We start from the raw sequence: 57,671 nt of genomic DNA on the forward strand, positions 1-57,671 counted from the left end.
GTTGGATGAACACCTGCATATTGCAAAAAAGAGATCTTTACCTGTAAAGATCTCTTTTTTTACACCTTCTCTGAAAACACACTGCTGCTATCCTCCTCACAAAGTTTAAAAAGGGTATTTCTTTTCCTAGACAGAAACAGCATTTAACTACTGTGTAATAATTTCATTTTTTACAATTATTATTCGTATTCGCAAAATCAAATTCATTAATGTCAGTCATTTGTTTTGAATTCATCAAAAAACATTCTATTTTCGCGGCATCAACTGATATCCATATTTGATTAGCGGAATGATCTAATCAACATTTACTAAAGAAAGGCATTCATAGCAGCTTTGTTTACGGCCTTCAGATTTATTATTACGATTGAATGATTACAATTTTTATGCTCATACTTCACAAACTACCTTCTATATCAAATCCCCCAGTGCAGAAACACAACTCAAATTTTCACATAAATACCAGTATTATTCAAAATTTCTACTAAATCAAAACCCATGAAAAATCACACAATGAAGGGAATTATCTCCTTATTGATGGGCATCCTATTGATTGTTGGATTTAATCAAAACGTTTTAGCACAAAGCGAACGTCTATTGAAAGGATCAATTACCGACAGCAAAACAGGCGCCCCAATTGGAGGAGTTTCCATTTTCGATGAATTAACCAAACGCTCAAGTTCATCTTCAGACAATGGTACTTTTGAAATCTTAGTACAGGCAAATTCTGTATTAGTATTCAAACATTTATCTTACCAAACACAAAACCTAGCGACCAATAATAAAGCAGCTCTTCAGGTTTCTCTAACTGAAATTGGAGAAAATCTGGAAGAAGTCGTTGTTGTTGCATTTGGTTCTAGTAAAAAGAAAGATTTAACTGGATCAGTATCTAGTATTGGATCGGATAACTTAGAAAAAAGTCAAATTTCTACCGTTTCAAGAGCATTTGAAGGAGCTGTAGCAGGGGTTCAATTCTCTACTAACTCAGGACAACCAGGATCGGATGCAACCTTAAGAATTCGCGGAATGGGTTCATTAAATGCAAGTAACAATCCTTTAATTGTATTGGATGGATCTCCTTACGATCAAGGATTAAACACTATTAATCCTGCCGATATCGAGAACATCGTTGTTTCAAAAGATGCGGCAGCCAATGCATTATACGGATCAAGAGCAGCGAATGGTTTAATTTTAATCACCACGAAGAAAGGTAAATTAGGAAAATCCAATATCAATTTCGATACTAGAATTGGTATGAATAGCAAAGGACAAAGTGATTTTGATAAAGTTACGGATCCCGCTACTTTTTATGAATATACTTGGCAAGGGATCTATAATTATTCCAAATATTTCCCAGGACGTGATGCAAAGTTCAATGCGATGAGCGATGATGATTTGCGCCAATACGCAGCAGACAATTTATTTAAGGCCAATGGAAATGCATTAACTGCACGTAATGGTTTAGGAAATTACATGCTATATGATATTCCAACAGGAAGTACCTTAATTGATCCAGCAACGGGTAAAATAAGAACGGACGCTAAGTTATTATACCACGATAACTGGGAAGATTATTTCTTTAAAAATCCAGTAAGACAAGATTATAACCTGTCATTAAATGGTGCTACCGATAAAAATGATTACTTTGTTTCCTTAGGATATTTAAGTGATCCTTCTTATGTCATGGGATCAAACTTCGATCGCTTTAACGGCCGTGTAAATTTAAACACGCAAGTGAACGATTGGTTGAAAGCTGGAGCATCCTTCTTTTATTCTAGATCCAATTCAGATATTCCAAATTATTCTGGTGGAACTGTGAATACGAATTTGTTTACTTGGTTAAATTATTTTAGCCCAATCAATTCGCTATTTGGTCACGATGAACAAGGAAATATTCGTTATGATGCCTTTGGAGATCCTATCTTTGATTTAGGAACTGGAGAGACTTATTCTCCTTATGGATCTACTGCTCGTTTAGCCTTCAATGGATATTCTCCAGGTATTTACTTCCAAAAAGATTTTAACAACTCGAAGAACGATATCGTATCCGGTAGAGCATTCTTAGAAGCTTCTTTCTTAAAAGACTTTAAATTTAAAGTAGACTTCGCGGTGGATAATGCATACAGTCTACGTACAACTTATGCAAACAACGAAAGTGGTGCTGGAGCTAGAGATTTTCAAGGGACTATAGAAAATGCTTGGGCAAAAAGTACACAACTAAATACCACACAAATTTTATCGTATTCCAAAGATTTCGGATTACACCATGTTGATGCATTATTAGGTCATGAATTCAGGTGGTCAAGAACAGATAATCAAGCGGGCATGAAGTATATGATGTTGGCTTATGATAAACCCGATTTCAATAATGCCGTAGGGATAAGATCACTTTCAGGTGATAGTTTTGCATCAACATTAGAAGGATATTTATCTCGAGTAAATTATAACTACAACTCGAAATATTATGCTTCAGCAAGTTTTAGAGCCGATGGTTCTTCCAACTTCAGACAAAACCAATGGGGTAAATTCTGGTCAGTAGGTGGAGCATACCGTATTTCGCAAGAGCAATTTTTGAACAGTGTTTCTTGGATTAACGACTTAAAAATTAGAAGTAGTTATGGTGTTCAAGGTAACAATGCCGTGGGTGCAAATAACTGGACCGACATTTGGAGCCTTGCCAATGCAGGCAATTTAATTAGCCCAGCAGCTTCCATTACCCAAACGGGATGGGGTAATTTGGCCTTAACTTGGGAAACCAATGAAACATTTGATGTAGGTGTTGATTTCAATTTATTTAATAGACTTTCAGGTACCGTAGATTTCTTCAATAGAAATACTAAAAACCTATTATTCTCCAAGCCTTTACCTGAATCTACTGGACGTAAATCAAGAATGGAGAACTCTGGTGGCTTAAACAATAAAGGTATTGAAATCGATTTAAACTACGTAATACTACGTAATGCCGATTTGAGATGGTCTGTTGGAGCAAATGCTTCAAAATACAGAACCAAATTAGTTTCTATGCCTCAAGGAGTAGGTAGTAAAGACTTAGATGGAAATTTTGTCCAAGGCAATTACTTAAGAGGTCCAGGTAAAGATTATTTCAACCTATACTTGTATCGTTATGCTGGAGTAGATCAAGCGACAGGTTTAGGTACCACGTTCAAAACGTTGAAAGATGGTGATGACCTAACTAAATATCCAGGAAGTAAAGTTGGAGATATGGTTAAAACTACTGGAGCAGATGGTACCCGCTATGAATTAGGAACGACAAGCCCAGATTTGATCGGAGGATTCAACACCAGTTTGAACTACAAAAACTTTGATTTCTCTTTATTCGCCAGTTACCAATTGGGTGGTAAGATTGTTTCCCTATCCTACCAAGGATTAACAGGAAATTCAATCGGAAGAGGTATCTCAACAGATCTTTTGAATGCATGGACTTTTGAAAACACAAGTTCTAACATTCCTATGCGTATGTTGGGTGGTACAAACTTAGGAAGTATGCCTCTTGGTGGTGCTGCTGGTCAATATTCGGATTTCGCACTATTCAATGCTAGTTATTTGAATTTGAAATCCATTACGATGGGCTATACGTTCAAAAAAGAACAAATTGCAAAATTAAAATTAGAAAAACTTAGATTCTACGTATCCGCAGAAAACCTATTCTTTATTTCTGCTAAAAAAGGTGTAGATCCTAGATCTGCATTTGATGACGGTTCTGGTGTAAGTGCATTTGGATTCCCTCAAGCTAGAGTGGTTTCATTTGCGGTCAATTTAACTCTATAAAACATGAAAAAGAACAAACTATTTATAGCAATAGCAGCCTTATCGATCAGTTTTTCATCTTGCCAAAAATTATTGGACCTTGATCCGGAAAGCCGCTTAACACAGGATGATATTCAAGAAGTGGTAAAAAGAAATCCAGATAAAATTTTGGAACCTCTAGTAACTGCTCTTGTTTCTCAAGTAAATGACTATACGAACATAAACTCGGTAGATTCTAAAAACTATTCAGTCAATAATCTATTATTGAGCTTGAAGGGTAATGATATGGTATTAGCCGCTTCGGCTAGTTGGTTAAAAGCGGATTATGAAATGCGCGCTTACCGCGAAGAAGCTTCTCCAAGAGTTCAAATTTATTGGGGTACTTTTTACCGTTACATTTATTTAGCGAATCAAATCTTAAATGTCATTCCAGAAATTAACGAAGATGACTTGAGCAGCGCAAATAAATCGATCTTAAGATATAAAGCAACCGCATTGGCTATACGTTCATTTGCCTATACCAATTTGATGTGGTTATATCAAGATGATTATTTAATGGGTGGTCAAAACAAATTAGGTGTGCCTATTACTGATGCATCTGCTGCTGCAAAACCAAGGGCTACTGCTCAAGAAGTATGGGATTTAGTTTTAAATGACTCCGAAACCGCGGTTAACCTATTTAAAAAGATCAATGGATTTTACACAGCATCCAGAACAGATATCGACGGATCAGTAGCTTCTTCTTTCTTAGTGAGAGCAGCATTAACTACCGGCAATTGGGATAAAGCAATCAATGCTGCAAACGATGTAATTGCAGTGTATCCTGAATTGTTTAATGAAGTAGAGTATACCACTTCTGGTATGACCCTGTTAAGCAAAGAAACCATATTTGGATATGAATATACCAGCACCAATGGAAAAGGAACATCCTCATTCCCTGGATGGATGAATCCTAAATCAGAAGGTGGTTATGGTGGATCTCAAGGTCATTGGATGGCTATTGATCAACGTTTGTATGATCAAATAGCTGCTTCAGATTATAGAAAGAAAAACTTCCTAAGTGAAAATACAGGATTTAAGTATCCAACTTCAGGTGCGGAAGTAACCTTTGAAAAATATTATAGTTTGAAATTTGCTGCACCAAAAATTTCTGCAGCGATTCCAGAATATAACCATAATGAAATCTTTATTCGTGTTTCCGAGATTATCTTAGCAAAAGCAGAAGCACAGTTGAGAGCGAACAAAGATAGCGATGCACAAAATACCCTTTTCACTTTAGTATCTAAACGTGATCCTAATTATGTAAAAAGCAACCAAACTGGAGCAAACTTATTTGATGAAATCAAATTGCACAGAAGAATTGAATTATGGGGAGAAGGTGGTCATGAATTTTTCGATAATAAACGATGGAATATTGGTGTAAATCGTACTTCATCTGCAAACCACACTGAAAAATTAGTAGTGCCTGCAGGTAAAGACTTCACTTTACAAATTCCACTGAATACCGAATTAAACTTTAACGATTATATTCAGGAACAAAACCCGTAATACAATGCGATGGTTAGCCCATCAACAGGTGAACACGCTCCGTTTTTAAGGTTTTAAATTAGTGCTTAGCTCTTACAGCTAAGCACTTTTTTTTGGGGGATTAGTTAGCAAAAACATCCAAAATGACGCCTGACTTTTTAAATTCAAGTCATGTTCTTCTTCGGATCTCGTTCGGAACTCATACGGATATTCCATGGATATGCTTTGGAGTTTTCCAAAGCATATCCATGGCAATACCCTTAAAAATTCGACTGATAACAAATGGAGTAGGTTGCATCATTTCAACAGCAAACATGATTTACTTGAAAATACGAAGTGAAAAGGTAGACCAGTGCTAGAATTGGTAATCTAACTCGGGATTCAATAGGGAATGGCTAGCTGCTAATTTCTTCGAATGCTACCCAATAGGCTGAATAGAAAAAACAAAAAAAACCTAAATTCTTCATCGCGATATCGGGGGATAAGCACCCCATAAAACGCCTAAAGAATTTAGGTTTTGAACTTAGTTTAAGGCCTATAAATAAATCATTTTCATTTTTGGCACTAAAAGACGCATGATGGACCAAGCAATTAAATAGGCTACTGAACAGCATGCAAAAATGATGAAGTAACCCGCATCGATACCTTCAAAACCTAAAAATTTCATATTGGATTGTTCAGCATAATCAAATAAAACACCCGATGTTTTATTGATTAAAAAAGAACCAATACCACCTGCTAAGCCACTTATCCCCGTTACTGTTGCAATTGCTTTTTTAGGAAACATATCACCTACGGCAGAGAATATATTCGCTGACCAAGATTGGTGAGCAGCAGCACTAATACCTATTAAGATGACAGGGAACCAATAAGAATAAGAACCTAAAGGTTGAGCCAATAAAATTAATAATGGGAAGAATGCAAAAATCAGCATGGCCTTCATGCGTCCAGCATATACTTGCATTCCTTTCTTCTCTACGAAATAGGTAGGTAACCAACCGCCAATAATGGACAACATCGTAATGGCATATAGCACAAAAATGGCCAGTTTACCTTCGGTATCTGAGGATTTAATATCGTAAACAGAGCTTAAATACGCGGGGAACCAAAAAAGTAAAAACCACCATACTCCATCGGTAAAAAACTTACCAAATATTAAAGCCCAAGTTTGTTTATACTTTAAATAAGTGGATAATGGAACCTTACCCTCGGTTTTAACCGGAGCTCCCTCAGGGTTAATTGGCTCTACATCTTGTTGAATATAGCTCAATTCTTCCGCATTCATTTTGGGATTATCTTCCGGTTTTTTATACATGAATTGCCAAAAACCCATCCAAATAAAACCCAGGGCTCCAATCAAAATAAAAGACATTTCCCAACCGTAAGTAGCCGCAATAAGCGGGATGGTTAAAGGTGCTAATAAGGCCCCAATCGTCGTTCCAGAATTGAATATACTGGTCGCAAAGCCACGATCTTTCTTCGGGAAATATTCGACCGTTGCTTTCATGGCTGCTGGAAAATTACCGCCCTCACCAACCGCCAAAACTACACGAGCGATAATGAAAATGGTCACAGAAATATTTACTATTCGCGAGACATCCTCTAAATTTGCGATAATCTCCTTGGACTCTGCAAATCCAACTAACCACTCTCCGGATAACATCCCGGAGGTTACTATACCACAAAATGCATGTAAAATGGCTCCAATAGACCAAACAAATATAGCCCACATATAGCCTTTCTTGGTCCCTAACCAATCTATTATACGCCCCGAAAGCAACATCGATATCGCATATACAATAGAAAAAATAGCCGCTACATTTCCATAGTCATTATTTGTCCAATGAAATTCAGGGGCTATGAAATCTTTCCAGGTTAAGGATAGAACCTGTCGATCTAAATAGTTAATCGTAGTGGCAAAAAATAGAAGGGCACAAATGGTCCACCTATATTTTGTTGGTTGCTGAGCGCTCATATGTTAAGTTTAAGTTGGTCATTTTTAAGATTAGGAACGGATAATTCCCAGCTCTAATCCTCTTAATTCTGCTAATCCTCTTAATCTACCGATTGCAGAATATCCTGGATTGGTTGTTTTTGCAAGGTCATCTAACATTTGATGGCCATGGTCTGGTCTAAATGGAATGGGCGTAGCACGATGTTGATTTTCGGCTACCAATATTTTAACCACTTCATACATATCCACATCACCATCCAAATGATCGGCCTCATAGAAGCTTCCCAATTCATCTTTTTTCACATTTCTAAGGTGTACAAAATGAACCCGATGTTTCACTTGTTCTAATATTTTTGGCAGATCATTTTCAGGACCTGCACCTAATGATCCTGTACAGAAACAAAGCCCATTAAAAGCTTTGGGTTGACGTTCCAACAAATACAATAAGTCAGCTTCATTGCTTACAATGCGTGGTAATCCTAAAATTGGGTAGGGAGGATCGTCCGGATGTATGGTCATATGTATGTCTAATTCTTCACAGGTTTCTTCAATGGAACTTAAAAAATAGAGCAGATTTTTTCTCAATCCTTCGAAACCAATGCTTTGATAAACTTCTATACTATTCGTTAAGGATTCTAGCGAAATATCTCCTTCTCCGGGTATACCCATTAATACATTATACCGCAGCAAATCAAGATCCTCTGCTTTCAGGTATTTTATTTTTTCTTCTACTTGGCGAAGTATGTCTGCCGAATAATCTCGAACAGCATCCTTCCTTTTCAAAATATACAAATCAAAAATAGCCAAATCAATCCAGTCAAAATACAGCGCCTTTGAACCATCTTTCATGATCAAATCCAACTGTGTTCTGGTCCAATCCAATACGGGCATAAAATTATAGCATATGGTCTTAATACCTGCTTGTGCTAAGTTTCTTAAGGATTGGTTATAATTTGCTAGGTAATAATATGCTTGTTCATTCTTGGTTTTAATGGATTCGTGAACTGGAACAGATTCGACGACTGACCAGCGAAGTCCCGCTTCTTCGATGATGCGTTTACGTTCTAAAATATCTGCTAATGGCCATACCTCTCCATGTGGAATATGGTGTAAAGCTGTGACTATACCGGTAGCTCCAGCTTGTTTCACATCCTGAAGTGAAACCGAATCATTTGGCCCATACCATCTCCAGGTTTGTTCTAAATATTGTTGTTGCATATAGAATAAATTAAACCCCACACCAAGAATTGAAACCACCATCTACGAAAATGGTTTCGCCTGTTACAAACGCGGAGGCATCACTTAATAAATACACTAAGGTTCCTGACAATTCTGAAGGATCTCCCAATCGACGGAAGGGTGTTCCATTGATAAACTTTTGGGCACGATCGGAATAACTTCCATCTGGCTGAGTAAGTAGGGTTCTGTTTTGGTCCGTTAAGAATACGCCCGGAGCGATTGCATTGACACGCAATTGATCGCCATAACGTAATGCTAATTCGGTAGACATCCATTTGGTAAATCCATCAATCGCATGTTTTGCAACCGTATAACCCAACACGCGGGTTAAAGGTCTACTTGCTGCTAAAGAGGAAATATTTATGATGGATCCTTTTCCTTTTTTTGCGATAACCTCTCCTAACACCATGGTTGGAATGATGGACCCATAAAGATTCAATTCTATCGCACGGATGGTATCTTGAATTTTATTATCAAAAATGGATTGCTCGTCGGCTATGGTAGCTCCCGGGATGTTTCCGCCTGCTGCATTAACTAAGCCGTCTATCGTTCCCCAAGTATTTAAAATAGTTTCTTTTGCTTGTTGCATAGATTCCTCGTTCATAACATCCGCCACTACACCCATGGCTTCTGCACCTAGGGATTTGACTAATGCGATGCGTTCATCTATTTTATCTTGATTACGACCGATAATACAAACTTTGGCTTGTGCCTCTGCTAAGGCAGCAACAAAAGATTTTCCCAGAATACCTGTACCTCCAGTAATGACAATAACTTGATTGCGAAGAGAGAATTTATCTAAAATGCTCATAAGATGTGGTTAGTTAATATTTTCAATAATAGTCATTTTTAAAGACTTTTTGGCCTTTTAGGAAGCTTTAGTAACAAAAAACATAAAATATATTGCCTCTGAGGATAAAATAATCTATCTTGTAGCACCAATAAGCAAATGAAAAAAGTCCTAACATTCGGAGAGATTCTCATTCGTCAACAAAGTGTTTCCAATTCATTTTTTGAATTCCCAACCAATCTTTTAAAGATTTATCCTGGTGGATCTGAAGCTAATGTGGCTGTAGGTCTAGCTTTAATGGGTGATCAGGTAGCATATGTGAGTGCATTTCCTAATAATCCGTTAAGTGAAGCTTTATTGTCTAAACTGGATACCTACGGGGTTGGTCTCGAGAAAGTAATTCGTATTGGAGACCGAGTTGGAAGCTACATCCTGCTATCTTCTAATGGATTGAGTAGTGGTGAGGTAATCTATGATCGTAAATATTCTGCCTTCAGCCAACTCGAACTAAAGGATATCCCTGTCGATCATTTATTGGATGGTATAGATTGGTTTCATTGGTCAGCCCTAACGCCTGCATTGAATCAACAGATGGCTGATTTGCTTTTGGTTTTATTAGAAAAAGCGAAAAATAAAGGTATTACCATTTCTGTGGATTTAAATTACAGAAGTAGGTTATGGCAATATGGTAAAAAGCCTTTGGATGTCATGCCCACCCTCGTGGCTTACTGCGATGTAATAATGGGTAACATTTGGGCAAGCCATCAAATGCTAGGGACTCAAATAGACGAAAATTTAAACAAGGAAACTTCAAAGGAAGTCTATATCGCTTTTGCAAATCAAGTGGCCTTGGAAGTTTTTGAAAAGTATCCTCAAGCAAAACATATTGCTCAAACTTTTCGATTCATCAACGAACCAACCCATAATTTGTTTTATGGTACTTACCATAATCGACTAGAAAACACCTACGCTCAAACCTATGAAACGAATGAAGTGGTTGACCGTATCGGTAGTGGTGATGCTTTTATGGCCGGATTGATTTATGCTATTCGACAACAGCATAACGCGAAAGAAATTATTGAAATTGCAACAGGAGCAGGTTATCAGAAACTTTTTATAGAAGGAGACTTTGGAAATGGCAAATATTAATACCATGAACGATCAACTAATTCAACATATCGAACAATATCCAGTAATTCCGGTTTTTTATCATGATGATGTAGAAGTCTGTAAACAGATTCTAAAAACGGTGTATGAGGGTGGGATTCAAGTTTTTGAATTTGTGCACCGCGGGTCTGCAGCTGAAAAAAACTTTAAGGAGCTTTTGGCCTTCAAAGCAACTAGGTTTCCCGATATGAAATTAGGTATCGGAACGATAATGAACGCGGACTTAGCAAATACCTATATAAATTTAGGGGCTGAATTTTTAGTGAGTCCCATATTTTCAGAACCTATTGCCGAAATAGCAAATAAAAATAACATCCTTTGGATCCCGGGTTGCATGACCCCTTCTGAAATTGCGCAAGCTCAACATGCGCAATGTGCTTTCATCAAATTATTCCCAGGAGACAGTTTGGGTCCAAATTTTCTAAAGAGTATCAAGACTGTTTTTCCTAATCTCAAATTTATGCCTACAGGTGGTGTCGAAGTGAGTGAAAGCAATATTAAAGAATGGTTTAATGCTGGAGTATCCTCTGTCGGTTTAGGCTCTAAATTATTCGTAAAGTCTAACGATGAATACAACTATGCTGCTATTCGAGAAAACTGCTCCAAGCTACTAAAATGGGCTAAAAACAGCTAACAATTCAGCTATTACAATTCGACCTCTTTGATGTATGGGTTTTGTAGGAGGATATTGTCAAATTTGCGAATGGCACTTTTGTTAATCAATACTTCTAATTCCAAGGTAAGATCTTCTTCGTTTAACAACATCCGCTTTATTTTAAGTTGTCTAACGATCGGTCTAAGTTCTTCAATTATATCATCCTTATGCTGACTATCTGATCTTTTAAAAGTTATTTTGGCTTGTTTACCGACATTTCTAATGATGTATTTATTAATCAGTTTCCCTGAGATAATAATGATAAAGCATGCAAATAAAAATATAGCCGCAGTAAGGAATACCCCAAATCCGATAGCCATACCCACAGCAGCTGACATCCAAATAATACTGGCGGTTGTTAATCCATTGACATTTACACCGTCCTTAAAAATAACTCCTGCGCCTAAAAAGCCAATCCCGGAAACAACATAAGAAGCTATCCGCGTAGCATCTTCGGATTCTCCTGCACCCAATTTATAGGATAACAAAGAAAACAAGGTACTTCCAAGACAAATAATAGAAATAGTTTTAAATCCGGCAGATTTATCCTTCCATTCTCGCTCAAAGCCCAAAACAAATCCTGCAAATAAAGAAAGACAAGCTTTCAATAAATCATTCCAATCCCACACAAATTGATTAAAAACTTCTATATCCATTTTTATGATTTAGTTAGTATTACGAATTAACAAATTTAATATTAAAATATTAAGTCCTGAACGTATTAAAATAACCTAAAAACTATGATTAAAAAAGAAAGTCTGACTAGATAAATAGTCAGACTTTCTTAATATGGTTACGCTAAGTTAGCATTTGTCTTGTTCCAGCAGCAATATGCTGTTAAGAACCTTATAATTACTTTTTAGCGTTTCAAATACTAATCTTCTTCTTTAGAAGCTAACAATTGATCGTACTCTTCACGTGAACCAACAATAATATTGCTGTATTTACGTAAACCAGTTCCTGAAGGAATTAAGTGACCAACAATTACATTTTCTTTCAATCCTAATAGGTTATCACGTTTACCTGCAATTGCAGCTTCGTTCAATACCTTAGTAGTCTCTTGGAAAGATGCTGCAGAGATAAATGATTTAGTACCTAAAGATGCTCTAGTGATCCCTTGTAATAAAGGACTTGAAGTCGCTGGAATTGCATCACGTACTTCTACCAATTTCAAATCTTGACGTCTTAAAACAGAGTTTTCCTCACGTAATTTACGCATAGTAACGATTTGACCTGGACGAAGCGTTTTAGAATCTCCGGCTTCTACAATTACTTTCTTGTCGTATAATGAATCGTTTTCAAGCATGAAATCCCACTTGTTAACGGCTTCTTTCTCTAAGAAACGAGTATCTCCTGGATCTTCGATATTCACCTTTTGCATCATTTGGTGTACAATGGTTTCGAAATGCTTATCATTGATTTTTACCCCTTGAAGACGGTAAACCTCTTGAATTCCATTTACAATATATTCTTGTACAGCCGCAGGACCTTTAATAGATAGAATATCAGATGGGGAAATTTGACCATCAGATAATGGCATACCCGCTTTGATAAAGTCATTATCTTGAACTAAGATGTGCTTAGAAAGTGGTACCAAATATTTTTTCACTTGACCATCACGAGATTCGATTGAAATCTCACGATTACCACGTTTAACACCTCCTAATGATACAACACCATCAATTTCTGTAACAACAGCTGGATTGGATGGATTACGTGCTTCAAATAACTCCGTTACACGAGGAAGACCCCCTGTAATATCTCGGGTTTTACCTGTAGAACGAGGAATCTTAACAAGGATTGCACCTTCTTTCAATTTCTGTCCATCGGATACCGAAACGTGAGCCCCCACTGGAATGTTGTAAGAACGAATAATTTCACCCTTATTATCCAACACCTTAATCATCGGGTTTTTCGTTTTATCACGAGTCTCAATAATTACTTTTTCTTTGTGACCAGTTTGCTCATCAGATTCTTCACGGAATGTAACACCTTCGATAATAGCATCGAATTCTACTTTACCCGCAAATTCAGAGATAATCACCGCATTATATGGATCCCAGTCAACTAATTTTTGACCTTTTTCTACTTGCTCTCCTTCTTTCACGAACAAATTAGATCCGTAAGGAATAATTTGTTGATAAAGTACCTTGTTATCAGCATTTACCACTTTAATTTCTCCTGAACGACCAAGTACTACTTGGAATGGACCATCTTCACCTGCTTTTTCAACCGTACGAACGTTTTCAAATTCGATACGACCTTCGTATTTAGCAATAATAGCTGATTCTGCCGCAATGTTGGACGCCGTACCACCCACGTGGAATGTACGAAGTGTTAACTGTGTACCAGGCTCTCCAATGGATTGAGCAGCAATTACTCCAACTGCCTCACCCAATTGAACACGTTTACCTGATGCTAAGTTACGTCCATAACAACATGCACATACTCCGCGTTTCGATTCACAAGTTAATACCGAACGGATTTCTAATCCTTCAATACCTGCTTCATCAATAGCTTCGGCAACCTCTTCTGTAATATCCTCATTCGCAGCAACGATTAACTCATTCGTTTCTGGATTGTATACATCATTTAATGGGGTACGTCCTAAGATACGATCGTATAATGGTTCAACAACATCATCATTATCTTTTAATGCAGTTGTATAAATACCACGTAGACCAGCACAATCTTGTTCAACAACAATCATGTCCTGAGCAACATCATGCAAACGACGAGTCAAATAACCCGCATCCGCAGTTTTTAACGCCGTATCCGCAAGACCTTTACGAGCACCGTGGGTAGAGATAAAGTATTCCAAGACTGACAAACCTTCTTTAAAGTTTGAAAGAATCGGGTTTTCAATAATCTCACCACCAGAAGTACCAGATTTTTGAGGTTTCGCCATCAAACCACGCATACCACATAACTGACGAATCTGCTCCTTAGAACCACGAGCTCCTGAATCCAACATCATATATACAGAGTTGAATCCTTGGTTATCGTTGGAAAGGATATCCATTACGTGTGCAGTTAATCTGTTGTTGATACGTGTCCAAATATCGATGATTTGGTTGTAACGCTCGTTGTTCGTAATGAAACCCATGTTATAGTTACTCATTACTTCCTCAACTTCATTGGTCGCTTGACCAATCAGATCTGCTTTAGCCGCAGGAATATTTAAATCTTGTAAGTTGAACGACAAACCACCTTTAAATGCAGTTTGGAATCCTAACTCTTTCATATCATCTAAGAATTTAGCAGCACGAGCCATACCCGTATTCTTCACAATTTCTCCGATGACATTTCTTAAAGATTTTTTAGTCAACAATTCATTGATGTAACCTACTTCTTCTGGAACAATCTGATTAAAGATTACACGTCCAACAGTAGTGTCAATAATTTGTTGTTTAAATTCACCTTCTTTAGTTTTTATTTGAGTCTTAACTTTGATAAAAGCGTGAAGATCTACTTTATTCTCATTTAAAGCAATGATTACTTCTTCTGGAGAATAAAATGTACTTCCTTCACCTTTCATCACCAAGGTAGCATCGGTTTTACGGCCTTTAGTAATATAATAAAGACCCAATACCATATCCTGTGAAGGTACAGTAACCGGTGAACCATTTGCTGGGTTAAGAATGTTGTGTGCAGCCAACATCAAGATTTGGGCTTCCAAAATTGCTGCATTACCTAATGGTAAGTGAACAGCCATCTGGTCACCGTCAAAATCGGCGTTGAATGCAGTACACACTAATGGGTGTAATTGAATCGCTTTACCTTCCACCAAAGTAGGTTGGAAAGCTTGAATACCTAAACGGTGAAGCGTAGGCGCACGGTTTAATAGAACAGGGTGACCTTTTAAAACATTTTCTAAAATATCCCAAACTACTGGATCCTTGCGATCAACGATTTTCTTCGCAGACTTTACAGTTTTTACAATACCTCTTTCAATCATCTTACGAATGATGAATGGTTTATAAAGTTCTGCAGCCATGTCTTTAGGTAAACCACACTCGTGTAATTTTAAGTGAGGTCCTACGACGATTACCGAACGAGCCGAATAATCCACACGCTTACCTAATAAGTTTTGACGGAAACGTCCTTGCTTACCTTTCAAAATATCTGAAAGAGATTTCAAAGCACGATTACCTTCAGTCTTAACAGCGTTTACTTTACGTGAGTTATCAAATAAAGAGTCTACCGCTTCTTGAAGCATACGTTTTTCATTACGCAAAATTACTTCTGGAGCTTTGATCTCGATCAAACGTTTTAAACGATTGTTACGGATAATCACACGACGGTAAAGGTCATTTAAATCGGATGTCGCAAAACGACCACCATCTAAAGGTACTAATGGGCGTAATTCCGGTGGTATAATAGGAACAATTTTAACAATCATCCATTCAGGACGATTTTCAATATGATCGTTTGCACTACGGAATGCTTCTACAACATGTAAGCGTTTTAAGGCTTCGTTTTTACGTTGTTGAGAAGTTTCATTTGCCGCTTGATGACGAAGATCATAAGATTGTTGATCTAAATTTAAGCGCTTCAATAAATCTTCTAAAGCTTCAGCACCCATTTTAGCCACAAATTTCTGTGGATCTGTATCATCAAGATATTGGTTTTCTTTAGGAAGGGTATCTAAGATATCCAAGTACTCTTCTTCAGTCAAGAAATCCATGTAGGAAATACCATCATCTTCTTTGATACCGGCTTGAATAACCACGTAACGCTCATAGTAGATGATCATATCCAACTTCTTGGTTGGTAATCCTAATAAATATCCAATTTTATTTGGCAATGAACGGAAGTACCAGATATGCGCTACAGGAACCACCAAACTGATGTGTCCCATACGCTCACGACGTACTTTTTTCTCCGTTACTTCAACTCCACAGCGGTCACAAACAATTCCTTTATAACGGATACGTTTGTATTTACCACAATGACATTCGTAATCTTTTACAGGACCAAAAATACGCTCACAGAATAATCCATCGCGTTCTGGTTTGTACGTACGGTAGTTGATAGTCTCTGGTTTAGTAACTTCACCACTTGAACGCTCCAAAATAGTTTCTGGAGAAGCTAAGCTGATCGTAATCGATGTAAAGTTACTTTTGATTTTATTATCTTTTTTGTAAGACATACTTAGTAAAAAGTTAAAGCTGTATATGAAAGCTTAAGAGGCATACACCTCTTAAGCTCTTTTTGCTTGATTAATCCAATGTGATATCTAAACCTAATCCACGTAATTCGTGTACCAATACATTAAATGATTCTGGAACAGAAGGAGTAGGTAAATTATTACCCTTAACAATAGCTTCATAAGTTTTCGCACGACCTACCACATCATCAGATTTAACGGTTAAGATCTCTTGAAGGATATTCGATGCACCAAATGCCTCTAATGCCCAAACCTCCATCTCACCAAAACGCTGACCACCGAATTGAGCTTTACCACCCAATGGTTGTTGTGTAATCAATGAGTACGGTCCGATAGAACGAGCGTGCATTTTATCATCAACCATGTGACCTAATTTCAACATGTAAATTACACCCACAGTAGTTGGTTGATCGAAACGCTCACCTGTTAAACCATTGTATAAATAGGTACGACCAGATTTTGGTAATTCCGCTTTTTCTACCCATTCTTCTACTTGGCCCATTTCAGCACCATCAAAGATTGGAGTTGCAAATTTAACACCTAATTTCTGTCCTGCCCATCCTAAAACGGTCTCATAAATCTGACCTAAGTTCATACGAGATGGTACCCCTAATGGATTCAATACGATATCAACTGGTGTTCCGTCTTCCAGGAATGGCATATCTTCATCACGAACGATACGAGCAACAATACCCTTATTACCGTGACGACCAGCCATTTTATCCCCTACTTTCAACTTACGTTTTTTAGCTACATAAACTTTCGCCATTTGTACAATTCCTGAAGGAAGTTCATCCCCTACTGAAATAGCAAATTTCTCACGTTTAAATGCACCTAACTCTTCGTTTACTTTGATACTGTAGTTGTGCAAAGCAATTTTAATCGAATCGTTCTTATCGTCATCAGTAGTCCATCCTGTAGGATTAACATTGTTATAGTCGATATCCGTTAAGATCTTTTGAGTAAATTTAGCTCCTTTTGCTACTAACAATTCTTTGTAAACGCTATAAATACCTTGTGAAGTTTTACCATTCACAATAGTAAATAACTTGTCTACTAAACGCTCTTTTAAGGCTCTTAAATTCTTCTCATGTGCTGTTTCTAATTTCTCTAAGGCTTTACGTTCAACCTCTTTAGACATTTTCTTAGCTCTTGAGAATAATTTAGTATCGATAACCACACCTTTAATGGATGGTGGAGTTTTCAATGATGCATCTTTTACATCACCCGCTTTGTCACCAAAGATGGCACGTAAAAGTTTTTCTTCTGGGGAAGGATCAGATTCTCCTTTAGGAGTGATCTTACCAATTAAAATATCACCTTCTCCAACTTCAGCACCGATACGGATAATACCGTTTTCATCTAAATCTTTCGTAGCTTCTTCCGAAACGTTTGGAATATCTGCTGTTAATTCCTCTTCACCACGTTTAGTATCACGAACCTCTAATTCAAATTCTTCAATGTGTAATGAAGTAAATAAATCTTGAGATACTACACGCTCAGAAATTACAATCGCATCCTCAAAGTTGTATCCTTGCCAAGGCATGAATGCTACTTTCAAGTTTCTTCCTAATGCTAATTCACCATTTTCAGTCGCATAACCTTCACATAATACTTGTCCTTTATAAACTGCTTGTCCTTTTCTTACGATAGGCTTCAAGTTGATACAAGTGTTTTGGTTGGTTTTCTTGAATTTAGTTAACTTATACACTTTCACATCATCATCAAAAGAAATCAAACGATCGTTTTCATTTCTAATGTAACGGATATGAATTTCTTGTGCATCTACATACTCTACTGTTCCATCACCCTCTGCATTGATTAAGGTACGTGAATCACGAGCTACACCAGCTTCTAATCCAGTTCCTACAACAGGAGCTTGTGGACGCAATAAAGGTACTGCTTGACGCTGCATGTTCGATCCCATCAATGCACGGTTAGCATCATCATGCTCCAAGAAAGGAATCAAAGATGCTGCAATTGATGTAATCTGATTTGGAGCAACGTCCATATAATCCAATTTCTCTGGCTCAATAATCGGGAAGTCACCCTCGTATCTTGCTTTAACTTTTGGATCTAGGAAATTTCCTTTATCATCATATTGAGCATTCGCTTGTGCAATAGTTTTATCGTCTTCATCTTCTGCAGATAAATAAACAACAGGTTGATCAACCACAACTTTACCGTTTTCAACTTTACGGTAAGGAGTTTCAATAAATCCTAAATTGTTAATTTTCGCATGAACTGATAAAGAAGAAATCAAACCAATGTTTGGTCCCTCAGGAGTTTCAATAGTACACAAACGACCGTAGTGCGTATAGTGAACGTCACGAACCTCGAAACCTGCACGCTCACGAGATAGACCACCAGGACCTAATGCTGATAAACGACGTTTGTGTGTGATCTCCGCTAATGGATTTGTTTGATCCATAAATTGAGATAACTGGTTAGTTCCAAAGAAGGAATTAATCACAGACGACAATGTACGAGCATTAATTAAATCGGTTGGTGTAAACACCTCGTTATCGCGAATATTCATACGCTCACGGATAGTACGAGCCATACGAGCAAGTCCAACACCAAATTGAGCATATAATTGTTCACCTACCGTACGTACACGACGATTCGATAAGTGGTCAATATCATCCACTTCCGCTTTAGAATTGATCAAATTGATCAAATATTTAACGATAGCAATGATATCTTCACGAGTAAGTACTTTAATTTCAGAATCAGTACCCAATTTCAATTTACGGTTAATGCGGTATCTACCCACATCACCCAAATCATAACGCTTATCTGAGAAGAATAAACGGTCAATGATACCACGAGCAGTTTCCTCATCAGGTGGTTCAGCGTTACGCAATTGACGATAGATATGCTCTACCGCTTCTTTTTCTGAATTTGAAGTATCCTTCTGTAAAGTATTATATATAATTGAATAGTCCGCATTGTTCGCTTCATCTTCTTTTGTTAGAATGATAGATTTCACTCCAGCATCGATGATTAAATCAATGTGATCCTCTTCTAAAATAGTTTCACGTTCAAGGATGATTTCATTCCGATCGATAGATACTACTTCTCCAGTATCTTCATCAACGAAATCTTCTGTCCATTTATTCAATACCCTAGCCGCTAAACGACGACCAACGTATTTCTTTAATCCAGTTTTACTAACTTTAATTTCGTCTGCAAGATCAAATAATTCAAGGATATCCTTATCTGAATCAAATCCAATCGCACGTAATAAAGTGGTAACTGGGAATTTTTTCTTACGATCGATATATGCATACATCACGTTGTTTACGTCTGTTGCAAATTCAATCCAAGATCCCTTAAAAGGAATTACCCTAGCAGAATATAGTTTAGTACCATTAGTATGTCTACTTTGTCCAAAGAATACCCCAGGCGAACGATGCAATTGGGATACAATCACACGCTCTGCACCATTGATAACAAATGTACCTTTTGGTGTCATGTATGGTATTGTTCCTAAATAAACATCTTGTACAATGGTTTCGAAATCTTCATGTTCTTCATCATTACAAGACAACTTCAATTTAGCCTTCAAAGGTACGCTATAGGTTAATCCACGCTCTATACATTCTTGGATGTCATAACGTGGTGGATCAATGAAATAATCCAAAAACTCTAGCACAAAGATGTTTCTTGAATCAGAAATAGGGAAGTTTTCGGCGAAAACCTTATAAAGCCCTTCCTGATGGCGGTTGTCAGAAGTAGTCTCTAATTGAAAAAACTCCTTGAAAGACTCTAGTTGCACATCCAAGAAATCCGGATAATCGATTACCTTCTTACTTGTCGCAAAATTTACTCTTTCTTTTTGAATATTATTGTTTGCCAAGGGAATAAGAATTTAGTTTAAAAAAACTGAGCTAACATTTGCTGATTTGTTCTTCCGATCATGCTTCAGCAGTTGCATGACCCATGTCATTTATTATAAACAGGAATAGACTCTGATAGATATAAACTATCAGAGTCTAAATTTTGGGTGCTTTATGCGAGATTACTTAATCTCAACAACAGCTCCAGCTTCTTCTAATTGTTTTTTCAAAGCTTCAGCTTCGTCTTTAGAAACACCTGATTTTAATTCTTTAGGTGCTCCGTCTACTAAGTCTTTCGCTTCTTTTAAGCCTAAACCAGCTAAATCTTTAACTAATTTAACTACTGCTAATTTTTGACCACCAGCTTCTTTCAAGATCACGTCAAATGAAGTTTTCTCTTCAGCAGCAGCAGCACCGTCAGCAGCAGGTGCAGCAGCAATAGCTACAGCAGCAGCAGCAGGCTCGATACCATATTCGTCTTTTAAGATATCAGCTAATTCTTTAACTTCTTTTACTGTTAAGTTAACTAACTGTTCAGCAAGTTGTTTTAAATCTGCCATTTTATTTTGATTTTTTGAATGTACTTAATAAATAATTGTTAATTAATTTGTAACGAATGTTCTTTTTCTAGAGGATTCGTTAACCTCTTTCTTCTAAAGCTTTTACTAGGCCTGAAATTGTATTTCCACCGGATTGTAGAGCAGAAATAACATTTTTCGCTGGTGATTCAAGTAATGCAATAATGTCTGCAACAAGTTCATCCTTAGATTTAAGGGTAACTAATGCATCAAGTTGGTTGTCCCCTACAAAAGCAGTTTCTTGAATATAAGCTGCTTTTAATAATGGTTTGTCACCTTCTCTACGTAATTGCTTGATCAATTTTGCAGGAGCGTTGCCGGTTTCAGCAAACATCATTGTAGATGCTCCTTTTAATACGCCAAAGATCTCTTCAGAATCAACTCCTGCTTCTTGCAATGCTTTCTTAATCAAAGTGTTTTTTACCACTTGGATCTCGATACCTTGCTCGAAACATTTGCGACGAATGCCATTCACTTTTTCAACAGATAAATTAGCAGTATCGGCAATATAAAAATTACCATAAGATTTAATCTGTTCGGCTAAAGCTTGAACGATGTCCTGTTTTAGTTCTTTTCTCATGATTAAATTCCCGCTACTGATTTAGTTTCTACATGAATACTAGGACTCATGGTTGATGAAATGTGAATACTCTTAAAGTACGTTCCTTTAGCTGCAGATGGTTTCAAACGTGATATAGTCTGTAAGACTTCTAACGCGTTATCATAAATCTTATCTGCTTCGAAAGACACTTTACCAACTGAAGTGTGGATAATACCAGTCTTATCAACTTTGAAATCTATCTTACCTGCCTTAACTTCGGTAACAGCTTTACCTACATCGGTAGTTACTGTACCTGTTTTAGGGTTTGGCATTAAGTTTCTTGGACCTAAAATACGACCCAATTTACCTACTTTCGCCATAACACTAGGCATGGTAATGATAATGTCAACGTCAGTCCAACCACCTTCGATTTTACTGATGTAGTCGTCAAGACCTACGTAGTCCGCACCTGCCGCTTTAGCTTCTTCCTCCTTGTCTGGAGTACACAATACTAAAACGCGAACTGTTTTACCAGTTCCGTGAGGTAATGTTGCGATACCACGAACCATTTGATTTGCTTTTCGAGGATCTACGCCCAAACGGACGTCGATATCCACTGAAGCATCAAATTTGGTATTGGTAATTTCTTTAACTAAAGCCGCAGCTTCTTTTAAAGTATACGCTTTACCAGCTTCAATTTTGGATAGTGCCGCTTTTTGATTTTTTGTTAATCTAGCCACTTTCTTAAACTGATTTCGTTAATTAATTTTTCCAAGGAGCATCACCAGATACAGTGATTCCCATACTACGTGCTGTTCCAGCAACCATCTTCATAGCTGCTTCAACAGTAAATGCATTCAAATCTGGCATTTTATCTTCCGCAATAGTTTTCACTTGATCCCATGAAATGGAAGCTACTTTCTTACGGTTAGGCTCTCCAGATCCGCTTTTCAGCTTTGCTGCATCTTTTAATTGAACAGCTACTGGAGGAGTTTTGATGATAAAATCAAAAGATTTGTCGGCATAAACAGTGATTACAACAGGTAATACCTGACCTGGTTTGTCTTGCGTACGAGCGTTAAATTGCTTACAGAAATCCATAATGTTCACACCTTTAGCACCTAACGCAGGCCCTACCGGTGGAGATGGATTCGCAGCTCCGCCCTTCACTTGTAATTTTACTAACGCACTGACTTCTTTTGCCATTTTTTTTGTGATTTAATTTGTTAAATGTTTGTTAGTAAGTTGGAAGCAATAACGTAACATTTACTCTCTCGATGTATACTTAACAGAGTTTTGCATACAAACGAGGTGCAAAGATATATATAATTTGTTATAAATGAAATGTTTTTATTCTTTTTCTTCAGGAATTCAGCAAATATTATTCATCAAAAATAGGATCATAAATAATCATCCCATTATTTTCCTAAAAGCAATCTTACCTGCCCTCCCCAAGCGCCGATGATTAAATCTGCTATTCCATCAGCATTTACATCCGCTACAGCAATCCCCCAACTCCTATCTTTTGTAATATCCGGAATTACATCTGCTGTAGAAAACTCAAATTTACCTTTACCATCATTTTTTAAGGCTTGTACTTGCATGGCTTCAAATGGTGGGATTTTCAAAGCACTTAATATGAGGTCCAAATCGCCATCGCGATCATAATCAATCACATTCGCTGCATAAGTAGAAAATTCATAATCTGGGATATGGCTTTCGGTCACATCTTTATATACACCCGAACCTTGATTTAGAAACAAGCGTCCCTTAGGATTTCGGTCTACCTTTCCACCATTACTAGTTAGATTAGCAAAAAATAGATCCAATAAACCATCCTCATTCGCATCAAAAGCTAATACTTCCCGAGTATGCATGGGTTCCAGAGAATTAAATGCTCCATCTTTTTCTCCAAAATTACCTTTACCATCATTAAAATATAATCGTGCTGGAGGGCCTTCATTGCCTAAAGCCATATCGACAAAACCATCTCCATTTAAATCTGCCAATTTCACCGACTGCGTCAAATCATTATTCATGGGTAATGATTGATTTGATTCTATAAAATAACCTAATTTCTTCGGGTCATTCAACCACACAAAATTTCTAGCTCCAACTCCTGTATTTCCGACCACCACATCCATATATCCATCCCCATTAACATCGGCTACGTCCAATCCATTTCCTTCACTCTTTTTCGGCAATCTGTCTGAAACGTTTTTAAATGTACCATCTCCATTACCTAAATAATATTCATGATTTTGATCATCCTCTGAAACGAAAATTACATCTACAAATCCATCGTTATCAAAATCTGCAATACGAACATGTTCTGTATCGTTCTTAGCATTTTCAAAAACATCCTTTTTCCAAGTAAATTTTCCATTACCAACATTTATATACAAACGATTGGGCTCTTTTTCCAATGCCAATACTAAATCAACCAAACCATCTCCGTTCACATCCGTAGCCACAACATCCAAAGCATGTGTTTTTGGATCTATGGGAATATGAGTTTCCGTAACGTCTATAAAATAAGAAGTTTCATTGGCTTTCTTTTGGCAATTTGCCGCCGAAGAAAATAACAAAACAAGAAATATAAGGCAATAGGAATAATTAGGAATAGACATAGTGATATGATTAAAAGATTAAAATAAATTATGAGACTGGAGATCGTGATAGGCTCATTATCAAGAACCCAAAAAACCAATAAAATGTTTCTATTATTTTACAATTACTTATTCAATTCTTCAAACAACGCTTTACTCAAGGTTAAATCGGCATCATCAGCCACAAACTCCCAATACATCGCTCCTAGTAAATTATTGGAACGAATATAATCCGCCTTCAACCTTAAGGATTTTTCATTCTCAAACGTACATAACATTATCCCTTCATCATTTACAGCATATGGAACTTGCGCAATATCATCCCAAAGCAACGTGTATTTATTTAATCCAGCATAGTCCTTAAAAAGAATAAAATCAGGAACATTTGATTTATCGCCTCTCCCATAGAAGGGAATACCCATGACCAGTTTCTCCTTAGGTATACCTGCTAAAATATGCGCTTCTATGGACTCCACTAGGGTAACAGGACCTGACAATGCAGAACGATACAAGCTAGCATGATGTTTCGGCGGTTTTGCTACATCGTACATCATCACATTCACAAAATCCAAAAATGGAGTTATTGTTTTAAAATCCATGTATTTCGCATCCGCTATCGAAGCTAATGTGAGCAATTTATTTTTCCCAATATGCTGCCTGATTTCCTTTATAAGTAAGGAAAAATTCTTGGTGTCTTCCGGATTGGAAGAAATGCCTGCAGCAGAACTTGTTGGATATTCCCAATCAATATCAATTCCGTCTAATTTAAATTCCTTCACAACTCGCTGGCAATCCTTGGCAAAGGACCTTCGAAAATCTGGATTTGCCGCCATCTCGCTAAAACGCCCAGAACCCCAACCGCCTATAGATAGTAATATTTTTAATTTTTTATACGAATTCCTAAGTTTCACAATCTCTTTTAGTCGTTCAGGATTATCAATTCTTACCGCATTAAAAGAGTCACTCACATGCCCAAATGCGTAATTAATGTGCGTTATAAGCTTAGGATCAGGAATTGGTTTAGTCCACGAGGTAACATAAGAAACAATGACCTTTTTAGACGGCTGAGCAAAACTCAACGAAATGAACCCCGATAAAAATAAAAAAATAAAAATTACCTTATTCATTACATAAGAAGATTTCATAGTAGGCTATTTCACTGTCTAACAATCAGTTATTATCTAGCTAAATATAGCAATTATTCTCCAATTACATAATCAAAGCGATAAACCTGATTTGACAAAAAATATAGGCATAAAAAAAACGAGCTTTAGGCTCGTTCTTTCTAATATTTTATAGTGTTACTTAATAAGCTTAAACTTATTCTTTTTCAACTTGCATGTAGTTCAATTCAAGCGGTGTTTTACGTCCGAATACCTTAACCATTACAGTCAATTTCTTCTTATCCTCATGAACTTCTTCAATCTCACCCGTGAATCCATTAAATGGACCATCACTAACTTTAACTGTTTCACCTACATAGTATGGAACGTTAATAGATTCTCCTTGCTCAGCCATCTCATCCACTTTACCTAAAATACGGTTCACTTCAGCTGGGCGTAAAGGAATTGCATTACCTGCTTTATCCCCTAAAAATCCAATTACACTGTTCACATTTTTTATTGCATGCTCGATCTCTCCATCCAATGCGGCTTCAATCAAGACATACCCTGGGTAATAGTTACGCTCTTTAGCTACTTTCTTACCATCACGCATTTGATAGTATTTCTCCATAGGAATCAATACTTGAGTAACCAAATGCTGAATACCTAGACGATTGATTTCTGCCTCTAGATATTGCTTTACCTTCTTCTCTTTACCACTAACTGCACGTACTACGTACCATTTTAAACTTTGATCTGCCATAATTATCTATTGGATTAGAAAATTAAGAAGCTGTATTGTATAATAGCTCCATAATATTGCTAGAAGCTTTATCCATCACAAAAACCAGTAGGGCGATTATCAATGATGCGATTAAAACAATAATTGCATGACTTTGTAATTGTGCCCAAGTTGGCCAAGTCACTTTCTCAGTGATCTCTGTATAAGAGTCTTTAAAAAAATTAAGTACTTTTGCCATTTAATAAGTTTTCTAAGTTATTTAGCACGGGCACTAGGATTCGAACCCAGATCGAAGGTTTTGGAGACCTCTATTCTACCTTTGAACTATGCCCGTGTAGCTTTTAAATTTGATGTTGCAAATATAGAGTTTAAACCCGATTACAACAAATATTATTTCATTTTTATTGCTGAAAATTGATTAGTTTTTTTCTGATTTTTATTTCAAATTTTAACCTTCATGTTCCTAGCTACTTAGCTTAGAAAAAGTTAAATTAAAAAACGCACAGCTCCTATTCATTCGAAAATTCCTCTCGATCAAAGCGAAGTATGTCGAAATAAATTCATGAAAAACTTCTCATCAGTTCTTCCTTTCTAAATACCTAGATTAACTAAAGTAAATCTGAGCATATGGTAATCGGAGAACAAAAAAATTCAGAAAAAATAAGCTAATTAGCAAAATGCCAATTAGCTTATTTTTTATACAGATAATCTTTTAGATTATTTTACGATTTCAGTTACCTGACCAGCACCTACTGTACGACCACCCTCACGGATAGCGAAACGTAGACCTTTTTCCATAGCGATCGCAGCAATTAATTTTACTGTGATAGTTACGTTATCACCTGGCATAACCATTTCAGTACCTTCTTCTAACGAGATTTCTCCTGTTACGTCTGTTGTACGGAAATAGAATTGAGGACGATATTTGTTAAAGAATGGAGTGTGACGTCCACCTTCTGCTTTTGATAATACGTAAACCTCAGCTTTGAAGTCTGTGTGAGGAGTTACTGAACCTGGTTTACAGATAACCATACCACGACGGATATCAGTTTTCTCAATACCACGTAACAATAAACCTACGTTATCACCTGCTTCACCGTAATCTAAGATTTTACGGAACATCTCAACTCCTGTAACAGTTGATTTTAAGTTCTCAGCACCCATACCTAAGATCTCTACTGGATCTCCAGAGTTGATTACACCTCTTTCAATACGACCTGTTGCAACAGTACCACGACCTGTGATCGAGAATACGTCCTCAACTGGCATCAAGAAAGGAAGTTCAGTCAAACGTGGAGGAATTGGAATGTAGTTATCTACTGCGTCCATTAATTCCATGATTGAATCAACCCATTGATCTTCTCCATTCAAAGCACCTAATGCAGATCCTTTGATTACTGGAACGTCATCACCAGGGAATTCATAGAATGATAATAATTCACGAACTTCCATTTCAACTAAGTCTAATAACTCAGAGTCATCAACTAAGTCAACTTTGTTCAAGAATACTACTAACGCAGGAACACCTACCTGACGAGCTAATAGGATGTGCTCGCGAGTTTGAGGCATAGGACCATCTGTAGCAGCAACTACGATGATAGCTCCATCCATTTGCGCAGCACCTGTTACCATGTTTTTCACGTAATCGGCGTGACCTGGACAGTCAACGTGTGCATAGTGACGGTTAGCTGTTTGGTATTCTACGTGTGCAGTATTAATTGTGATACCACGCTCTTTTTCTTCAGGAGCAGAGTCAATTGAATCAAATGAACGAGCTTCTGAAAAACCTTTATCAGCTAATACTTTAGTGATAGCAGCTGTAGTAGTTGTTTTACCGTGGTCAACGTGACCGATAGTACCAATGTTTAAGTGCGGTTTACTACGGTCAAATTTCTCTTTTGCCATGTTTATGCGAATTAGTAATTATAAAATATTTCCTTAAATTAATTTTTACAAAGTTAAATAAAAACTTATGTATCTGAGCCAAAGATGGGATTTGAACCCACGACCTCTTCCTTACCAAGGAAGTGCTCTACCCCTGAGCTACTTCGGCTTACAAAAAGTTATTTACAGCTATAAGCCTCTACCTTTATTTTCAATTTTTGTTTGCTAATGAAGAAAGAGACTTAGATGTGTTTTATAAATTGAGCGGAAGACGAGGTTCGAACTCGCGACCTATAGCTTGGAAGGCTATCGCTCTACCAACTGAGCTACTTCCGCTTTTAAGTTTACATCCCAGAGTGTTAGTTACCCAACGGGATGTAAACTTGGTTTTGGTGGAGGGAGAAGGATTCGAACCTTCGAAGCCGAAGCAACGGATTTACAGTCCGTCCCATTTGACCGCTCTGGAACCCCTCCAGACCTGCAACTAATGTTGCATTTGAGCCTCCTATCGGAATCGAACCAATGACCTACTGATTACAAGTCAGTTGCTCTACCAGCTGAGCTAAGGAGGCGGATATTTAATTTAATAAAACTTTCTTTTAAAGAACGGCTACCTTTGGATAGCGAGTGCAAAAATCTAATATTTATCTGATATTCGCAAGTTTTATTTTTATTTTTTTTACTTAAAGAACTTTCAAAACTTTAAACGCATATTTTCCGTTTTGATGATGCAAAGATAGCTACTCCAACCACATTACAAAAATATTTAGCCATTTTTTTTGACGCTGAAAATCATATCCTTGATATGCAAGTAAATAATTTTCATTTCGCATTCCTTTTTTACCTTTATATTTGGGCATGATGAATATTTTTAGCTCCCGATTTTTTATTTTATTTCCACTATCCTTAGGTCTTTTTTGCCTTTCTCCTTCATTGACTATGGCACAAGAGAATCAAAATCTCATCAAAAAATTGATTAAAACTTTTGTTTCTTCTCAAAAAGATTCTTCCAGATCTGGAAGCTTTGTCGTTCTCCCGGCATTAGGGTATGCGCAGGAAACTAGCTTTGAATATGGAATTGCAGGTACTTACAATTTCTATATGGACAAAAATAACCTAGATAGTAGAACTTCCAATATCACGTTAATTGGAACCCTAACGAGTAAAAGTCAAAAAAACATTAAACTGAATTCGGATATATGGACAAAAAATAACGATTACCATATACTTACTGAAATAAGATTTCGAGATTGGCCCTTTAACTATTATGGAATTGGAAATGACACCTGGAAAGATCAAGAAGATTATTTAGATCAAAAACTATATCGAGTAAAAGTAGAAGCAGAGAAAAAAATTCTACCTAAATTCTACGCCGGTGTCAATTTGAATTATGAAAATTTCACCTTCAAAGATATTCATGCAGGTGGTATTTTTGAACATGATGAATCAATGGGCAAAAAAGGAGGGCAATACCTCGCCCTTGGAATATCCACACTATATGACACGAGAAACTTTACAACTTTTACAACTTCCGGCGTTTATGCTAGAGCCAAAGTGAGCTTCGCTCCCAATTTGTTTGGAAAAGAAAACTATATCGGAACCCAAACGGAAATAGACCTACGATGGTTTTACCCCCTTCATCCCAAACTAAGCATTGCAGCGCAAGGTATTTACAGAGGTACTTATGGAGAAAACACCCCGTTTTATGTCATGCGTGATTTGGGTGGAGATATGATCATGAGAGGCTATTACTTAGGTCGTTACAAAGATAAAAACTTCCTAGCTAGCCAAGCCGAGCTAAGGTATAGATTTCATCCAAGATTAGGGATCTCTGGTTTCGCAGGTGCAGGATCTACATTTTCTAAAAAACATGATTTCCGATTTTTACCTTCTTATGGCGCAGGCCTTCGCTATTTCTTTAGCTTAGAGCACAACAGCAGCATCCGATTTGATTATGCCTATGGAGAACAAAGACCTGGTGAAAAAAGACAATCTGGGTTTTATTTGAGTATCAGTGAAGCTTTTTAAAGGGACAGAGGCATCAAATAGGTAAATCGTAATAATATACCTGACTTCCTAACTTGCTTATGAAACCCTAATTTTCTGATCATCACTGAATGGGAGGATGTTAGGGATAAGTCATTCAACAATTAGCTAAACATTCGAATAAAACCCTAAAGCAAGGAGCCTAAATTAAAGTCAAAATTGGAAGTCCATAGGCCATACGAGCTACCATAATTGCTGTCTAAGCCAAAAATCTTCCTTATGTTGCGCATCCCTATGTAACAACAATCCAAAGTGGAATAAATTAATAGAAACCGTCACCCGATTATCAGAGATTAATGTGTTCCAAATTGGAGATTGTTTTTTACTATACGGTTTCTGGATAACAACGATTTTACCAGAATCAATTATGTTTAGTAAATCTTCTATATGATCCCATTTTACATGATCTAACCAAAAAGCATCTGCTGTTAAGTCACTAAGCGAAATACTTACGGTACGCACATTCAGATAACTTAAAATATTGTGCAATTGTGGCAGAAGCTTAACACCATTAGGGTATGTTATCGCATTTGCAGATTTAAAATGCTTATTGTATATCACCTGATCGGCTATGGCATAAACAAACGGAGAATGCGTGCCATGACGACTATTCGATATAAAAAAATGGCGTAGATAGGAAAACAAGTCAATCATGTACGCACAAAATTACGAAATCCATTAGAATTGTAAGGTAAAAGTACTGCCCTCTCCTTCTATACTGTCTGCAGATAAATTACCATTATGCATCAACATAATCTGTTTACTTAACGAAAGTCCAACACCAGTTCCCGTTTTTTTAGTTGTAAAAAATGGGGTAAATATTTGATCTTGAATTTCTGCAGACATTCCAACGCCGTTATCTTGAATTTTTATCTGGACAAAGTCCTTATGTTCTATTGCGGTTAAACTAATGTATGGATTCGGTTGATCCTTGACCGCCTCAATCGCATTCAACAATAAATTAATCATCACCTGTTCCATTAAATTGATATCAGCTTGAATCACCAATCGGGTATTCTTAATGATGATATCCACATCTATTTGCTTCTGTAATAAGGTGGGTTCAAGAAGTTGATACGTATTTTCAAATAATTGAACCACTAAAACATCACCGAATTTAGGTTGATCAACTTTATTAATCATTCGGTAACTTTTTGCAAATTGCAATAAGCCTTCACTCCTTCGCTTTATCGTAAAAACACCAAGTTTCAAATCATCGAGGTCTTCCTTTTCCGTCCAATGCTCGAGTCGGCTATGTAATGTCTCCGCTAATGAACTAATGGGACCAATTGAATTCATAATTTCATGTGTCAATACCCGCAACAGCTTTTGCCAAGCTTTCGTTTCTGTTTCATCAATTGCTTCATTAATGTTTTGATAGACTACAATTCGAAAAGATCCTTCCTGCGTTTCAAATCCAGAACTCTGTAATAGCAACTTAATTTTACCCTTACTAGAATGTACAGTTTCAATTTGATGTTTTCCCACCCGAAGCTGAATAGTTTTTTCAAATAGATCTATATTTCTTTTTGCCATTCCAGAAATATTACCCAGATGAGGTACTTGGAACAAATCCTTAAAAGAATCATTGAGCCATATAACTTTGCCAGTTTCCGCATGATAAAAAATGATCGCAGTATCCAACATATTGATTACCTTATTTAGGTATTGATGCTGTAGGGCTTGATCGATGCTGATGTGCTTATAAACCTCATTAATTTGATTAAAGGATTTAAACAATTGCCCTTCCACTGTACGTTCATTTTTAACCAAAAATCTACGCGTGAAATCTCGGTACTTGACCGATTCGGCAAATTCCTGTAACTGGACAAATAGAAATCGATGTTTGGAAAACAGCTTATAGGTAAAAAGCACCAAGATCAAAAAACCAAAAAAGGCATATGCGTAATATTCAAGAAAAACTAAATACGCTACCCCTACTGAAGAAGCAATTATTAGTAGGGTTTTGAAGAAGTCGGATATGGCTAATCGAACCATCACTAAAGGTTATATTTTTCTAGTCTTCGATAAAGCGCTGCTCTGGTCAAACCTAATTCTTTCGCTGCTTTACTGATATTTCCATTAAATCGTTCGATAGCTGATTTAATAGCCTTTCGCTCCATTTCCTCTAAGTTATGCGTCGGAAAATCTGCTTCTGGTAGATTTAATTCTTGTTGTTCAATTGGCGAAAACAAAATATCCGAAGCACAAATACTTGATTGATCCGTCATGATTACTGCCCGCTCAATGCTATACTGTAGTTCCCTTACATTTCCAGGATAGTGGTATTGACTTAATTTGACTATGGCATCCCTTTCTAAGCCTTGAATATTTTTATGATACTTCGTGTTATAAAACGCTAAAAAATGATTTGCCAATAAGGAAATATCTTCCACACGCTCCCGTAAAGGTGGCACTTGAATTTCTAAGGTATTGATTCGATAGATTAAATCCTTCCTAAATCGCTGCTCATCCGCTAAGTTTTTCATAGGAACATTGGTGGCACTTAACAGCCGAATATCAATTGAAATGGCTTGGCTGGAACCCAAGGGAACTACCGCCCTGTTTTGCAATACACTCAGCAATTTCGCTTGCTGTTGTAAGCTGATATTTCCAATTTCATCCATAAATAGCGTACCATGATGGGCATGTTCAAATCGGCCTTTTCGATCTTCCCGAGCATCGGTAAACGCACCTTTTTTGTACCCAAAAAGTTCACTCTCAAATAAGGTTTCCGTCAATGATCCAACATCCACTTTCACAAAAGATTGTGTATTTCGCAACGATCGCTGGTGAATTGCCGAAGCTATAAGGTCCTTTCCTGTTCCATTCTCCCCTAAAATTAGGATGTTGGCTTCTGTAGGCGCTACCTTATCCAATTTATATTGTAAATCTTCCATAATAGCAGATTTTCCAATAATTCCATGCTGTTCGCGAATTGGCAACGCTGATTTATTCTTTTTTTCTAAGCTTACCTCATCAAAAATACCTTCCAATGTTTGAAGCAATTGATCATTTTGCCAAGGCTTAACAATAAAATCTGAAGCTCCTTGTTTTAAAGATTTAACCGCCAAATCTACTGCACCATAGGCTGTGATCATGACAACTTGTATGTTTGGAAAAAGTGATTTTATTTTTCCAAGCCAATACAAACCTTCATTTCCAGTATTGATGGCACTTTTGAAATTCATATCCAAAAGCACGATATCTACCGGGTTCTTTTCTAGTATATGTAATAAACGCTCCGGATTGTGCTCCACCAAAAGCTCCTTAACTTTAGGTTTTAGCAATAATCGAGTGGCTGTTAATAAATCTTGATCGTCATCTACAACTAAAATTCTCGCCTTTTTCATCTTCTGCTAAGTTAATTATAAATCCAATGAACCGGAGTAATAATCATTGATATATTTTTGCATAACCCATTCATATCGTTTAATAACTAACTGACTTTTAACCTGATCCAACTTATTCTTAGCTGTTAAGTAGAGTACCGAATTGCTATTTCCCGCTTCAAAATGAACCGTCGCAATCCGAAAGGCTTCTTGATAATTCCCCTCTTGTTCTTTTAAATTTTTAATATTTTCCTGCGCTATTTTTAAATCAAACACGGACCTCGCAGTCACTTTCCTTAATTCATTTTCTTCAAATTGTTTGGTCAACTGCATTTCAGATAAATCCAATTTTGCCAACTTGACCTGATTTCTTGTATTGAACTTATTAAAAATAGGGATATTCAAACCAACAGAAATACTTTTACTTAAGTTATTCTTCATTTGATTGAAATAATCTCCACCTACTTTGCTGTAGTTAGAATAAAGCCCTGCTCCAAAACTTAAAGACGGAAAATAGGCTGCTTTTGCTACTTTTATTCCTTGCTCCAATTCTTTTATCCGCCAATCTAAGGCCTTCATACTGGGCATTATTTTCAATGATTGCGCATATAAGGCATCTGCTGTAAATATGGGTATATCTGTTGAAATAGCGATAGGCGATAACCCAGGTAAATTAGATTCCGCAATATTCAGTAATCCTGCTAGTTGAATTCGAGCATCTTTTAATGATTGCTCTGTCATTACTAAACTGTTTAATTCAGCACTATATTGACCTTTTAAATCATAATAATCTCCAGGGGAAATAGCTCCTTCCCTATTTAATACCTCATGCCTTTGCACTTGTTCCTTCGTTACTAACAACTGACTCTCCATTTGCTTCAACATATCCACAGCAGTTAATACTTTCACAAACGCTTCTATAACATCCAATTTTAAATTATTTACTGCGCTCTCATATTCTAACTTTCCAGCTTCCCTTGCATTCGATTGTTTGCGGATTTGATGTAAAATGGAAAAACCATTAAATATGGGTGCATTTAAAACCAAGGATTGATTCCCATAGCTATTATTCTCATCTACATATTGATTGGTAGTGGGGTTTATACTACGACCTTGACTTAAGCCATGAGACAAGTTGCCTCCTAAACTTGGTAAGCGTTCATTCAATGCCTGTTTATAGCGAATATCAGCTCTTGATAAGGCCAATTCATTACGCAATAATCCAGTATTATTCTTGATAGCCAGACCAATGCAATCGGTTAAGGACAGGAGGGAATCCTGTCCATTTACCGAATAAACTAAACAACAAACAAATACGGTTATAGCGAGGACTATTTTTTTCATTTATCTTCTTTTCATTTATTAACCACGACTCATGCCAAACAAACAACCTAATGAATATCAGTATATTACATATTAATGAAATTTTCCAATGTACGAACCCGAACAACCAACTGTTCGTTATTGGACAACATGGGAGGAGATAGGGCAGAGAAGCTCCTGGCGTTGAAGTATTAAATAAACAAGCAGAACAATCGCCTAGCCTAGTTCATAAAATCGACTGTCTTAAAAGCTCTGCGCTGTAATCAATTAAAAAATCACTCGTCTTTTAAACTATTAATAGGATTCGATTTGGCTGCTTTGATCGTTTGAGAGCTGATAGTTATTAAGGAAATAAACATGGTTATGCCTCCTGCAAGTAAAAATATCCACCAGTCCATGCTACTCCGATAAGCAAAATTAGTCAGCCATGCACGCATAGCCCAATAACCTAATGGTAAAGCTATTAGAAATGCAATCACTACCAATTGCAGATAATCTTTAGATAACATGGCAACCATGTTATACACAGAAGCCCCCAGTACTTTGCGAATTCCAATTTCTTTAATTCGTTGTTTAGCAGAGTATGCAGATAAAGCAAACAATCCTATACAAGCTATGATGACCGTTACCACAGCAAAGAGTTGCATAATTTTACTGGATTGCTGTTCTTTTTTATACATAGCGGCGTAATCATCATTCAGAAAGTGACTTTCGAAGGGACTATTTGGCTTTATTTCTTTAAAAATTCGGGATATATCTTCCAATGCTTTCGTGGTCGAGGTTCCTTCTTTTATTTTAATGAAAATATTACCGAAGTAATGATATTCAGGAAATAGTACTATGGGTTGTACCTCGGTATGTAGAGATGCAAAATTAAAGTTTTCAACCACCGCCTTTATAGGTCCTTTTCTGCCATTCATCTGAATCTGTTTGCCAATAGCTTCTTCAGGATTCCAACCCAAATTAGATGCGGCCAATTTATTCAATATAAATCCGACACTTCGGTTCGCTGAAGTGTCTTGGGCCTTTTTAATATCGACATCATTTAAGTTAGTCCCTGCAATTATAGGAATCTCAAATACCGTCAAAAAATCCTTCTCTATAGGAATTGCAGTGATATTCAAGCTAAAGTCGTTAGACTTACCTTCCGCAAAATTAATGGAATAACCACCTTGCACATTTACTGGTGAATCATAAGAGGCTGAAACTGCCTTAATAGACGAACTTGCAAGCAATTTATGTTTTAAAGTCTCACGCTCTGAATTACTCCATATATCACCATCCAATACCAATACTTGCGATCGATTTAACCCTGTATTCATTGTTTGAATAAAATGCATTTGCCGATATGCCAACAATGTACATATTACTAGAAATATGGAAACAGCATATTGGAAGGTAATTAATATTTTTGCTATTGAAAACTTGCTTTTTTTAGATTTCCATTCTCCTTTTAAAATATCAACGGGGTTAAATTTGGAAATCAACCAAGCTGGCCAACCATTAGCTAGCAAAGTCAAAGCAATAAAAAACCCGATAATAATTCCGTAGAAAATGGGCTTATTCCATACATCGAAGCTGATGATGATACCCAAGTAATTAGCAAAGATTGGTAGAAGCAACCAAGCCGAAAATATCCCTAGGCACAAGGAGATAAACACCATGAAAGTCCCCTCTGTAAGAAACTGTTTAAATATCCTCAATTGATTGGCTCCCAATACTTTCTTCACTCCGATTTCCTTTATTCGTTCCGTAGCATGCGCTAAACTCAAGTTTGTGAAATTTACACAGGATATGAGCAATAAGCTAATTCCCAAGAAAGTAAAAATATACAGGTAAGTTATATTGCCAGTACCCGCAGTTTTTGAAAACAAATGCACTTCGCTTATCGGTTCCAAATCGATTTTAAAACTAAAACCCTGCGCTATTGCTTCTTTAAATTGATTATTAATAAATTCATCTATTTTCCCTTGCAAAGCATGAAATGAATTCGGATTTTTTAATAACAGAAAAGTCACATCATTTGCACTTCCCCAATTCGGATCCTTATATCGGGACAACCCTTTATTGGACATTAAGGCATCAAATTTTAACTCCGAATAACTTGGTACGTTGCCAATGACCGCCGTCACCAACCAAGGATTTTTATCAATCATCAGCATTTTACCTACGGCTTCTTGATCAGCAAAATATTTCTTAGCTAGATTTTCCGTTAAAACAATCGCGTTTGGTTCACTCAATGGGTTTTTCGCATTTCCCGCCAAAACATTAAAATTCAATACATTTAAAAATTCCTCGTCCACAAACTTCAGTTTACTCTCCTTCAGTTGTTCGGTACCCTTTTCTACCAAAGCAGCCCCATTATATGCATACATCCGTACAGCCTGTTCTACTTCAGGAAACTCCTTTTTAAACGTTGGTGCAAGCGCCGTTGGGGTAACACCCATATGAATAAATTCAGCATCCTGTCCTGATTTATACCCCATACTTACATAAGCTACCCGAGGATAATTTGATAAATATTTATCATAACTCAATTCATGATAGATATAGGCTGCTAACAATAAAAAACAGGATATCCCCATCGTTAATCCTGCTATATTTATCAACGAAAACCCTTTGTTTTTCCGAATGTTTCTTAATGTAATTTGTACCATTTTATGGATTTTAAAATTTAGAATAAGATTGGATACTTTGTTCTTTAAGGTGTTTATAATAACATAGGTATACCGTAACTTAAAAGGATTAGGTGCTGTGAAATTTAATTTTTTTGTTCAAATTTTTTTCTATTCTGCCTAAACTCTTCGTTCTAATAAAATTATTCATCTCTCAAACTGTTTACTGGATTGGTCTTTGCAGCTTTCATGGTTTGCCATGCGATAGTTAACCATGCAATAGCAAAACAGATACTACCTGCCAAAATAAACATCCAAATGGACATATGAATTCGGTAGGCATAATCCTTTAACCACAGGTTCATCACGTACCATGCTATCGGAGATGCAATCAAAAAAGCAAGGAGAATGAGCAATAGAAAATCCTTAGAAAGCAACAAAATAATATTCGTTATCGAAGATCCTAGTACTTTCCGAATCCCTATTTCTTTGATGCGTTGGTTGATGGTCATCAATGCTAATGCGAACAAACCTAAACTTGAAATAATTATGGCAATACTGGTTCCTGTGATTACAATATTCGAGAATCGTTTCTCACTTTGATATAAATTCTGAGTATTCTCATCCAAATATGAAGGTTCAATACTTGCTGCAGGATTCACTGTTTTCCAAAGTCTATTTACCTCTTTCAACGTTTCACCCAAATGAGCTGATTGCACTTGAACAAAAATATATTCCACAGCAAATATTTTCGGATTGATCGAAAGCGTTAAGGGTTCAACACTATTCTTTAAATCCTGAAAATTAAAATCATCTATAACGCCGATAACGGTAGAAGTACCGTTAAGTCCAATTTTTTTCCCTACGACCTCTTCGACTCCGCCAAACTGTGCTGCCATCTGTTTATTGATAATGATGGAGGATGTATCTGTTTTCATTTGCCGATCAAAATCCCGACCTGCAAGCAACTTAATCCCTAAAGTCTGTAAATAATCAAAATCTACACGCATGAAATTCGTAAACATCTCCCTGTTATCGTGTTCGAAACCAAAGACACTACGCGATTGTCCGCCATCGCGCCCTCTACCTATATTAACATCAGATCCGCTAACTGAGCCAACCCATGGTTCTTTTTCTAAGGCAATCCGCATCCGACTCAAAGCATCTTCTTTATCTAATCCTCTTCCAATTGGGATACTGATCACCTGATGTTTATTAAATCCTAATGGACGATTACTCATGTAAGTCAATTGCGTACTAATGACTATGGTTGCGATCATCAAAGTAATGGCAATAATGAATTGAACTACCGTTAATGAACTTCTTATTTTAGATGCCTTTATTTTTGCGGAACCTTTTAGCGATTGAATAATTGTCGTATTGGCAATTTTCCAAGCAGGCAAGCCACCAGCGATTAAGGTGATCATGATAAAACCTATAATAAAGAATAGTAAATTATTAATCTGGAATAGATCAATAATCTTCAACTGATAATCCATATTGGCATTATACGAAGGTAAAAGTAAGGATGACAAAGACATGCCTAATACCAAACCAAAGCAACAGATCATAAAGGACTCTGTCCAAAGTTGTTTAATAATTTGCCAATTTGAACCCCCTAATGTTTTTCGAGTAGCAATTTCACGATTACGAGTTATAGAATGTGCTAAGGTCAAATTAATAAAATTCGAACATGCAATAAATAGGATTAATCCTGCTAAGATTAATAATATCCAAGGATAACTAGCCGATGGTCCAGAGGCAACTCCAAATTTGCTGAAATGATAATCAGCTAAAGGAAGTATATTCAACGAAATATATAAGCCATTTCCATCGGGTCTAGCCCCATCTCTTTTTAATCGCTCGTTTGATTCTTTAAAATGTTGATTTGAAAAATTTACCAGTTCCTTAGCGAAAATTGAAGGTTCTATTTTTGGAGTTTTTAATTTCACAAATACTTCATGATTCTGATGCTCCCAATTATCTTTATTTTTAAAATAATCTGGCTGAGCCTCAAAGCTTATCAAACTGTTAAATCGCAAACTGGAATTCGCCGGCAGATCTTCCAATACAGCAGTAATCGTTTTACTAGTCCATTGCCCGTCTTGGTTATATTCTACAGACTGACCGATGATATCGGTACTTCCAAAAAGATTCATAGCAATTTTCTTGCTGAGCACTATTTCATCCGTTGATTCAAGGCCACCCTTACGTCCTGATAGAACGGGAAAACTAAACATCGCCAAGAAATCCTTATCCACATATTTAATGGATGATGTGATCTCCTTATCTCCATGACGAAGCATAATGTTTCCATTCGCATACCTAGAAGCATACTCAATAGTTGGAATCTCAGACTTTAATTGAGGTGCCAATGGAACTTCCATAGAGATATTGTATTTAATCCCATTGGTAGGCTCAGATTTTTTATATAAAACCCCAATTCTATTGATATCATCATGAAATTTATCAAAAGACAATTCAAACATTGCTGTTAAATAGAGCACGATTGATGCTCCCAAAGCAATTCCAAGTCCCAGTACATGTATGGAACTCAGCATTTTTGTCTTTTTTAAACTACGTAAAGCCGCCTTAATCATTGCTTTCTATATTATTTTCCCAAATAAACTAATTGTCCATACCCATATTTACAAGGCCTTTGCCAAAACTGCAACAGGCTATATATCATTAATTTACAAAAACTATTCAACCATTTACATGTTCGTTTTTGAACAGTTTTTGTACGCTTGTGAACATCAAAATAAACCTGAAGGCATTTATCTAGGCTTAGCTTTAAATCTTGAGTCACGGAGAAGATGATAAAGGGCAGTGCTAAACCTCCTTTCTACTCTATTCTTTCCTGCAAAAAATCAACGATCAACTATGAACACTCGCATCTCATGGCTCAAGTCAGATGGTTTTTATCTCAAGGCTTCTTATTCATTTCTAATACTATCCACAGGATTAGACTTGGCTGCAAAATATGATTTCGACAGCAATACCAAGGAAGCAATCAGCATCAGCAACAGCATCGATAGTGGAAACATCCACCAGGATATCTCCGTTTTGTAGGTAAAATCATTCAACCAATTATTTCCTAAATACCAGGCAATCGGAAATGCAATAACACAAGCAATTCCAACCAAAACCAATTGGTTGCGTAATAACAAGAAAATAATTTCCTTAACCGAAGCCCCAAGCACTTTACGTATACCTATTTCTTTTGTTCGTTGATTTGCGGTGAAAATAGCTAAACCAAACAAGCCCAATCCTGCTATTAAAACCGACAAGCAAACTGCCCAAGTTAATAACTTGGACAATTGTTTTTCTTTAGTGTAAAATTGAGCAAGATTTTCATCTAAAAATTTAAAATCAAATTCATCGTTCGGAAAAATAGCCTTAAACTCCTTTTCCATTTTACCTAAAGCAGATTTCCAAGTTTCAGGACGATTCACATCAAGTTTTACATGAAAAACATAACCTCGATTAGTCCCGTAATAAACCAAAGGTCTTATCGGATTTTTTGCAGAACTAATATCAAAATCTTTCATTACCCCAACGACGAGCATCTCTCCATTATTAAAGGATAATCCTAAGGCATCATCAGGTTTTTTTAAATTCAGCAATCCCAATGCTTTTTCATTTATTAATACCTCCGATTTGGAGTCTATCATACGAATGTTTCTTCCAGCCACTAAAGGAATATGGTATACTTCGATAAAATGTTCATCCCCATTGCGCGCATCGAGGTTAAGCTTTTCCAAATCTTCTCGATGATCCACGCTTATACTGGTAGTCATTTGACCTAAAAATGCAGGCGATTGGTTTCCAAGACTTAGCTTTTCAATTTCTGGTATTGATGCTAATTTATGTTCTAATAACTTCGCCTTTTCTCCATTTTGATAGGCCCCAGGAACAAAGAAATTAACCACAGCCTCCTTATTAAAACCCATATCTTTCTGCGATACATAGTCGATTTGTTTTACCACAATAAATACACAAATTAAAAACACTTGCGCTAACAGAAATTGAAAAATGGTCAAGGCTTTTCTAACCCAAGAACTACGACTTAAATTTGAATTCTTGCTCAATTGATTTTTTAATGCCAGCACTGGTGCATAGCCAGTCATGATCCATGCCGGATAGAATCCTGCTAATAGGCTTACTAACACAACTTGCAATAGGACAAACAACAATATCCAGCCATAATACACTTTCCCCAAACTTAGTTCTTTGGGTATAAAACCATCAAAAGCTTTAAGGAAAATCGGCGTTAACAATAGCGATAATACCGCTGCTGTTAAGGTAATTAAAAAGGTTTCCAACAAAAACTGACTAGTCAATTTCCATTTAGAACTGCCTAAGGTTTTACGAATACCAACCTCCTTTGCTCGCGCTATAGATTGCGCGGTTGATAAATTAATAAAGTTCACCAGCCCTAAGCAGAGCAGAAAAATTGCAAGGACAATTAAGTTTCTTAATGTTTCTGGTTTAGTCGCATTATAATTATATTCAGGATTAAAATGCACATCTGTTATTGGCTGTAGTTCGAATTTATCTTTAAAGCCATCATCCGCCTTTTTATACTTGCCTAGCAGCTGCATTATAGCCTTTTCTACAGCACTCACTTCAGCATCCTGAGCTATCTTAATTAGACTTTGGTTCGAATCACTGTAGTTATTCCAAACCTCCCAACTAAATGCTTCTATTAGTTTAGGGTAATTTGGAATGGTTGCCGTTGATATAAAACTACTGTATTTAAATTCTGAATTTTCCTGCATTTCTGCAACTACAGCACCTACCGTTAAATTGATGGAATCCGCAAAAACCACCGTTTCTCCTAAAACCTCTGCCATAGTTTTATTCGGAAAAAACCGCTTTTGATCTTTGTCCGTTAATACGATGATATTAGGTTTGTCCAAAATCTTTGCGTCACCAGCAATCCATGTATGCGGATAAATAGCAAAATATTGACTATTGGTAAATATTAGTCCTCTATTTTTTGTAAACAAATTAAAGCCCTCATCACCCTTCACGGGTACCTTTAGCGAATTATTATTAGGCATCAATATTGGGACCACCAGGTCTACCATGGAAAGCTCTTCATCCATAGCTCGCATTAATGGTGTTAGCGTTCCCGCTAATTTAAATTCACCATTCGTCACCACTCGAAAAACCCGATCTCGATCCTTCACATGTTTATCAAAACTATAGTCGTATGCCACTAATAAAAAAATCACCAGTGTCGCGCTAATTCCTATACCTAAACTCAATACATTGATAAACGTCATCAATTTATTGTTTTTAATTTTCCGCAATGCCGTCTTTAGAATCATTTAATTATAGATTTGAGATGTGTGTGTAGTTTGACATACTTAATTTTTTAACAATATTTTGATTCGACTTGATTATTAAATGATATTATTTGCTTCAAAGAAGGAGTTTATGGTCCCGCTTCTCCAAAATTTTTTCTACCTCTATGTGTTGATTTCGTTCACTCTGCTCTAATATCTTATGTCTCTAATCCGATACCTATGATTACTCATCCCTCAAGCTCTCTACAGGATTTGATCTAGCGGCTTTCATCGCTTGATAGCTAATAGTTAGTATACTGGCAGAGAAAATAACGGTACCGCCAATAAGGAAAGGAACCCAACTAATATCAATTCGATAAGCAAAATCAGCTAACCAGGAATTGGCCAACCACCAAACGATAGGAGACGCAATGATCAGGGCGATGAACACCATGTTAAGGTAATCCTTTGAAAGCAGGCCAAATATCTTGGAAATGGATGCCCCAAGAACTTTCCGAATACCTATTTCTTTACTCCGCTGATATGCGGAAATTGTTGCTAATCCAAATAAACCTAAACAGCTAATGATTACAGCTATTACTGTACAAAGATTAGTAAGCGTCAAGAGCATATGTTCTTTTTTATACAATGAGGCAATACTTTTATCCATAAACTCATACGTAAAATCTTCTACAGGAAAAAATTGGCTCCATTTATTTTTTACAATACCCATTACCTCATCCACAGCTTGAAAAGATCCAGAAGCTAACCGTATATTTATCGTACCTGCATTTCCTAAATGAGTTCTTAAAGCAGTAGGTTCAATTGCCGAATAAAAGTTGCTAATATGAAAATCTTTAACAACCCCAACAATTGGATAACGCTGATTTCCTTGGCCTATAAGCTTTCCTATAGCATCTTCCGCTGAAGAAAATTGAAACATTTTAACCGCAGATTCATTGATTAAAAAAGAACTAATGGTATCTGAAGGAAGTAGATTTGCTCCCGCAATCAGTTGAATACCGTAAACGTTTAAATAAGCCGTATCTACCGATTTAAGAAAAATGCGACGTCCCTCGCTCTCTTTATCTCCTGCTGCTTGTACAGTATAAATCGAAGAACTATGCCTATCCGTCATTGGTTTTTGTCCTAAACTCACGTGTTCAATTCCAGGGATTTTTCTTAATTCCGTTAATAAGGTTTGTCTTTTACTGTCGTAATTTTCTGAATCCCATAATTTAATTGGAATATCACTAACTATGACCGATTCCTTTTTAAATCCCAAATCCTTTTGTATCGCAAAAGTCAATTGCTGACCTATGATTATTGCGGAAATAATAAATATTTGCGCAACTACAAACTGGAAAATAATAAACAGTTTTCTAATATTCAGTCTTACATTCCCAACCGCTATCTTACTTTTATTCCTAAAAATATCCACTGCATTTACTTTTGTTGCCATCCAGGATGGAAATATTCCAGCGATCAATAAGGTTAGCAAGAATAACAAAAACATAAACAAGAACAATCTCCATTCGTTCCTAAAAAAAAAGCTTTCCGTTGGGAAAAATTCATTTAAAAAATGTATTGCGAGAAAACTTAACGGAATAGAAAAAATTATAGCTAATAAAATTACCCAACCAGTTTCCATGAGCAACTGAAAAATTAAATGCTTCCCTTTGCTTCCAAGAGTTTTACGGATACCAATTTCTTTATTTCGCTGAGGCAATAAGGCTGTTGTTAAGTTTATATAGTTTATACAAGCCAAGATCAATAAAAATACACCTGTACCTATTAATGCGTAAATAACTTTTTTGCTAATTTTAGAGATTCCAAAATCGTTGATTTCTGTGCTAAAATGTGTCTCTAAAATTGGCAATTTTTCAATCTCGCGGTTATAGTTATAAGTTACTTTTCGTTCTTGATTAAACAGTTCCCAATTGGAGCGAACTTTCTTTTGCACTTGATCTAATATTCGCGCAGCCTCCGTTTCATTATTTGTTTGGAAGTAAACCATATCGGAGGAATTGGTATTGGTCCAATTCGCCAAACTTAAATCTATAGACGATTTCTCTAACAACATAAACTCCTCTCCTCTAAATTCGGAGGGATAATCCAACGGTTTTACAATTCCTGAAATAGCCACCTGAATACTATCGTCATACAGCACAGTCTTTCCAATCATTTCTTCAAATTGTAAATCTGGAAAATAATATCGAGCCCTATTTTCCGAAAGAACTACCTCTTTAGAATGACGAAGTGCAGTCTGCTTATTTCCTGCCAACCAAGTATAATCCAATAAATCAAAATAGCTTTTTTCCGTTCTGAAAATTTGTTGCTTTTCAAAATCTAGCAACTCTTTCCCGATATGTTGACCTCTTCCTTCCGGAACGAATACAGATTGGGTATAGGTTTTAAAAACAGGAACCAATGTTTTTATACCGGCAAGTTCTTCTTTCATGTAAAAGTAAATAGGCGCAGAGATCCCTCCTGAAAAACTATAATTTCCTTCCTCCCCCATTCTCGAAATCAATCGATATGTATGCTCTTTATGAGCCATCCCTTCCTCGTAACTTAGCTCATAAGTTACATACTTATATATCACCCAACAGGAACTAATTCCTATACTTAATCCTAAAACATTTAAAAAGGTATACAACTTGTTCCTGAATAAATGCCTTAAACTATACTGTAGAATGCTGTGAATCATGTTACTAAATTTTGAGACGATGCATAGAAAATGTTAGCTTTTGCTTCAAGTTCTTGATCAATTTCAATAATAAATTTATTCGTATGTGTCTAATGTCTTATTTCTAATTCTATTTTTTAACTTCCTCCGCTTTACGATCTTATCAAACAGTTAAACTATTCATCCCTCAAGCTCTCCACTGGATTAGCTTTAGCAGAAATCATTCCTCGTAAAAATATGGCGAAAAAGATTATTAAAAAGATGGGGATTGCTCCAATTAAGAAATACCAAAATTCTAATCTAATTCGATACGCAAATTCACTCAACCATTCATTCATAATCCAAAAAATAAAAGGAAATGAAATTATAATTGATGTTATAATTAGTCGTAAAAATTCATTTGAAAGTAAGGCTATTAGATTAAAAACACTTGCACCATGAATTTTACGAATTGCTATTTCCTTTGATTTGTTTTTTAATATTATCAAGATAAAGTTTAACAGACCAGCCATTGATAAACCAATGCAATAAATTGATAATAAGAGAAAAAGTTTGGCTTGATTAATTTCTTCCTCATATAATTTCTGAATTTGATCCTCTACAAAATGAAAATCAAATTCATCATTTGGATACAATTGATGATATGTGTTTTTTATAAAGGAAATATTTTCTGTTATATCATTATTATCAATTCTAATAAATGCATTTCCAGAATTTCCAGAATCTGCACGAAAAATGGCTAAAGGGGCTTCATTTTTAAAGGTAGTTAATTGGAAATCCTTAATTATTCCAACAACAGTTCCAAAAAGCAAAGGCATTGAAATGATGGTATCAATTGAATTTATCTCTAATTTCTTCGCAGTAGTTTCAGTAATAATTATTGGAAGATTATTAAGTGAAACTGGGTTTTTATTTAATTTATTATCTTTTTTATTAACATTTGAATATATTAAGTCAGCCAAATTAGCATCAGACTGTCTAAAATAACGCCCTTTAACTAATTGCGTTTTTAAATTCTGCAAAAGGTCAAATCCAATTTCGTAAAATGAAAAAGTTAACAACCTAGTTGAATCACTTGGATCTTTCATTTCACTTGTTATATTTGAAGGATTTCCAACTTCGGTATTACCAAAATAGCTAACATTTTTAACGGATGTTGATTTCAGTAGGTTATTTTTAAAAACTTCAACATTCTTTTTTACATTTTTCACGAGAACCAAATGTTCTCTTTCAAAGCCAATATCTTTTTTAGTAATAAAATGAATTTGTCTATGAATTATAATTGTGCTTATTATAAAAAACAATGAAATACAAACTTGAACAACTATTAATACTCTTTGAGGTGAAATATCTAGTTTAATTTTTGTTATTTTCTTACGAAAAAACACAGCGTAATCACTTCTATAAATAATTATGGCAGGATAAACGGTAACAAGAATGGACATGAAAATTACAAACGTAGTTACTACTATTAAATTTTCTATACTATATAAATAACTAATTGACGTATTAATTCCTACTAAATGGTTAAAATCTTTCCAAGACAAATACGACAGATAAAGAGCTAGTAAACTTGATAGGATATAATAAAACAAAGATTCAAAGAAAAAGATTAGTAAATTTTGTGTTGAATTTGCACCTAGAAATTTTCTTATCCCAATTTCCTTTAATCTGAAAATTGATTTTGTGATAATAAGATTAATAAAATTGACAGAAGAGATTCCCAAAATTAAAAAACCTACCAAAATATACTTATATATAATTCTGATGTCTTTATATTTAACCTCAAAACGATCCGAATGAATGGATTTTAGATGGAGATCTTGAACAGGAAATAAAATAATTTCATTAGAACTTTCAAAACCATTTAAATGCAAGAATTTATTTATCTTTTCTTCAAGTTTCTTAATGTCTGTACCTTCTTTAATTAACACATATTGCGAAATCCTACTATAACTTTTCAAATTAATATTAACATTCAATGCAGTTTTATTTAGTATAAAAACATCTGATTGGAAATGATTTTGTTTCGGAATATTTTCTACGATTCCTTTTACTATTAAAATTTGCGAACTATCTTTATTTACTTTTATTTTTAAAGGCTGACCAATTGGATCCATTTTCCCAAATAGTCCTTTTGCTGCTTTTTCTGTAATAACTACATCACCTTTAACTACTAAATATTTTTTAGACCCAGAGAGAAATTTTAAATTAAATACATCAAAAAAATTAGAATCAATATCCGAAACTCCAAAATTTAAATTTGAATATTTTGACTCTACATACCCATTACTAATAGCCTCATTTTGAGCAAAAAAGAAAGTTCCAACAACTACTTCTGGAAATTCCTGAGGTAAAATAGTCTTTAAAGATGTATGTGAAAAACCACTGATTCCATCATGCCCTTTACTATTTTTTGTCAATAATTTATAAACTTGGTTTGAATTACTGTAAAATTTATCATATCCGAACTCATACCTAACATAGGATGCAATTAATATTACAATAGTTAAACTAACTCCCAAACTAAGGATATTAATTGCGGAATTAATTTTATTATTTTTAAAATTCCTATAAATTACTTTAAAATAATTAAGCAACATTTTTCAAAATTTAATGTTCAATTATGAATTTAAATACACTGATATAATACCTTTTAAAGCTAATTTTATTAGAATCATATTAAATCAATAACTCTATTTCTACTGCCTAACAATTAAACTATTCATCCCTCAAGCTCTCCACTGGATTAGCTTTAGCAGCTTTGATGGATTGATAGCTCATCGTGATAAATGCAATGATTAAAGTAAGCAATGCGGGAACGACAAACATCCACCATTGAATTTCTACTTTATACACGAAATCGGCCAACCATTTATTAATTGCCCACCAGGAAATTGGTGTAGCTATAACAATAGAAATGAAAATTAACTTGATATAATCTTTTGACAAAAGCGAAACTATACCTGATATAGAACTACCTAAAACTTTACGTACACCTATTTCTTTGGTACGTTGCGCAGTACTAATAGTTACCAAACCAATTAATCCTAAGCAACTAATCAGTATCGTAATGACCGTAGAGAGATTAATGATCTTTGTAAATTTGTAATCGGATTCATACAAACTCTTGATATGATCATCGTAAAATGTATAAGAGAAAGGAGCATATGGATAATATTCTTTCCATTCTTTTTCAATAAGCGAAATAGCTTGTGTCCATTCCTTAGGATCATCACTCAATCGAATATTAAGCTGCTGTAACATTCCTCTTTTATTCGAAGCACTTAATGCGATAGGTTCCATGGGTGAATGAAAATTCTTATTATGAAAATTGCCCACCACCCCTACAATCTGTATAGGTTTGTCTGAAATTTTAACGATTTGACCAACGGCTTCTGCTGGCGACTTAAACCCTAAATTCTGAATGGCAATTTCATTCAACACTACGCCTGAGCTACTGTCTGCAAGCGCTAATGCTCTACCTGCCAATAAATTAAGCTGATATACCTCAAAATAATCATTCTCAATATATTTAAATGGCATATTCACCATCACTTCACCAGTATCCGATTGATGAAAAATATTATTCCCCCAATGGTCATTATTCATGATCAAATGGCCTAAACTCACATTGGAAATCTGCTGATATTTTTTTAAATTATTCTTTAAAATAAAAGGGTCTTTATCCCCTCCTTGACTGGATTTATAGGGCAATTTGAGGTTTATAATGGCATTCTTATTAAATCCAGTATCTTCAATCATCATAAACCGCATCTGAATACCCATTATTATCGTAAGAACTACAAATGCTTGCGCTATAATAAACTGGAAGATGATAAGGGCCTTTCGGATCGACAGGTTCCCACCAGAGATTTTACTAATTCCCCTAAATTTTAGCACATCTACTATTTGAACCCTATTAATTAAGTAAAGTGGATAAATACTGCTCAGGAGGGTTAATAAAATAATCAAACCAATTAAGAAGGAAATCATCAATCCCAGGTCTTGAAAAGTATGCATCTCATTGGGAAAATACTTATTAAAAGACTTTTCAAAAATCTTCACTAGCGGCCAAGACAATAATAATGCAAAAAGACATATAAAAAAGGTCTCTACTATAAAGGACAAATTCGAGTGACGAGCTTGTTCTCCTAGTGTCTTTCGAATACCAATTTCCTTTGCACGATAAGGAACTTGAGCAGTTGATAAGTTAATATAATTTATACAAGCTAAGATTAACAAAAAGCTTGCAATTCCCATCAATCCATATAAAACTTTTTTATCTACTGCATCCTGTAGGTTTAAATCAAAATGAACTTCATCCAATGGAGCAAGTTTCAAGGCTGCCTTTAGATTATATTTACTAAAATTAGCCTCGGTCATGTCCACCAACTTCTTTTCGGCTAATTTTAAAAACTCATGGCTATCACTTGGATTCTTAAGCTTAATAAAAATTTTAAAATTTGAATTCGAACTTGTCCAATTATCCTGTTCATATTTATTCTCGCTAAACTGTAAAAATTCTTTGGAGGTAAAACTACTGGGATACTCTAAATCCTTAACGATTCCACTGACGCTATATATTTCTGAACCGTATTTTAAATTCTTTCCTAGTATTTGCGCTGCCTCCAGTTGAGGGAAATATTGTTTTGCCCTGGACTCAGTCAGCACGACCTCGTTCTTTCCTTTATAAATAGAATTAATATTTCCTGCAATCCAAGTATAAGGAACCAATTTAAAATAATCGCTTGTCGTTTCCGACAATAAATTAGGATCATTGAAAACCACAGAATCCCCATCCCGAAATATTTTTACTTCATCAAAAGATTTATCATAAACTGGAGCAATGAACTCCGCAATGGAAACATTTTCCTTCAGATATTGAGCCATTGGATAGGTATTACCATCAAATGTATTTACTTTAGCACCTTCCTTATAGGCCGAATAAAGTTTATAAATCCTTTCCCGATCAGGATGTTCCTTATCAAAAGCATATTCATAACTTACAATACTAAACACGATCCAACAGGCTGATATCCCAATTGCTAAACCCAGAATGTTTAAGCCAGTAAACAACTTGTTTTTCCAAATTTGACGTAGTATGAGTTTAAGTCTTTTCATTTTATTTGTTGTGTGTGTGGTTTGATATGGAAACTTAGATTTGAGATTTATAACTTAAAAACCAAAGGTTCCATTTCTCTATTAAATTGGATAATGATGAGTTGGAAAGTAGGTGTCTATTTTCTCATACCTAGTATTTAAACTATTCGTCCCTTAAGCTATTTACTGGATTTGTGCATGCGGCTTTTAAAGACTGATAACTTACGGACAGCAAGGTTATTAACAATGCGCTAAAACCAGCAATCAAAAAGATATCAAATCCTATATTAATCCGATAGGTATATTTAGTCAGAAAACTATCCATTGCCCAATAAGCAAATGGAAATGCTATTCCACAAGCGATAAGGACCAAGACCATAAATTCCATGGATAAGAGTTTAGTTAAATTGAATATGGAAGCTCCTAGCACTTTGCGAATCCCAATTTCTTTCGTTCTATTTTCTGCCATAAAGGCTGCTAAGCCAACTAATCCTAAGCAAGAAATCAAAATGGTAAGGCTAGCAAATAAACTGGCTAATTGTCCAATTTTCACGGACTCATCGAATTTCATGGCATACTCTTCATCCACAAACTGATAGTCAAATGGATAGTCCGGATTAAACGTTTTGTAAATAGCTTCCATACCTTTTAAAGCCTCTTGTGTAGGCATGGACTCTTTGATTTTAATATGTGTTACATTCATATTTCCATGAGCTCCTTCGATCATTAAGGGATTAATAGGATCAAAAGGCGACTCTTGAATAAAATCTTTAATGACACCGACTACATGCCATTCTCGATCATTATCATATATTATTTTACCCAATGGGTCTTTAAATCCCATTAATTTAGCGGCTGTTGCATTGATAATAATTCCAGAAGAATCGGTAGGATAAGTTTTCAAATCGAAATCACGGCCCGCAATCAAGGTTAAACCTGCGGTTTCCACGATCTTATCGTCGGCAGTCGTTCGATTAATAATAACTGTATTATTTTCGGCTTTCCCTTCCCAATGCATGCCATTGCTATTGCTCCACCGCTGCGTTATTGGTGACATACTCCGAGTTACAGAGCTCGCTATTCCTTTAGCTATTAACTCGTTTTTAATTAATTCTGATTTAGCAGCAATATCTCCTTGTTCATAGATGTAGAGCAATCTTTCTTTATTAAAACCAAGCGCACGGTCTTGGCCATATTGGATTTGCTTTCTGATTCCCAGTGTACTGATGATTAACACAATAGCAATGACAAACTGTGAAACCACTAATAATTTTCTAGGATTTACAGTTCCCAACAGCACTGCTAATTTTCCTTTCAAGACCTTAATTGGCTGAAAGGAAGATAAATAAAAGGCAGGATAGCTCCCTGCCAATACACCTGTAAAAAGAATAAATCCAATAAAGAATATCCAAAAATAGAGGTTGCCTAATTCCAATGTTAGTTTTCGATCTACTAATGTACTATACGCCGGTAAGCTTAAGAAAACGATTATCACTGCTATAATTCCGGCGAAAAGTGCAATTAATATTGACTCAGTCAAAAACTGAAAAATCAACGAACCACGTTTTGCTCCAACCACCTTTCGTACAGCAACTTCTTTCGCTCTTCGTTCACTTTGAGCTGTACTCAAATTCATGAAGTTGATGCAGGCAATCAATAAAATGAAAGCTGCAATCACCGTAAAAATCCTCACGATTTCTATTCTTCCCCCCCTGGCTTTTCCATCGACATATTTATTGTACAACCAAGCATCTTTTAACGGTTGTAATAGGTTTTCACGAGTGGCTTCATGATGCCTTTGCGTAAGTCCTTTAAAAGAATTCCGCAGACTATTGACATTCGTGCCGGCTTTAAACTCGACCATAGTTGTAATCGAGTTATTTCCCCAGTTCTGATCATCATACCCGATTTTCTCCATATACTTCCAAGGAAGGAAATAACTGGTTTTAGTCATAAATGAATTACTTGGAGGATTGGCTAAGACAGCTGCAATAGTAAAATAATCCACACTATCTATTTTCACTGTTTTCCCAATTACATCTGTATGCGCGAATAAGTTCTTCGCAAAGTTTTCAGTGACTACAATTGCCGTAGGTTGATGGATGGCCTGAACAGGATCTCCTGCAAGCACTTTCAAATCAAACATATTAAAGAAACTCGTATCTACAAATAGTCCAGAAAACGAATTTATTTTTTTATCCCCCACAGCAAATAAAAATCCTGCAGCTGTATTTATTCGGGTTACATGATTCACTTCTTCGGGATAATCCGCTTTCAATGCTGCTGCCAAAGGCTTAGGTGTGCTAAACCACACCTCCAATTTATCACCCCAATAGTCTTTATTTCCTACCGTATATATTTGATCTGTTTTCGGATACATCCGATCATGCGTCAACTCGCTCCTAACCCAAATAAAAATTAACATCGCCGCAGCCATACCAATCGCCAAACCAATAATATTGATCGCTGTAAAACCTTTATTCTTCTTCAGGTTTCTCCACGCTATTTTAATGTAGTTGCTGCTTGCCATGATTTGAGATTTGAGCACTGTTATTAACGATGAGCTGTAAGCACTGTAAACATTCGTTCAATTTCTCGATACAATGAAATCTGTGTTTGCATCATCTATTCTGTTGACTAATAGCTATGCCGGAGTAAGCGTTTCCAAGATCACTTGTCCATCTAGCATACGGATAACGCGATCAGCAAACTTAGCGTCATGCTCGGAGTGAGTCACCATCACGATGGTGGTACCAGCTTCGTTCAATTCTGTAAGTAATTGCATGACTTCATTACCGTTGCTTGAGTCCAAATTACCTGTGGGTTCATCGGCAAGTATAAGTTTTGGATTGTTCACAACCGCCCGTGCAACCGCAACACGCTGTTGTTGACCACCAGATAGCTGCTGAGGGAAGTGATTACGACGGTGCATAATCTGTACTTTTTCCAGCACTTCTTCCACCCGACGTTTTCGTTCAGCAGAAGGTACATTGGTATAGACTAGCGGAAGTTCCACGTTTTCAAAAACGGTCAATTCATCAATCAAATTGAAACTTTGAAATACGAATCCAATATTATGTTTTCTCAAATCGGAGCGTTTTCCTTCTTTAAAATCAGCCACCTCAATATTGTTAAATAGGTAACTCCCTTCATCTAAATCATCCAATAAGCCTACAATGTTAAGCAAGGTCGATTTTCCACAACCTGAAGGACCCATCACTGCTACAAACTCCCCCTCCTTAATATGAATATTTACATGATTTAAGGCCACAGTTTCTACCTCCTCAGTTCGGTAGAATTTTTGCAGATTTGTAATTTTTATCATAAATCGATCTTTAATATCTTGTTATTACTCGTTTCTTAATTTTTTTGTAGGGTTGCTTAAAGCTACCCGTAATGCTTGCGTACTGATGGTAATGATGGCAATGAATATGGCTAATAAGGCAACTGCCAAAAAGCTGACCCAAGGGATATTTATACGGTAAGTATATTCTTGCAGCCAATCCGTCATAAACCACCAAGCAATTGGAAATGCAATTAAACAAGCTATAAAAACGAGCTTAATGAATCCAATATTCAGCATGGTGACTAATCCACGAACTGATGCTCCCAACACTTTACGGATACTAATTTCCTTAGACCTTTGCAGTGCAGCTAGAGAAGCTAAGCCAAACAATCCTAAACAACTAATGATAATAGCTAAAACCGCAAAATAGCTTACTAATTTTTGCAATAGCATTTCCGATTTAAAAGAATTCTCAAAGGTTTGATCTAAAAATCGATAATCAAAAATAGATTCAGGACTATGTTTCTTAACGATAGATTCTACTTTTAAAATAGCTTCTTGCATTTGCACTTCTTTCTTCATTTGGATACTTAATGATCCTGCATGATCCACAAAAGGAGCGATCAGCAGTGGATCTGCTGGAGCAAATACATTATTATAAATATAATCTTTAAGCACGGCAATAATCGTAAACTTGGTTTCCCCATTATATAAGGTTTTACCAACGACATTCCCATCGGCTTGAATAATCTTCGCAAATGCTTCGTTGACGAGTAGAGAAGTACTATCTCCTCGCAATTGTGGATTGAAATTACGACCAGCTAAAATTGTCATCCCAAGGGCATCAACCATATCTGGATCGAAAAAGGTATACCCAATTAGTAGATGTTGATCTTTATTTTTTCCATCCCAGGTAAAAGAGGATGAATTTGAACCAACACGCAAAACATTTTCTGAACTAATTCCAACATTCTCCACGAATCCAGAAGTTAACATATCTTCTTTTATTGCTGTATAATGTTGATGCATGTCGGCGCTCAACGTACTGGTGAGCACTTGGCTGCGTTCAAATCCTAAATCCCTATTTTTGATATGACTCAATTGGAAATATATAATTAAAGTACAGATCATCATCACGATTGCTGTACTAAACTGCACGACCACCAATCCTTTTCGTATATAAGCAGAAACACCTTCGCGCAATTTTTCTCCTTTCAAGCTTTGCAACGGTTTGAACGAGGAGAGAAAAAATGCAGGATAGCTGCCTGCTACCAAGCCGCAAATCAGTATAATCGCTGTGAAAAACAGTAAACTTTCCAAACTCCACAACTGAAAATTCAAACTTTTTTCACAAAGCATATTAAAGGCTGGAAGAACTAAAAAAACTAAAGCAATGGCCAATAGGGTTGCAATCATAGCAAAGACAATGGACTCGCCTAAAAACTGGAAAATTAATATTTTTCGCTGTGCACCTACCACTTTTCGAACAGCAACTTCTTTAGCTCTTTTCTCGGATCTTGCTGTTGACAGGTTCATAAAATTGATACAGGCCATAAATAACACCAACCAGGCAATAATGGAAAATAATTTCACATATTTTATATATCCTTCTTTGGGGTTTTCTTTCCCATCTTGAAAACTGTTGTATAAATGCAAGCGATTTAAAGGATATAGAAAATGTTCCGAAAATGTCGTCTCCTCATTGGTTTTAATCTTTACAAAAGGCATTAATTGCTCATTAATTCGAGCTAAATCTGCTTGCTTATCTAACTTCACTAATGTTTGTACAGCATTACTGTTGTAAGCTTTCAGAAAGTCCTTTCCTTGCGCATATTTTTCAAATGGGATAATCCATTCGTACTGAAAATTTGAATTTTTCGGAAAATCTTTTGTTACCGCACCCACAGTATACGATTCAGCACTATTAAATTTTACAGTTTTCCCTAATGCAGGCTCATTTCCAAAAATTTTCTTAGCAGCCGTTTCATTTAAAACCAGGGTATGAATATCTTTCAATGCCGAAATTCGATTCCCTTCTACATATTCCACAGTTAATAAATCCAGTAAATTAGGATCTGCATAATAGCCTAAGGCATTGATTAACTTTTCTTGATTGGCAAATACAGCATTTTCAGACCAACTTAACCTGACAGCATCTTCAATCCCAACCAGCTCCGCTTTAATATCTTGGGCTAATGGCCCTGCGGAAGATTGAAACACATAGGTTGCTCCATCATAAGTTTGCTTTGATTTAACAATATATAATTGTGCTTTATCCTTAAAATAGTTGTTGTAAGAAAGTTCGTCCTTCACCCAAAGAAAGATTAAACAGGCAACCATGATGCCGATAGCAAGTCCAAAAATATTGAGAAAACTATATCCTCTAGTCTTCCAAATATTTCGTAGTGCAGTAATAAAAATGTTCTTTATCATTGGTTGCTAAATTTCGTTCCTTTGAAGTGTCTACCACCCTTGTTGTAATTGGTTAGTTTAAACAAGGGCTTCGACATTTACTCAACTTCTACTTGATTACTTAATACTTAATTCCTGAATTTTATCATAGGTTTCGTAACTAGAGACAATCACTTTATCCCCTGCTTTTAGTCCACCCATGACTTCGTAAAATTGTGGATTTTGCCTACCCAATTGAACATCTACTCGATACGCTGTTGTTCCTGATTTATCTAATTTAAAAATCCAATTACCCGCAGTTTGTTGGTAAAAACCACCCTTTGCTAGCAGAAGTGCTTTCGTTTCATCACTTAATGCTAGTCTAATGGATAAGGTCTGCCCCCGTCGAATACTTTCTGGCTTATCCCCAACAAATTCCATATCCACTTGAAAACGCCCATCTTTAACTTGGGTATATACTTTTTTAATACGCAATTGATAGGATTTATCCCCAATATTAAATTGCCCTTGTAGGTCTGGGAAGATCCGGTTAATATAATGCTCATCTATATCTGCACGGATTTTAAATCCTGTGAGCACATCAATCTGTCCCAAACGGTCTCCAGCAGGTTTACTCTGGCCAATTTCTGCATCAAAGGAGGTTAATTGACCATCCACTGGTGCACGAACAATTAAATCTCCAACTTTTTGGCGCATAAGTGCTAAAGCATCTTGCGTACGCTTGTAAGTTTCACGATCTTGATTTAGCTTCTGGTTGGTAGAAACTTGATCCTGATCTAGAATCTGTTTCGTTAATTCAACCCGTTCTTTTTGGTAGTGGTATTCGTTTAAAGATTTTTGATATTCCTGTGAGCCAATCGCCTTCTCGGCTAATAATTTCTTATTCAAAACATAGATACGTTCTGCTTCCTTTAATCCTTGCTCCACATCAGCCATTTGATTCCGATTGTTAATGGATACTTGCTGTGCATTCGTCTGTGCGATTTGCGCTTGGGTCAATAAATTCAATACTTGCGTTTCTTGATTTACTAAACTTAATTCCAAATCGGTATTAGAGAGTTTCATTATAGGATCTCCTTTTTTAAGGTGACTGCCATCTTCTACATATTTCTCTTCTACCCTACCCCCAACTGAGGCATCTAAATAAATACTGCTAATCGGCAATACCGTACCATTAATAGGAATAAATTCCTGAAAAGTATCCTCCTTCACTTCAAAAATGGTGATTCTTTCTGCATCTACATTGAGTTTACTATTTCCACTGGTGAAATAATAACTTGCCGCTATCAAAGCAACAATCCCAACTATCCCCAAGAGAGTCAGTATGCGTTTGGTATTCCATTTCTTTTGTTTAATCGGTCTGTCCATGTAATTATTCTGTCTATTTCAGGAACTGTATAGACAAGGTTATGCCAAAAACACAATCGACTGTATTTCAATACTATAAATGAATTGCAGTCAAATTTAATGTTCGAAAGCGAACAGTTTCTGTGCGGAGGTGAACAGGTATCGGTGAACACTGAATTTTACAGGCGAAGCCTGCCAAGTACTGCGTCTTCTCGATGAGGAACGAAAAAGCAATCTCAGAAATTTGGTTGAACCATTGGGGAAATGAATGGAATGAATTTACTGAATGGAAAGAAATCCTATGCTGGTAAGAAACTATATTCAGGAAATTCAGGTTAATCATGTCCTCTTGATTCAAAACTAAGCCGAGTACCAACTCTAAATACCAATTACTAAATACGAGGATTTGTCCGCTCATAGCCCCGGAGAGCCTAGTTACTTTTGAAAGAGCAAAAGTAACCAAAACTCTTTGACCCATTTAAGGCGGCTTTTCGCACAAGGCGAGTGCACACAGCAAAAACATCTTAATGGCTGGAATTCGCTACGCACTTCCTAGGCCATCCCTCCCGCTCAATGGCCACGATGTTTTGGCTGTCTTTCCGCCGCTGGAAATGGGCCGAAGGGGCACCTGCTATACAGGTGCTGAAATCAGGCTTCG

General features: G+C 36.1%; 34 protein-coding genes and 5 tRNA genes. 5 read left to right on the forward strand and 34 right to left on the reverse strand.

What is annotated here, in order from left to right:
* Nucleotides 1-495 precede the first annotated feature (495 nt).
* The gene (locus ACFRAE_RS11020) at nucleotides 496-3,786 is read left to right on the forward strand and encodes a SusC/RagA family TonB-linked outer membrane protein (protein ID WP_422797214.1); all 3,291 of its coding nucleotides are present in this window, start codon (nucleotides 496-498) and stop codon (nucleotides 3,784-3,786) included.
* Nucleotides 3,787-3,789: 3 nt separating this feature from the next.
* Nucleotides 3,790-5,313, forward strand: a complete 1,524-nt coding sequence (locus ACFRAE_RS11025) for a RagB/SusD family nutrient uptake outer membrane protein (protein WP_422797215.1) — start codon at nucleotides 3,790-3,792, stop codon at nucleotides 5,311-5,313.
* 514 nt (nucleotides 5,314-5,827) lie between these two features.
* On the opposite strand, the gene ACFRAE_RS11030 is transcribed toward ACFRAE_RS11025, so the two are convergent.
* The 3 genes from ACFRAE_RS11030 to ACFRAE_RS11040 are packed head-to-tail and all read right to left on the reverse strand — an operon-like array spanning nucleotide 5,828 to nucleotide 9,296.
* Complete coding sequence (locus ACFRAE_RS11030) at nucleotides 5,828-7,267, reverse strand: MFS transporter (RefSeq protein ID WP_422797216.1); 1,440 nt, start codon at nucleotides 7,265-7,267, stop codon at nucleotides 5,828-5,830.
* Nucleotides 7,268-7,297: 30 nt separating this feature from the next.
* Nucleotides 7,298-8,464: a mannonate dehydratase gene (gene uxuA / locus ACFRAE_RS11035; RefSeq protein ID WP_422797217.1), complete on the reverse strand. Its 1,167-nt coding sequence runs from the start codon at nucleotides 8,462-8,464 to the stop codon at nucleotides 7,298-7,300.
* 10 nt (nucleotides 8,465-8,474) lie between these two features.
* Entirely contained in the window at nucleotides 8,475-9,296 is an 822-nt protein-coding gene (locus ACFRAE_RS11040) for an SDR family oxidoreductase (protein ID WP_422797218.1), read from the reverse strand.
* A 138-nt stretch (nucleotides 9,297-9,434) separates the two neighbouring features.
* Between ACFRAE_RS11040 and ACFRAE_RS11045 the strand changes: the two genes are divergently transcribed.
* Entirely contained in the window at nucleotides 9,435-10,424 is a 990-nt protein-coding gene (locus ACFRAE_RS11045; protein ID WP_422797219.1) for a PfkB family carbohydrate kinase, read from the forward strand.
* Between the two features lie 4 nt (nucleotides 10,425-10,428).
* Nucleotides 10,429-11,076: a bifunctional 4-hydroxy-2-oxoglutarate aldolase/2-dehydro-3-deoxy-phosphogluconate aldolase gene (locus ACFRAE_RS11050; protein WP_422797220.1), complete on the forward strand. Its 648-nt coding sequence runs from the start codon at nucleotides 10,429-10,431 to the stop codon at nucleotides 11,074-11,076.
* Between the two features lie 11 nt (nucleotides 11,077-11,087).
* Here the strand turns inward: ACFRAE_RS11050 and ACFRAE_RS11055 are convergent, their stop codons facing one another.
* The 17 genes from ACFRAE_RS11055 to ACFRAE_RS11135 form a co-directional block, all read right to left on the reverse strand.
* Complete coding sequence (locus tag ACFRAE_RS11055) at nucleotides 11,088-11,753, reverse strand: MgtC/SapB family protein (protein ID WP_422797221.1); 666 nt, start codon at nucleotides 11,751-11,753, stop codon at nucleotides 11,088-11,090.
* Between the two features lie 218 nt (nucleotides 11,754-11,971).
* Nucleotides 11,972-16,249, reverse strand: coding sequence for a DNA-directed RNA polymerase subunit beta' (rpoC, locus tag ACFRAE_RS11060; RefSeq protein WP_422797222.1), 4,278 nt, complete (start codon nucleotides 16,247-16,249; stop codon nucleotides 11,972-11,974).
* A gap of 70 nt (nucleotides 16,250-16,319) precedes the next feature.
* A complete protein-coding gene (rpoB, locus tag ACFRAE_RS11065) occupies nucleotides 16,320-20,129 on the reverse strand; it encodes a DNA-directed RNA polymerase subunit beta (protein ID WP_422797223.1) in 3,810 nt (1,269 codons plus the stop codon).
* A 162-nt stretch (nucleotides 20,130-20,291) separates the two neighbouring features.
* Nucleotides 20,292-20,669: a 50S ribosomal protein L7/L12 gene (gene rplL, locus ACFRAE_RS11070; protein WP_422797224.1), complete on the reverse strand. Its 378-nt coding sequence runs from the start codon at nucleotides 20,667-20,669 to the stop codon at nucleotides 20,292-20,294.
* Nucleotides 20,670-20,748: 79 nt separating this feature from the next.
* Nucleotides 20,749-21,267, reverse strand: coding sequence for a 50S ribosomal protein L10 (rplJ, locus tag ACFRAE_RS11075; RefSeq protein ID WP_422797225.1), 519 nt, complete (start codon nucleotides 21,265-21,267; stop codon nucleotides 20,749-20,751).
* A 2-nt stretch (nucleotides 21,268-21,269) separates the two neighbouring features.
* Nucleotides 21,270-21,968, reverse strand: a complete 699-nt coding sequence (gene rplA, locus ACFRAE_RS11080) for a 50S ribosomal protein L1 (RefSeq protein ID WP_422797226.1) — start codon at nucleotides 21,966-21,968, stop codon at nucleotides 21,270-21,272.
* A 22-nt stretch (nucleotides 21,969-21,990) separates the two neighbouring features.
* Nucleotides 21,991-22,434 carry a 50S ribosomal protein L11 gene (gene rplK, locus ACFRAE_RS11085; protein ID WP_422797227.1) on the reverse strand — a complete coding sequence of 148 codons (444 nt, stop codon included), beginning with the start codon at nucleotides 22,432-22,434 and terminating at the stop codon, nucleotides 21,991-21,993.
* A 212-nt stretch (nucleotides 22,435-22,646) separates the two neighbouring features.
* Entirely contained in the window at nucleotides 22,647-23,858 is a 1,212-nt protein-coding gene (locus ACFRAE_RS11090; protein WP_422797228.1) for an FG-GAP repeat domain-containing protein, read from the reverse strand.
* 104 nt (nucleotides 23,859-23,962) lie between these two features.
* Entirely contained in the window at nucleotides 23,963-24,982 is a 1,020-nt protein-coding gene (locus ACFRAE_RS11095) for a glycoside hydrolase family 18 protein (protein ID WP_422797229.1), read from the reverse strand.
* Between the two features lie 175 nt (nucleotides 24,983-25,157).
* Nucleotides 25,158-25,703: a transcription termination/antitermination protein NusG gene (nusG, locus tag ACFRAE_RS11100; RefSeq protein WP_099365880.1), complete on the reverse strand. Its 546-nt coding sequence runs from the start codon at nucleotides 25,701-25,703 to the stop codon at nucleotides 25,158-25,160.
* A gap of 22 nt (nucleotides 25,704-25,725) precedes the next feature.
* Complete coding sequence (secE, locus tag ACFRAE_RS11105) at nucleotides 25,726-25,920, reverse strand: preprotein translocase subunit SecE (protein ID WP_422797230.1); 195 nt, start codon at nucleotides 25,918-25,920, stop codon at nucleotides 25,726-25,728.
* Nucleotides 25,921-25,945: 25 nt separating this feature from the next.
* A tRNA-Trp gene (locus ACFRAE_RS11110) sits at nucleotides 25,946-26,016 on the reverse strand.
* A gap of 383 nt (nucleotides 26,017-26,399) precedes the next feature.
* Nucleotides 26,400-27,587, reverse strand: a complete 1,188-nt coding sequence (gene tuf, locus ACFRAE_RS11115) for an elongation factor Tu (RefSeq protein WP_422797231.1) — start codon at nucleotides 27,585-27,587, stop codon at nucleotides 26,400-26,402.
* A gap of 76 nt (nucleotides 27,588-27,663) precedes the next feature.
* Nucleotides 27,664-27,735 (reverse strand) — tRNA-Thr (locus tag ACFRAE_RS11120).
* Nucleotides 27,736-27,829: 94 nt separating this feature from the next.
* Nucleotides 27,830-27,902, reverse strand: a tRNA-Gly gene (locus ACFRAE_RS11125).
* Between the two features lie 54 nt (nucleotides 27,903-27,956).
* Nucleotides 27,957-28,040, reverse strand: a tRNA-Tyr gene (locus ACFRAE_RS11130).
* Nucleotides 28,041-28,065: 25 nt separating this feature from the next.
* Nucleotides 28,066-28,138: transfer RNA gene (locus ACFRAE_RS11135), tRNA-Thr, on the reverse strand.
* A gap of 367 nt (nucleotides 28,139-28,505) precedes the next feature.
* Between ACFRAE_RS11135 and ACFRAE_RS11140 the strand changes: the two genes are divergently transcribed.
* On the forward strand, nucleotides 28,506-29,594 hold the full coding sequence (locus tag ACFRAE_RS11140) for a BamA/TamA family outer membrane protein (protein ID WP_422797232.1): 1,089 nt from the start codon (nucleotides 28,506-28,508) through the stop codon (nucleotides 29,592-29,594).
* Between the two features lie 201 nt (nucleotides 29,595-29,795).
* On the opposite strand, the gene ACFRAE_RS11145 is transcribed toward ACFRAE_RS11140, so the two are convergent.
* From ACFRAE_RS11145 to ACFRAE_RS11210, 14 genes are all read right to left on the reverse strand, one after another.
* Entirely contained in the window at nucleotides 29,796-30,266 is a 471-nt protein-coding gene (locus ACFRAE_RS11145) for a hypothetical protein (RefSeq protein ID WP_422797233.1), read from the reverse strand.
* Nucleotides 30,267-30,290: 24 nt separating this feature from the next.
* On the reverse strand, nucleotides 30,291-31,610 hold the full coding sequence (locus tag ACFRAE_RS11150) for a sensor histidine kinase (RefSeq protein ID WP_422797234.1): 1,320 nt from the start codon (nucleotides 31,608-31,610) through the stop codon (nucleotides 30,291-30,293).
* A 2-nt stretch (nucleotides 31,611-31,612) separates the two neighbouring features.
* Nucleotides 31,613-32,965 carry a sigma-54-dependent transcriptional regulator gene (locus ACFRAE_RS11155; RefSeq protein WP_422797235.1) on the reverse strand — a complete coding sequence of 451 codons (1,353 nt, stop codon included), beginning with the start codon at nucleotides 32,963-32,965 and terminating at the stop codon, nucleotides 31,613-31,615.
* Nucleotides 32,966-32,980: 15 nt separating this feature from the next.
* Nucleotides 32,981-34,288 carry a TolC family protein gene (locus ACFRAE_RS11160; protein ID WP_422797236.1) on the reverse strand — a complete coding sequence of 436 codons (1,308 nt, stop codon included), beginning with the start codon at nucleotides 34,286-34,288 and terminating at the stop codon, nucleotides 32,981-32,983.
* A gap of 254 nt (nucleotides 34,289-34,542) precedes the next feature.
* Nucleotides 34,543-36,924 carry an ABC transporter permease gene (locus ACFRAE_RS11165; protein WP_422797237.1) on the reverse strand — a complete coding sequence of 794 codons (2,382 nt, stop codon included), beginning with the start codon at nucleotides 36,922-36,924 and terminating at the stop codon, nucleotides 34,543-34,545.
* A gap of 161 nt (nucleotides 36,925-37,085) precedes the next feature.
* Entirely contained in the window at nucleotides 37,086-39,482 is a 2,397-nt protein-coding gene (locus tag ACFRAE_RS11170; protein ID WP_422797238.1) for an ABC transporter permease, read from the reverse strand.
* 336 nt (nucleotides 39,483-39,818) lie between these two features.
* On the reverse strand, nucleotides 39,819-42,218 hold the full coding sequence (locus ACFRAE_RS11175) for an ABC transporter permease (RefSeq protein ID WP_422797239.1): 2,400 nt from the start codon (nucleotides 42,216-42,218) through the stop codon (nucleotides 39,819-39,821).
* Nucleotides 42,219-42,420: 202 nt separating this feature from the next.
* Nucleotides 42,421-44,886 carry an ABC transporter permease gene (locus tag ACFRAE_RS11180; RefSeq protein ID WP_422797240.1) on the reverse strand — a complete coding sequence of 822 codons (2,466 nt, stop codon included), beginning with the start codon at nucleotides 44,884-44,886 and terminating at the stop codon, nucleotides 42,421-42,423.
* A 155-nt stretch (nucleotides 44,887-45,041) separates the two neighbouring features.
* Nucleotides 45,042-47,468, reverse strand: a complete 2,427-nt coding sequence (locus ACFRAE_RS11185; RefSeq protein ID WP_422797241.1) for an ABC transporter permease — start codon at nucleotides 47,466-47,468, stop codon at nucleotides 45,042-45,044.
* Nucleotides 47,469-47,586: 118 nt separating this feature from the next.
* Complete coding sequence (locus ACFRAE_RS11190; protein WP_422797242.1) at nucleotides 47,587-49,989, reverse strand: ABC transporter permease; 2,403 nt, start codon at nucleotides 49,987-49,989, stop codon at nucleotides 47,587-47,589.
* A gap of 142 nt (nucleotides 49,990-50,131) precedes the next feature.
* Nucleotides 50,132-52,498: an ABC transporter permease gene (locus tag ACFRAE_RS11195; protein ID WP_422797243.1), complete on the reverse strand. Its 2,367-nt coding sequence runs from the start codon at nucleotides 52,496-52,498 to the stop codon at nucleotides 50,132-50,134.
* A gap of 114 nt (nucleotides 52,499-52,612) precedes the next feature.
* Complete coding sequence (locus ACFRAE_RS11200; protein WP_422797244.1) at nucleotides 52,613-53,293, reverse strand: ABC transporter ATP-binding protein; 681 nt, start codon at nucleotides 53,291-53,293, stop codon at nucleotides 52,613-52,615.
* A 24-nt stretch (nucleotides 53,294-53,317) separates the two neighbouring features.
* Nucleotides 53,318-55,687, reverse strand: coding sequence for an ABC transporter permease (locus ACFRAE_RS11205; RefSeq protein WP_422797245.1), 2,370 nt, complete (start codon nucleotides 55,685-55,687; stop codon nucleotides 53,318-53,320).
* A 96-nt stretch (nucleotides 55,688-55,783) separates the two neighbouring features.
* Nucleotides 55,784-57,034: an efflux RND transporter periplasmic adaptor subunit gene (locus ACFRAE_RS11210; protein WP_422797246.1), complete on the reverse strand. Its 1,251-nt coding sequence runs from the start codon at nucleotides 57,032-57,034 to the stop codon at nucleotides 55,784-55,786.
* Between the last annotated feature and the right edge of the window lie 637 nt (nucleotides 57,035-57,671).

This window comes from Sphingobacterium sp. HJSM2_6 (assembly GCF_049316305.1).
Lineage (GTDB): Bacteria > Bacteroidota > Bacteroidia > Sphingobacteriales > Sphingobacteriaceae > Sphingobacterium.

Bases quoted from the DNA above. Each gene is read 5' to 3' on its own strand.
- uxuA (WP_422797217.1), bottom strand. From the start codon at position 8,464: ATGCAACAACAATATTTAGAACAAACCTGGAGATGGTATGGGCCAAAT.
- secE (WP_422797230.1), bottom strand. From the start codon at position 25,920: ATGGCAAAAGTACTTAATTTTTTTAAAGACTCTTATACAGAGATCACT.
- ACFRAE_RS11040 (WP_422797218.1), bottom strand. From the start codon at position 9,296: ATGAGCATTTTAGATAAATTCTCTCTTCGCAATCAAGTTATTGTCATT.
- ACFRAE_RS11095 (WP_422797229.1), bottom strand. From the start codon at position 24,982: ATGAAATCTTCTTATGTAATGAATAAGGTAATTTTTATTTTTTTATTT.
- ACFRAE_RS11025 (WP_422797215.1), top strand. From the start codon at position 3,790: ATGAAAAAGAACAAACTATTTATAGCAATAGCAGCCTTATCGATCAGT.
- rpoC (WP_422797222.1), bottom strand. From the start codon at position 16,249: ATGTCTTACAAAAAAGATAATAAAATCAAAAGTAACTTTACATCGATT.
- ACFRAE_RS11175 (WP_422797239.1), bottom strand. From the start codon at position 42,218: ATGATTCTAAAGACGGCATTGCGGAAAATTAAAAACAATAAATTGATG.
- rplJ (WP_422797225.1), bottom strand. From the start codon at position 21,267: ATGAGAAAAGAACTAAAACAGGACATCGTTCAAGCTTTAGCCGAACAG.
- ACFRAE_RS11180 (WP_422797240.1), bottom strand. From the start codon at position 44,886: ATGATTCACAGCATTCTACAGTATAGTTTAAGGCATTTATTCAGGAAC.
- ACFRAE_RS11200 (WP_422797244.1), bottom strand. From the start codon at position 53,293: ATGATAAAAATTACAAATCTGCAAAAATTCTACCGAACTGAGGAGGTA.
- rplL (WP_422797224.1), bottom strand. From the start codon at position 20,669: ATGGCAGATTTAAAACAACTTGCTGAACAGTTAGTTAACTTAACAGTA.
- ACFRAE_RS11150 (WP_422797234.1), bottom strand. From the start codon at position 31,610: ATGGTTCGATTAGCCATATCCGACTTCTTCAAAACCCTACTAATAATT.
- ACFRAE_RS11165 (WP_422797237.1), bottom strand. From the start codon at position 36,924: ATGGTACAAATTACATTAAGAAACATTCGGAAAAACAAAGGGTTTTCG.
- ACFRAE_RS11045 (WP_422797219.1), top strand. From the start codon at position 9,435: ATGAAAAAAGTCCTAACATTCGGAGAGATTCTCATTCGTCAACAAAGT.
- ACFRAE_RS11160 (WP_422797236.1), bottom strand. From the start codon at position 34,288: ATGAAAAAAATAGTCCTCGCTATAACCGTATTTGTTTGTTGTTTAGTT.
- ACFRAE_RS11140 (WP_422797232.1), top strand. From the start codon at position 28,506: ATGGCACAAGAGAATCAAAATCTCATCAAAAAATTGATTAAAACTTTT.
- ACFRAE_RS11030 (WP_422797216.1), bottom strand. From the start codon at position 7,267: ATGAGCGCTCAGCAACCAACAAAATATAGGTGGACCATTTGTGCCCTT.
- nusG (WP_099365880.1), bottom strand. From the start codon at position 25,703: ATGGCAGATCAAAGTTTAAAATGGTACGTAGTACGTGCAGTTAGTGGT.
- tuf (WP_422797231.1), bottom strand. From the start codon at position 27,587: ATGGCAAAAGAGAAATTTGACCGTAGTAAACCGCACTTAAACATTGGT.
- ACFRAE_RS11090 (WP_422797228.1), bottom strand. From the start codon at position 23,858: ATGTCTATTCCTAATTATTCCTATTGCCTTATATTTCTTGTTTTGTTA.
- ACFRAE_RS11155 (WP_422797235.1), bottom strand. From the start codon at position 32,965: ATGAAAAAGGCGAGAATTTTAGTTGTAGATGACGATCAAGATTTATTA.
- ACFRAE_RS11170 (WP_422797238.1), bottom strand. From the start codon at position 39,482: ATGATTAAGGCGGCTTTACGTAGTTTAAAAAAGACAAAAATGCTGAGT.
- ACFRAE_RS11210 (WP_422797246.1), bottom strand. From the start codon at position 57,034: ATGGACAGACCGATTAAACAAAAGAAATGGAATACCAAACGCATACTG.
- ACFRAE_RS11195 (WP_422797243.1), bottom strand. From the start codon at position 52,498: ATGGCAAGCAGCAACTACATTAAAATAGCGTGGAGAAACCTGAAGAAG.
- ACFRAE_RS11145 (WP_422797233.1), bottom strand. From the start codon at position 30,266: ATGATTGACTTGTTTTCCTATCTACGCCATTTTTTTATATCGAATAGT.
- ACFRAE_RS11185 (WP_422797241.1), bottom strand. From the start codon at position 47,468: ATGTTGCTTAATTATTTTAAAGTAATTTATAGGAATTTTAAAAATAAT.
- ACFRAE_RS11205 (WP_422797245.1), bottom strand. From the start codon at position 55,687: ATGATAAAGAACATTTTTATTACTGCACTACGAAATATTTGGAAGACT.
- ACFRAE_RS11020 (WP_422797214.1), top strand. From the start codon at position 496: ATGAAAAATCACACAATGAAGGGAATTATCTCCTTATTGATGGGCATC.
- rplK (WP_422797227.1), bottom strand. From the start codon at position 22,434: ATGGCAAAAGAAGTCAGTGCGTTAGTAAAATTACAAGTGAAGGGCGGA.
- ACFRAE_RS11050 (WP_422797220.1), top strand. From the start codon at position 10,429: ATGAACGATCAACTAATTCAACATATCGAACAATATCCAGTAATTCCG.
- ACFRAE_RS11190 (WP_422797242.1), bottom strand. From the start codon at position 49,989: ATGAAAAGACTTAAACTCATACTACGTCAAATTTGGAAAAACAAGTTG.
- ACFRAE_RS11055 (WP_422797221.1), bottom strand. From the start codon at position 11,753: ATGGATATAGAAGTTTTTAATCAATTTGTGTGGGATTGGAATGATTTA.